A 56,211-nucleotide genomic window follows, 5' to 3' on the forward strand; every position below is an offset into this window, starting at 1 on the left:
CCGCGCCCGAGCACAGCGCAGGCAGACGACGGCCGCGTCGAACGACGCCTCGTCGGCGGGCCCCCGCTCGGCCCGTCCCGCCACGACCGTGACCGGCACCGGGGCGGCGCGCGCCGTCTCCTCGGCGAGGGCGCGCAGGTCCGGCTCGGGCTCGACGGCCAGGACGCGGGTGACCTCGCGCGGGTAGTGGGCGAAGTTCAGCCCGTTGCCCGCGCCGATCTCGACGACCTCCCCGGACAGCCCGGCCAGCAGCCGCCTGCGGTGCTCCGTGATGCCGGCCTTCTCCAGCGCGGGGCCGATGACCCTCGACCAGAGCCTGGCGAAAACGGGATGACGGACAGCCTGTCGCTCAGCCATGGGCGGTCACCGGTCTCCTCGATCGCGTCTGCGGGGTGACGGCGACGATACGCCGTTGACCGTCCGTTCCGTCCGCTTCGTCCGCTCCGCCGCGCTCGTCTACTCCAGGCGGATCAGGCTGCCCTGGGGGTCGATCCGGTCCGCCGCCTCGTCGTCGAACCAGACGCCGCCCGTGGCGAGGTACCGGAAGCGGTGCTCGCCGGGCGGGAAGGAGATGCTCACCGTGCGGGTGCCGTCCCGGCGTTGGACCAGCTCGGCGGTGCCGGGCCGCCATCCGTTGAAGTCGCCGACCACGCTCACCGTCCCCACTGGCACCTGGGCCGGAAGCCGGAACGTCACCCGGGTCTTGCCGCCGAACAGTCGCGTCCGCGTGAGCATCGCGTCGCCTCCCCTACCGCTCCCACCGCACGGGTTTCCGTGCGCCGCGCACCAGCATGGCCGATGCCGCGCGCGGGTGAAAGGCGACCCTGGTCTCCCGCCGGAGCCCTCCGGATGGTTACCCTTCGGTAGTGACCGCTGAAGCCTTCTACCTCCCGCTCGGCGAGCAGCGCTTCGCCGCCACCGCCGCGACCCGTGGGCCCTGGTCGCCCGACTCGCAGCACGCCGGTCCGCCGGCCGCGCTGCTCGGCCGTGCGGTCGAGCAGCGGCCCGGGGCACGGGAGGGCTTCCGCGTCGTCCGGATGACCTTCGAGATCCTGCGGCCGGTGCCGCTGGGTGAGGTGCGCGTCGCCGTGCGGGAGGCCGAGACGGGCCGCAGCGTCGAGCGCGTGGACGCCGAACTGCGCACCGCCGAGGGCAAGGTGGCGGCGCGGGCGCACGCGCTGCGGATCCGTGTCGGGGAGCCTGCGGAGCTCGCCGACCTGCCGACGATCGAGTCGCCGCTCGCGGTTCCCGGCCCCGAGCAGTCGACCCCGCAGGCCTTCCCGCTGCCGTGGGACGAGGGCTACCACACCGCGATGGAACTGCGCTTCGCCCACGGCTCGGTCACCGAGCCGGGCCCCGCCACCGCCTGGTTCCGGATGCGGCTCCCGCTGGTCGCGGGCGAGGAGACCTCGGGCCTGTCCCGGGTGCTGATCGCCGCCGACTCCGGCAACGGCATCTCCGGCGCGCTGGACTTCCGGCGCCACACCTACGTCAACCCCGACCTCACGGTCCACCTGCGGCGGCCGCCGGTGGGCGAGTGGGTCGGCCTGGACGCGCGCACCAGCGTCGACCAGGCGGGCATCGGGCTCGCGGACGCGCAACTGCTGGACGAGAAGGGCGTCATCGGCCGCTCCGCGCAGAGCCTGTTCATCGCCGCGCGCTGACGCCGTGAAGCACGCCGGAAGGCACGGCCCTCAGCCGGGGCGCTTCGCGTGGCGGCGCGCGCTGATCTGCGCGCGCTCGGCCGCGGCCTGCTTCTCGTAGCCGGGAGGGGTGACGGTGTAGGTGCACTGCCCGCAGACGTATCCGCCGTCGGGACCGAGTTGGACCGCGGCCCCGCACCAGACGCAGTTCGTGCTGTCGTAGTCGTCGGAGCTCGAGGTCATGTCCGGAGCGTATCGGGTGGGGGCGGGTCCCGGCTGCGGCGCGTCGTAAGGTGGGACGGGCGCGTCGCCGGTGCGACCGCCTGGACCCGACTCGCGAGGAATGAGCTCCCAGGTGATCATCACCACCGTCAACGTCAACGGCCTGCGCGCCGCCTCGGGCAAGGGCTACGTCGAGTGGCTCGCGAACACCTCGGCGGACGTCGTCTGCCTCCAGGAGGTGCGCGCCGAGCCCGGCCAGCTCGCGGCCGAGGTCGCGGCGCCCGCCGGCTGGCACGTGCTGTGGGCGCCCTCGACGACGGCGAAGGGCCGGGCAGGCGTGGCGGTGCTGTCGCGGCGCGAGCCGGAGCGGATGAAGATCGGCTTCGGCTCGGACGAGTTCGACGGCTCCGGCCGCTACGCGGAGATCGACCTGCCGGGCGTCACCGTCGCCAGTCTCTACCTTCCCTCGGGCGAGGTCGGCACGCCGCGCCAGGACGAGAAGGAGCGCTTCATGGGCGAGTTCCTCGACCACCTGAAGCGCCTGCGCGAGCGCGCCGCCGAGCAGGGCCGCGAGGTCGTGGTCTGCGGCGACTGGAACATCGCGCACCGTGAGGCGGACCTGAAGAACTGGAAGGCCAACCAGAAGAACGCCGGCTTCCTCCCCGAGGAGCGCGCCTGGCTCACCCGCGTCTTCGACGAGCTCGGCTACGTCGACACCGTCCGCAGCCTCCACCCGGACGTCACCGGCCCGTACTCCTGGTGGTCCTACCGCGGCCGCGCCTTCGACCAGGACAGCGGCTGGCGCATCGACTACGTCGTCACCACCCCCGGCCTCGCCGCCCGCGCCGTCTCCGGCGTCGTCGAGCGCGCCGAGTCCCACCCGGAGCGCTGGAGCGACCACGCGCCGGTCACGGTCGCCTTCGACTGGAACCCGCCGGTCTCCTGACGCCGGACCCCGGCGCTCACCGCGGTCACCGGAACTCGTGCACCACCTGGATCTCGCCGACGATATGGGCGTTGAACTCGTCCAGCTCCTCGGCGGGCACCCACAGCTCCAGGATCGTCTCCCCGCCCACCTGCTGGACCGGGTAGCGGTCCAGGAACGCCGACTCGACCTCGAAGCGCGTCACGAAGCCGCCACCGTCGAACCTGACGTTCCAGTCCCTGGCGATCCGGATCGCGTAGTCCTCGTTGAGGACCGGATAGAAGATCGGCTGCTCGGGCAGGCGCGGCGGCCACGCACGCCAGTTGAGCTCCCGCACCAGGTCCAGCTCCCTGGGTCCGGTGGGTCGCCACAGAGTCGTCGTCGAGGGCCTGCTGGTCATGGGCACCGGACCATACCCACGACGCCGCGCACCTGCCAGGGAGTTTCCCCAGCACGGCTGCGGATGCGGGGCCTTCGACCGGGACGCCTCAGGCGCCTGGGTCCCGTTCAGCTTCTGCTCGTGCGGGTGGCCGTGACCGCCACGGCCGTGTAGTGCAGGGTGAACGCTCCGCCCATCGCGTCCACGGCGTCGGCCACGGCTGACAGCACCTGCTCCAACTGCGCGGCGGGGAGCCGGGTGTGGCCGCCCGTGGTGGGCAGCTGGTCGAGCCACTGATCGCGGGTGTAGTCGCGGTCCCAGGCGAAGTGCCACTCCTCGGGCTCGCTGAAGGAGCCGCTGGCGCGGATCCCGTCCGTCGCACGCGCGGTGAGCGCGGCGTAGCGGACCCCGCCCGAGGCCGACCACTGGGCGGCGGCGAGCGAGTCGGGCAGCAGGCGGCGGTAGACGGCGCCGAAGGCCGCGGCGACTTCGGGCGAGGGCTGGTCGACGTTCCAGAACGCGGCGAGGCGGCCGCCGGGCCGCAGGGCGTGGGCGGCTTTCGCCGCGCCCGCGAGAGGGTCGACCCAGTGCCAGGTCTGACCGGAGACGACGGCGTCGAAGAGGCGCCCGGCCGGGTCCCAGCTCTCGAAGCGGGCGATCTCGACCTCGCACCCGCGCCGGTCTCGCGCCCAGGAGGCCATCCGCGGGTCGGCGTCGACGCCGAGCACGGTGCAGCCTGCGGCCTCGAACTGCCGGGCCGCGATGCCGGTGCCGACGCCGACGTCCAGGACCGAGCGCCCGGGGCTCGCCGCGAGCACGGCCTCGACCAGGGCGTCGGGATAACGCGGGCGGGCCCGGTCGTAGCGCTCGGGATCGGTGCCGAACGATTCGGCGAGCTCACGGACCTGATGCGGCGAGACGGGAGAGGGGAGAGCCCCCTCGGGCGGTAGAGTGGGCATGTGCCCACTATGAGTGGGCGGTCGCCCACTCGTCAAGGACATCCAGGAGAGGGGTTCCCCGATGCCGACCGGCGTGGCCATCCGCGACCCGCGCCAGCAGCTGTTCGAGGCCGCCGAGCGCGTGCTGCTGCGCGAGGGCCCGAGCGCACTGTCCAGCCGGGCCGTCACGACCGAGGCGGACTGCGCCAAGGGCGTGCTGCACCGGCACTTCCCGGACTTCGACGCGTTCCTCGCCGAGCTCGTCCTCGACCGCATCGCCCGCATCGACGCGCGGGCGGCGACCCTCCAGGCCGCCGCCGGCCGGGGGGCCGTGGTCGACAACCTCGCGGACGCGCTCACGGACATGCTCGGCCCGGTGGCCGTCGCCGTCGTCGGGCTGGTCATCTCCCGCGACGCCCTCCGCGCGCGCCTGCGCGAGGCACGCCCGAGGGGTGTCCCGCTGCTCGGCGACGCTGCGGCCGTCCTCGCCGCCTACCTCGCGACCGAACGCGACCTCGACCGCCTCTCCCCCGACACCGACGTGGACGCCCTCGCGCCCACCCTCATCGGCGCCGCCCACCTCCTCCTCGCCGACCGCACCGGCGCCCCGCCGGACCCGGGGGCGCTCCGACGCGTCATCACCGGCGTGACGGGAGCGTGGCTGCGCTGACCCCGCCGACTGCGCTTGGGCGCAAAGGGTGAAACGGCAAGAGCATGGTACGTACTCGAACTATATGCGGGTACGTGAGGTGTACATGCACCGACGAGCCCTGTGGAGCCCAATGACTCCCCTCGCGGTGAGAAACAAGGAGACCCCAGTGGTCAAGCGCGCGATGAAGTACGGTCTGGCCGCAGCGGCGACGGCGGCCATGCTGGTCGGCTCGGGCGGCTTTGCGGCCGCCGCCGGCACGGGAACGATGCACATCGTCGAGGGCCCGAAGGTGCCGCTTCCCAAGGCGCCCGGCAACGGCTACGCCGGGGACGCGGCGGCCTCGGCCAAGTGTCCGGCCGGGGAGGTCCTCACGGGCGGCGGAGCCGAGGTGAAGGCTGGGAACTCCTACGTCGCGCGCTACAACCTCTCGGCGAGCAGGCCGATCGGCAACGAGACGTGGTGGGCCTACGGCACGAACACCGACCCCACCGACGCGGGCACGATCCAGGCCTTCGCGGTCTGCGCGAAGGTCACCAACCTGGACGTGGTCCACACTCCCTGACGCGGCCACGAGGTACGAAGCTGACGAAGGTAGGGGCGGCGCACCTTCCCAGGCGACGCCTCTGCCGTCAACGCCAGGCCGCGGCCATCGCGGGGCGTCCGGTCGCCCGCGCCAAGTCCGCGATGGCGTCGCTCTTGACGAACCACGCCGCGCCGAAGGCGAAGACCGAGACCGACTCCCCCGCGAAGACGGGCGTCAGCCCGCCCGCGCCGGTGAAGTGGAGCAGGTCGGCGAAGAGTATGCCCGCGATGCAGAGGCCGATGACGACGCCGCAGACCAGGTAGATCCGCCGCCGCAGCGGGCCGTCCGGCTCGGAGGCGTCGCGGAAGAGGCGGACGCAGAAGACGGCGAGGGCGGTGAAGACGATCGCGGCGGAGACGACGTGGATCTCGCCGAGCAACTTCTGCGTGGTCGACGGGTGGGCGACGATCGAGGCCGGCGGTTCCATCGGGCACATCGCGACCACGACCGCGAACAAGCCCGCCACCGAACTCCACACGTCCTCACGGCGGTTGTGGCGGTAGCAGAGCAGGATCACCCCGATGGCCCACAGGCCGCCGACGAAGACGTTGCGCATGTGGGTGTAGTACGAACCGCTCAGCGAGGCCAGCAGGCCGAGATGCGCGGAGATGATGCTGTTGCCCAGCGGCAGCACGATCGGCAGGGCGATGCCCACGATTCCGACGCCCAGCCGCAGGCGCTTGACGGTAGTGGTGTCCTGGTCGGTTCGAGCGACCGCCTCGACAGTCGTCATGCGCCACACCCCCTGGACCGGTGACGGCGGACGCCATTCCGCTTTCGTGACGCCCTGCAATGGTCATACGCGCAGGGTGACGGCATGTCAATCGAACGAACAGGTTTCCACAACCGCTGTAAGAGTCCGAGGCCGACGCCCTCTCCCCTGGTGTGACCGCTGCGGCGGCGGTCGCGACGGCAGAGGAAGGACGGATGACGATGCGCATCGCGCACGACCTGATCGCGCACCAGCAGGTGGCGGACCGGTGCGGCCGCGCGCTGGCAGCGCGGCTGGAGTACCGCGCCGAGGAGCCCTACGAGGTCCGGCTGCTCTTCCACACCGACCGGCCCGATCCGGTCGTCTGGGTCTTCGGGCGCGACCTGCTGCTCGAGGGGCTCCGCCGCCCGTGCGGATCGGGCGACGTGCGCATCCGACCGGCCTTCGACGGGGGCCGTCACCTGCTCTCCGTGGTGCTGGCCGGGGACACCGGGACGGCTGTCGTCGAGATCCCGGCAGCCGAGGCCGGGGCCTTCGCTCTGCGGACGCTTCGTCTCGTCCCCGAGGGCGAGGAGGTGCAGCGCCTGGACGTCGACTCCCTCACCGCGAGCCCCCTGCTCACCGCGGGTCGCCTCGGCTGAGACCGTCCGGAAAGCCGGAGGCCGCCCCGAAAGCCGGAGCGCCCGGCCACCGCAGGGTGGCCGGGCGCTCGTGAGGGGTCGGCGTCAGCCGGTGAAGGCGGTCAGGCCGTTCGGGGTGCCGAGGCCGGTCGGGCCGTCGTAGCCGGTCTCCGCGGTGCAGAGGTAGGCCGGGGAGCAGCTGGCGGTCTTGCCCGTGGTCACGTCGTTGAGCGACGTGGTGTTGGCGTACAGGTTCTTGGCCGGGACCGAGGCGCTGTGCGTGCCCGCGTCGGCGTAGACGCCGGCGATGAGCGGGGCCGCGACGGAGGTGCCGCCGTAGACGCTCCAGCCGGACGCGCCGTAGGTCTGGTAGACGGCCACGCCGGTCGCCGGGTCGGCGACCGCGGAGACGTCGGCGACGGTCCGCTTCGAGCAGCCGGTGTCCTTCTGCCAGGACGGCTTGGGCTCATAGGCGGAGCAGCCGGAGCCGGCGCCCTCGGTGCTGGAGGTGGACCAGACGCTCTCGCTCCAACCACGGGTGTTGGACGCCTTGCTGAGCGAGGTGCCGCCGACCGCGGTGACGTTCGGGGACGCCGCCGGGTACTCCACTCCGTAGCCGCCGTCACCGGAGGAGGCGGTGATCACGATGCCGGGGTGGTTGAAGTAGGTGCTGTCGTAGCTGGTGTCGGCGGAGGACTCCGAGCCGCCGTAGCTGTTGGAGATCTCGGTGGCGCCGAGCTTGGCGGCCTCGTTGACCGCGGTGCCCAGGTTGGTCATGCTCGCCGTCTTGGCCTCGACCAGGATGATGTGCGCGTTGGGGGCGATCGCGGAGACCATGTCCAGGTCGAGCGAGATCTCGCCGGCCCAGCCGGAGTTGCTGCTCGGCAGGGTGCTGCTGCCGGTCTGGCTGACGATCTTCAGGCAGCCGCTGGCAGTGGTGCAGGCCGGCAGGCCGTACTGCGAGCGGTAGACCGCGAGGTCGGAGGCCGCGTTCGGGTCGTTGTAGGCGTCGACGATCGCGACGGTCTGGCCCGCGCCGCCGTTGGCGGCGATGTTGTACGCGGAGCGCAGGTCCGAGGGTCCGTAGCCGGACGGCGTGGCATTGGGGGTGACGCCGGTGGCGCGGACGTGCTCGGCGGTGCTGGTGACGTGCAGCGCGTTACAGAAGACGTGACCGGGAGTCAGGTCGACGGCGCACGAGCGGGTCCAGGAAGCGCCGTGGGTGGACGCGGCCTGGGCGGGCGCGGCGGCCATGAGGGCCGAGACGCCGAGGGCGACGGCGGTGGCCGCGGCGGATATCGACGAGGTGCGCAACGTACAGCCTCCAGTGGGGAGTTCGGGCCCGTTCGCGCAGGCGGACACGACACCGTGCCACCTGCGCGAACGATATGACGTAGCGAGGAACCTCTGAACACCCTCTTAAGTGGTGTCAGCTGGCGAGAACCGTACCCACGGTGTCTGCGGACTGACAAGAGATGGTCGGCCGATGAAACTCACGTTTACCCGCCCGCAACAATGCTCCGCGCGTAGCCCCATGTGTCGAACCGTCAGAAACCCTTACCTAAGCGCGAAAACCAGCGGCCCGACGTCCAGGAGATTCACAGCGGACGGCCGGACCGGCTCCTCGACGGAGCCGGCCCGGCCGTTGACGGCGCCGCCCCTGAAGGAGGCGGTGCCGGTCAGTGGGAGGCGTCCGGGGCGAGCCAGGGGCTCGGCGCGGCCGGCGGGACGACGGCGGGGCGGTCGTCACAGGTGATCGTGTTCGGCAGCTCCCACGGCGCCAGCCAGGCGCCGGTCGTGCCGCCGCCGGTGTTGCCGCCCAGGTCGGTGAGGGAGAACTCCGAGCCCGCCGAGGTGAAGTGGAACGAGCCGCAGTTGTTCACCCCGACCGCGCCCACGTTCCGTGCCTCCACGTCCTGGAACGTCGCGTTCCCGGCCGCGCGGGCGCTGACCACGTCGGTGCCCGTGCCGTCCACCCGGATGTGGCTGAAGTGCACGTTGCTGATGGAGTACTGGTCCTTCACGCTGTAGTCCGAGACCAGCATGACGGCGTCGTAGGTGTTGTCCAGGAAGTCGTCGCCGGTGACCTGGACGTCCGCGTCGATGCTGTGCTCCAGCGCGTAGATCCAGATCGCGCCCAGCCCGATCTTCCAGTTCAACTCGAAGGTCCCGGCCCGGACGGTGGTGTTGTCCGCGACCGAGATCCGGCCCGCGAACGGCACCGCGCCGAAGCGGGTGCCCAGTTGGATCGCGCTGCCCTCCCGGATCGGGTCGGCGACGAGGTTGCCGGAGACGGTGAGGTCCGAACCGCCGTAGAGCGCGATGCCGTTGGCCAGCACGGGCGTCTGCACGGTGTTGTGCGCGACGACGTCGTGCGCGTCGGCGGCCGGTGCGGACCAGAGCGCGATCCCGTCGTCCCCGGTGTTGCGGACGAAGTTGCCCGCGATGAGCGAGTTCGTCACCCCGCCGTGGAAGTTGATGCCGTCGGCGATCTGGTCGGCGATCTGGTTGCCGGTGATCCGCAGGTCGTTCATCGGGCCGTCCAGCCAGATGCCCACCTTGGTGTGCTGGATGTACAGCCCCTCGATCGAGGAGTCACTGAGCGCGCCGCCGACACCGTTGACCTGGTCGGTGTCGATCCGCTCGCGCACGTCGCCCTCGATGGCGAAGTCCCGCAGGTGCACGTCGTGGCTGCCGCCGGCGGAGGCGTCCTTGCCGTAGAAACCGACCCCGGTGTGGACCGAGCCGTCGGGCATGGGCGAGGAGAGCGTCACCTGGTGGCCCTTGATGACGGTGTACCAGTTGCCCGCGCCCTGGATGGTCACGTGGTCGACGATGATGTGCCGGTTCACCTGGTACGTCCCCGGCGGCACCCACACCGTCCGTCCGCTGCGCTGTGCGGCGGCGACCGCCGCGTCGAAGGCGTCGGCGGAGTCCTTGACCCCGGTCGGGTCGGCGCCGAAGTCCCGGACGTCGAGGGCGTGCTCGGGCGCGCGCAGCGGCGGCGCGACGCGCTGCGTGTCGAGCACGTCGATCGTCGTGGTCGCGGCCGGGCTTCCGGCCAGGACGGCCAGCCGGATCACCTGCCCCGCGTGGTAGGTGTGGTCGAGCAGCAGGCGCTGCTCGTCGTAGAAGTGGCTGGGCCGGAACGGCGTCGGGAAGACGGGCGCGGGCGTCGTCTGGTCCGGCACGCAGCTGCACTCGGTGGTCCACCAGTCCGGGTCCAGCGGACCGGCGCCCGGGTCGTTGGTGAACGGGTACTCGTTGTAGAGCCAGGCGTACTGCGAGGTCAGCGTCATCGTCCGGCGGTGCTTCCCGTCGACGCTGACGTCGAGCGGCGCGGTGATGCCGCCGCCGTCCGGGGCGTCCGGGATGCTGTAGCGGACGGTGATCGCGTTGGTGTCGGCGGGCAGGGTGAAGTCCACGTACTGACCCGGCGTCAGCGAGACGGCCTTACGGCCGGTGGCCTCGGACGCGAGGGTGTACGGCGTCGTGTCGGGCCCGATCACCGTCCCGTCGGTCCGGGCGTTGAAGGCGTTCTGCTCGGCGAAGCCGGGGTTCGCACCCCGGCCCCGCAGCAGCGACGGGTCGATCCCGGCCTGCGTCACCACGGGCTCCGGTCCGTGGGCAGTGGCATGCGCCGCGCCGGTCCCTCCGACGGCGGCGAGCAGACCTACGGCGATGGCGAGGGAGAGTTGTCTCTTTCTGTGCGACATCGAGCGGCTCCTTTTTGGCAGACGGGAAGGACCTTCAGGGGCGCGAGGCTCCACCGATGTGCGGCTCCGCCGCGTGGGGGCGAGAAACCACTGATGAGCGGACGGCCCCGCACATTCGGGGCTCTACCTGGGCGGGTGGCTTGTCGCGGCAGTTCCTCGCGCCCCTGGATGGTGCGACTTGCTCGGATCTCAGACCCTGAGCCAGACGGCCGTGTCGGACGGGAGGGCCGACTGACCGTGCAGCTCGTCGCTGGCCAGCAGCACGGTGCCGGTGAAGGGGAGGGCGACGGCCTCAGCCGAGAGGTTCACCACGCAGGCGAAGCCCTCTCCCCTCCGGAAGGCCAGCACCCCCTGCGGTGTCCCTTCCAGCCACTCGAAGCCGCCGTCGCCCAGCTCGCGGCGGAGCCGCAGCGCCTCCCGGTAGAGGGAGAGCATCGACCCCGCGTCGGCGGCCTGCGCCTCGACCGTGTACTCCTTCCACGCCTCCGGCTGCGGCAGCCACGGCACACCGCCGGCGTCGGCGGGCGAGAAGCCGAACGGCGGCTCGCCGCCCGACCAGGGCAGCGGGACGCGGCAGCCGTCCCGCCCGGGGTCCGCCGGGTTGCGGCCCTTCCGTTCCCACATCGGGTCCTGCCGCAGGTCGTCGGGGATGTCCTCGACCTCCCACAGGCCGAGCTCCTCGCCCTGGTAGACGTAGACCGCGCCGGGCAGCGCCTGTGTCAGCAGGGCCGCGGCCCGCGCGCGGCGCGTCCCGCGGGCGAGGTCCACGGGGCGGCCGTGCTGCCGGGCGTAGATCGCGAAGGAGGTGTCCTCACGGCCGTAGCGGCTGACCACCCGGTCGACGTCGTGGTTGGACAGCACCCAGGTGGCCGGCGCGCCGGCCTCGTGGTGGAAGCGCAGGGTGTCGTCGATGACGCCGCGCAGCCGCTCCGCCTCCCACGCGCACTCCAGATAAGGGAAGTTGAAGACGGTGTGCATCTCGTCGGGACGCAGGTAGCGCGCCATCCGGGCGGCGTCCGGCAGCCAGACCTCGCCGATGAGGACGAGCCCGCCCCCGTAGGACTCGGCGACGCGCCGCCACGCGCGGTAGACCTCGTGGACCTCCTCGCGGTCGGTGAAGGCGCGCTCCTCGGGGTCGCTCACGGGCAGGTCCGCGTCCTTGACCAGCAGCGCGGCCGAGTCGATGCGGAAGCCGTCCGCACCGCGGTCGAACCAGAAGCGCAGCACGCTCTCGAACTCGGCGCGGACGTCGTCGTGCTCCCAGTTGAAGTCGGGCTGCTCGGGGGCGAACAGGTGCAGGTACCACTCCCCCGGCCGGCCGTCGGGCTCGGTGACGCGGGTCCAGGTCGGACCGCCGAAGAAGCCCTGCCACTCGGTCGGCGGCAGCTCCCCGTCCGCGCCGCGTCCGGGCCGGAACCAGAACCGCGCCCGCTCGGGCGAGCCCGGTCCCGCCGCCAACGCGGCCTGGAACCAGGGGTTCTGGTCGCTGGTGTGGTTCGGCACGATGTCGATGACGACGCGGATGCCGAGCTCGTGCGCCTGGCGGATCAACCCCTCCGCGTCGGCCAGCGTGCCGAACAGCGGGTCGATGGCGCGGTAGTCGGCGACGTCGTAGCCGGCGTCGGCCTGGGGCGAGGCGTACCAGGGGTTGATCCAGATCGCGTCGACGCCGAGCTCGGCGAGGTAGGGCAGGCGCGCGCGCAGCCCGGCCAGGTCGCCCACCCCGTCGCCGTCGCCGTCGGCGAAGCTGCGGGGGTAGATCTGGTAGATCGCGGCGTTCCGCCACCACGGGAGCTCGCGCTCTCCGGTTCCGGGCACGACGAACCTGCTTTCTGGAAGTCATCGAGATGACGTCATCGGGTTGGGGAGCCGCCGTCCCGGCCGGCCCCCGGTCAGGGGCGGGCGGCGGGCCGGGACGACGGGGTTCGCGTCGGGCGACGCGCCCGGCGGGGGCGGACGACGGCCCTGGCCGGCCCGGCTAGCCCTTGAGGCCGCCCGCGGTGAGTCCCGCCATGATGTTGCGCTGGAAGACCAGGAACAGCGCGATGGTCGGGATCGAGGCCAGGAACAGCCCGGCGATCAGGGAGTTCTCCGGCATGGAGGTCGCCGCGGTGTTGACGCCGACGTTGAGCGTCTCGTGCGAGGGCACGGTGATCAGCGGCCAGAGGAAGTCCTTCCAGACCGCGACCACGCCGAAGATGGAGACGACGCCGAGGATCGGCCGCGACAGCGGGAGCACCACCGACCAGAGCACGCGCAGCGGGCCTGCGCCATCGATGGCCGCCGCGTCGAGGAGCTCGTTCGGGATGGAGTCGAAGAACCGCTTCAGCAGGAAGATGTTGAAGGCGTTGGCCACGGTGGGCAGCCAGATGACCCACGGGGTGTCCTGGAGGTTCCAGTGGACCAGCGGCAGATCGAGCACGGTCAGGTACTGCGGGATGACCAGCGCCGCAGCGGGGATCATCATCGAGGCCAGCATCATGCCGAGGATCACGTTGCCGAGCACCGGGCGCAGCTTGGACAGCGCGTAGGCGGCGGCGACGTCGAACAGCAGTTGGAAGAGGAGCGCTCCGCCGGCGTAGACGACGGTGTTGAGCAGCAGTCCGCCCATGCCGAGCCTGGACCAGGCCTCGGTGAAGGCGTGTGTGGCGGGGTGGGTCGGGAAGAGCGTGGGCGGGGTGCGCACCAGCTCCTGGGAGGACTTGAAGCCGCCGGTGGCCATCCAGTACAGCGGGCCGACGAAGGCGATCGTGGTGACCAGCAGCACCAGCGTCAGCACGAGCCGGTAGAGCAGGCGTCCGCGCGGCTGGGCGAGCCGGACCGGGGAGACGAGCGTGCGGGTGGCGCCGGAGTGGGCGGCGGTCGTCATGTCACTCCTCCCGTCCGCGGCGCTCCAGCCACAGGTAGAGCGCCGAGAAGCAGCCGAGCACCAGCAGCATGATCACGCCCAGGGCAGCCGCGGTGTTGAACTTGTCATAGTTGAACGCGTAGTTGTAGAGCAGGTAGACCACGGTCGTGGTCGACCCTTCGGGCCCGCCGCCGGTGAGGACGAACGACTCGGTGAACATCTGCATGGTGGCCACCACCTGCAGCATCAGCATCAGCGACAGGATCAGCCGGGTCTGCGGCACGGTGACGTGCCAGATCCGCTGGAGCAGGTTGGCCCCGTCCAGTTCGGCGGCCTCGTAGAGCTCGCCGGGGATGCCCTGGAGGGCGGCGAGGTAGACCAGGGTGGCGCTGCCCATGTTGCCCCAGGTCGAGACGAGCACCAGCGAGGGCATCGCGGTGCTCTTCGACGCCAGCCACGAGGAGGTGGGCAGGTGCAGCGCGTGCAGGATCTGGTTGAACAGACCGTAGCCGGGGTCCATGAAGTACTTGAAGAGCAGGATGCCGGCCACCGGGGGCAGCATCACCGGCAGGTAGACCAGGACCCGCAGGTAACCCTGGGCGTGGCGGCACTCGTTGATGACGATCGCGGCCACGAAGGGCGCCGCGAAGCCGAAGAACAGGGCGATGCCGGTGAACTCCAGCGTACTGCGCCAGGCCGCCCAGAACTCCGGGTCGGCGGTGATCTGCCGGTAGTTGGCGAGGCCGACCCACTGGGCCTCGCCGTAGTGGACCCGCTGGAACGACATCACGATCTCGCGGATCATCGGGTACCAGGTGAACAGCACGAAGCAGAGCAGCGCGCCGATCAGGAAGGCGTGGGCGCGCAGGTTCCGCGCCAGCGAGCGGCGCAGGGCCGCGAACCGGTCGTGCGGTCCGGCGCCCGCCGCGTCGACGCGGGCGCCGCCGCGTGTCAGCGTGACAGCCATGGGTGACTCCTCGTCAAGGTGTCGGCCGTCCGGCCGGACCGCGGCGGGGTTGGAGCGGTCCGGTCGGACGACACGTCACTGGTTGGCCAGACGTCACTGATTCGCGAGAATCTGGTTGGCCTGGGTCTCGGCGGTGGACAGCACCTGGTCCAGGTTGGCGTTGGGGTCGGTCATCGCCGCCGACATCGCCGTGTCGAGGACCTTGTAGAGCTGCTGCGCCGCCGGGGGCTCGTTGACGCTGCTGGTCGGGTTGTTGACGTAGGGGTCGTAGTTGGACAGCGGCAGGTTGCCGTTGGTCTTGAGCGAGCTCGTGATCTGGTTGATCTGCGGGGAGTTCGAAGCCCAGAAGTACGGCTCGGGGATGGAGATCGCCACCGGGTCCTTGCTGGAGCCGGCGAGCGTCGCGGCCCGGGAGAAGTTGAACTGGCCGGCGTCGGGGGTCAGGTACTCGAAGTCGATCCAGGCGATCTCGGCCTTGATCTGGTTCGGGGTCTGGCCCTTCTTGAAGTAGTAGAGGTCGCCGCCGCCGAGGCTGTTGCCGGGGCCGGAGGCGCCCGGCATCGGGCCGAGGCCGAAGGCGTTCTTGTCCGCGCCGAGCACCTCGATCAGGTGCTTGACCACGTCCGGCGCGCCGATGAACATGCCGACCTTGCCGGTGGCCAGCGGCGGGAAGGCGTCGGCCCACTGGGTGACGGGGGTCGCGCCGATGCTGTGGTCGACGAAGCGCATGTCGTGCAGGCGCTGGAGGACCTGCTTGCCCTGCGGGGAGTTGAACGCGGCCTTGGTGCCGCCTGCGTTCACCATCTGGCCGCCGAGGCTGTAGAGCTCGGAGGTGAAGTGCCAGCCGCCGGTGTTGCCGCCGCTGTAGTCCTCGTAGCCGGTGATGCCGTTGCCGAGCGCGGCGATCTTCTTGGCGTCGGCCTGGAGTTGGTCCCAGGTGGTGGGCGGCTGGTCGGGGTTGAGACCGGCCTTCTTGAACAGGTCGCGGTTGTAGACGAGCCCGGTGGAGTAGTAGTTGATCGGCAGGGCGTAGGTCTTGCCGCCCGTGCCGAGGTTCTGCTTGACGCTCGGCAGCATGGTCGAGTAGCCGGGCACCGTCTGGTCGTTGACGTAGGCGCTGATGTCGGCGGCGTCACCGGAGTTGAGCGTCTGCTCCTGGTCGGTGAAGTAGGCGTGGTACGCGCCGGTCTCGTCGTGGGCCTTGTACTCGGCGGTCTGCTGCGCCGGCACCTCGCACTGGCCCACGTAGGGCTTCGCGTCGACGGTGACGTTGGGGTACTTGACCTTGAACAGCGCCAGGTCGTCGGCGTAGTTGGCCTTGCCCGCGGCCTGGTCGGCGCCCGGCGCGCAGTCGATCGAGATGGTGACGGTGGCGTTCGGGTCGAGCGGCTTGCCGTCGGCCACACCGCCGGCGGCGTTGCCGCCGCCCCCGGACGAGCCGCTGCTGCCGCAGGCGGCGGTACCGAGACACAACCCTGCCGCGATGGCGATGGCGGCGAACGTGCGCGATCTGTTCAGCATCATGCGTGCCCCATGGTCGAAGTGACGTGGTGGGTGGGGGAAAGCCGGCGTGTGAGGAACGTAGGACGCCACGCTGGCTTACGCAAGAGCTCGACGCAAAATTGAAAAGTCACGACTGTGCGTCGCCTGACATGACCGCCGCCAAGGGCTTCGGGCGGGTCAAACCGCCTTCTCCCCGTCCTGACCTGGCCGTTTGCGGGCTGCAAACCGCTTCTTGCAATCGCTTGCCGAATCCTGCTCTACTCTTGCGCCATGAAGAGCAGACTCGCCGAGGTGGCACAGAAGGTCGGAGTCAGCGAGGCCACGGTCAGCCGCGTGCTCAACGGCCGGCCCGGCGTCTCCGAGGGCACCCGGAACGCGGTCCTGGCGGCGCTCGACGTGCTCGGCTACGAGCGCCCCAGCCAGCTGCGCGGAGAGCGCGCCCGGCTGATCGGCCTGGTCCTGCCGGAGCTGCAGAACCCGATCTTCCCGGCGGTCGCCGAGGTCGTCGGCGGCGCCCTGGCCCAGCGGGGCTTCACCCCCGTGCTGTGCACCCGCACCGCGGGCGGCCTCTCCGAGGCCGACTACGTCAACATGCTGCTGGACCAGCAGGTTTCCGGCGTGGTCTTCGCCGGCGGCCACTTCGCGGAGGCCGACGCCCCGCACGAGCATTACGCGCGGCTGCGCGACCGCGGCATCCCCGTCGTGCTGTTCAACGCGGCGGTCGAACACCTCGGCTTCCCCCAGGTCTCCACGGACGACACCGTCGCCGTCGAGCAGGCCTTCGCCCACCTCGCCGCGCTCGGCCACGAGCGCATCGGCATGATCGTCGGCCCCGAGGACCACATCCCCTCCCAGCGCAAGCTCGCCTCCTTCGCCGAGCAGTGCGCGCGCTCCGGCCGAGAGGTCCTGCCGGACCAGGTCGCCCACGCCCTCTTCGCCCTCGAAGGCGGCCACGCGGCGGCCAGCCGCATGCTGCGCGCCGGCGTCACCGGCATCATCTGCGGCAGCGATCCGCTCGCGCTGGGCGCGATCCGCGCGGCACGGCGCGCGGGACTGTCCGTCCCGGGCGACGTCTCGGTGGTGGGCTTCGACGACTCGGCCTTCATGAACTGCACGGAACCGCCGCTGACGACGGTCCGTCAGCCGATCGAAGCGCTCGGCCGCGCGGCCGTCGCGCTGCTGGTCAACCAGATCGAGGGCGCGACGGTGGCGGCGGAGGAGCTCCTGTTCGAACCCGAGCTCGTCGTCCGCGGCTCGACCGGCCCGGCCCGCTAGGGGCGCGAGGAACTGCGCGACAAGCCACCCACTGCGGATGGCCCTTCATCCAACAGGGCCATCCGCGGTGGGTGGCTTGCTTGCGCCCACGCGGCGGAGCCGCAGATCGGTACAGCCTCGCGCCCCTGACACTTGCCACGTCCATTGACTGCATGCGCTCACGTCTGTAACTTCCTGGCGAAGCTTTGGAAATCTGCGACAGTATCGCGGAAGACCACAGCCACCAGCGAGGGGGCCCGGGTCAGGGGCGCGGCTCGCCTCGGCGTCCGTTCACAGGAACCGAGGGACGATGAACCACGCACGAACACGCGCGCCGGCGCTTCTCGCCGTGCTCGCCACGCTCTTCGCACTGCTGCTGGGTACCGCCGTCGCTCCCGCCCACGCCGCGGGCAGCAACCTCGCGGCGGGCAAGAGCGCCAGTGCCTCCAGCGCCAACGGCCAGTACGTCGCCGGCAACCTCAACGACGGCGACCAGTCCAGCTACTGGGAGAGCACCAACGGCGCCTTCCCGCAGTGGGCCCAGATCGACCTCGGCTCGGCGACGAGCGTCAGCCAGGTCGTGCTGAAGCTCCCGAGCGGTTGGGGCTCCCGGACCCAGACGCTCAGCATCCAGGGCAGTACCGACGGGAACACCTTCGCCACCGTCGTGGCCTCCGCCACCTACACCTTCGACCCCGGCTCCGGGAACACGGTCACCGTCAACTTCGGGGCGACGAGCACCCGCTACGTGCGCGTGAACATCACCGCGAACAGCGGCTGGAACGCCGCCCAACTGTCCGAGTTCGAGATCTACGGCAGCTCCAACGCGCCCACGAACCTCGCGCTCGGCAAGACCATGAGCGACTCCGGGCACACCCAGAATTACGTCGCGTCCAACGCGAACGACGGCGACGCGAACACCTACTGGGAGTCCACCGACAACGCGCTCCCGCAGTGGCTCCAGGTCGACCTCGGCGCTTCCGTCACCGTCGACCAGGTCGTGCTGAAGCTGCCGCCGTCCACCTCCTGGGCCGCTCGGACCGAGACACTCGCCGTCCAGGGCAGCACGGACGGCAGCAGCTTCAACGACCTCGCCGCCTCCGCCGGCTACGGCTTCGACCCGGCCACCGGCAACACGGTGACCATCAACTTCAGCCAGGCGACCACCCGTTACGTGCGACTGGACATCACCGCCAACACCGGCTGGCCCGCCGGGCAGATCTCCGAGTTCGAGGTCTACGGCCCGACCGGGGCCGCACAGCCGCCCGCCGCGCCCACCAACCTGACCTACACCCAGAACGCCGCCGGGGCGGTGGCGCTCACCTGGACGCCGTCCAGCAGCAGCGGCGTGACGGCGTACGACGTCTACGCGAACAACGCGCTGCTGACCTCCGTCCCGTCCACGGCGACGAGCTACACCGACAACCCGCCGACCACCTCGACGATCACCTACTTCGTGCGCGCCCGCGACGCCGCCGGCGACCAGTCGGCCAACAGCAACAGCGTGACCCGCGCCGGGGCTTCGGCCACGCCGCCCACCGCGCCGAGCAACCTCGCCTACACCCAACCGGCCTCCGGGCAGGTCAAGTTGACCTGGTCCGCAGCCTCCGACCAGGTCGGGGTGACCGGATACAACGTGTACCGCAACGGCAGCAAGCTCGCCTCCGTGGGCGGTTCGACGCTGACGTACACCGACTCCGTCGCCGACTCGCTGACCGTCTCGTACGACGTGACGGCCACCGACGCCGCGGGCCTCGAATCCGCCGCGTCCAACACCGTGACCCGCACCGGGTCCGGCGGCACCTCCACCGACCTCGCCCTGCACAAGCCGATCGACGGCACCGCGTACACCTACACCTACGCGCCCGCCAACGCGAACGACGGCGACGTCACCACCTACTTCGAAGGGTCCTCCTACCCCTCGCAGCTGACGGTGCATCTGGGTGCCAACGCCGACCTGTCCTCCGTCGTGGTCAAGCTCAACCCGGCCTCGGCCTGGTCGGCGCGCACGCAGACGATCGCCGTGCTCGGACGCGAGCAGAGCTCCTCGACGTTCACCACGCTGGCGGCCGCGCAGTCGTACTCCTTCGACCCGAGCAGCAACCAGAACACCGTCACCATCCCGGTCTCCGGCCGGGTCGCGGACGTCGAGCTCTCCATCACCTCCAACAGCGGCGCGCCGGGCGGGCAGGTCGCCGAGCTCGAGGTCTACGGCACTCCGGCGCCGAACCCGGACCTGACGGTGACCTCCAGCTCCTGGTCGCCGTCCGCGCCGGTGGAGACGGACTCCGTCACCGCCTCCGCCGTGGTGAAGAACGGCGGCACCGCGGCCTCGGTCGCGACCGACGTCAACTTCTACCTCGGCACCACCAAGGTCGGCTCGACCACCGTCGGCGCGCTCGCGCCCGGCGCGACCCAGACCGTCTCGGCGAACATCGGCACCCAGAGCGCCGGGACGTACCAACTGACCACCAAGGTCGACGAGTCGAGGAAGAACTTCAACCTGACCGCCGACCAGAGCTACACCAACCCGACCAACCTGGTCGTCACGCCGGTCCAGTCCGCCGACCTGGTCGGCACGCTCTCCTGGACGCCGAGCAACCCGGCCGCGGGCAACACGGTCAACTTCTCCGCCACGGTGAAGAACCAGGGCACCATCGCCACCACCAGCGGCAGCCACGGCCTCACGCTCACGCTGCTGGACGCGACGGGCAACACCGTCACCACCCTGACCGGCTCGGTCAGCGGCACGATCGCGCCCGGCGCGACGACCTCCCCGATCAGCCTCGGCTCGTGGACGGCGGTCAACGGCAAGTACACCGCGCACCTGGTGCTCGCGGCCGACGCGAACGAGCTGCCGATCAAGCAGCCGCATCTGACCAGCGACACCCCGCTCTTCGTCGGCCAGGGCGCCAACATGCCCTACGACTCCTACAAGTCCACCGACGGCGTCCTCGGCGGCTCCGGCGCGATCGTCGGCCCGAACCGCACCATCGGCGACATCGCCGGTGAGGCCACCGGGCGCGAGGCGGTGACGCTGGACAACACCGGCGACTCCGTCAGCTGGACCTCGCGCGAGGCCACCAACACCTTCGTGCTGCGCTACTCCATCCCCGACGCACCGGGCGGCGGCGGCATCAACGCCACCCTCGACCTCTACGCCAACGGGCAGTTGGTGCAGCCGCTGAACCTCAGCTCGCACTACGCCTGGCTCTACGGCTCGGAGACCAGCCCCGGCGACAGCCCGAGCGCCGGCTCGCCACGGCACATCTACGACGAGTCCAGCTTCCTGCTCGCGCAGTCGTATCCGCAGGGCACGTTGTTCACGCTGAAGAAGGACGCGTCCAACTCGTCGCAGTACGCGATCGACTTCATGAACCTGGAGCAGGCCGCCCAGACGGCGAACCCCGACCCGGCCCACCTGGTCGTCCCCGGCGGCTTCACCCAGACGGACGTCCAGAACGCGCTCGACAAGGTGCGGATGGACACCACCGGCACCTGGACCGGCGTCTACCTGCCCGCCGGCCAGTACGCGATCACCGGTCGCCTCCAGGTGTACGGCAAGCCGGTCAAGGTGGTCGGCGCGGGCGTCTGGTACAGCCAGTTCGTCGCCCCGCAGAACCAGACCGACACGGACACCGGCTGGGACCTCCAGTCCGGCGCCAGCGGGTCGACCTTCACCGGCTTCGCCTGGTTCGGCAACTACACCACCCGCCAGGACGGCCCCGGCCACACCTGGGACCTGCGGAACATGTCGAACATCACGATCGACAACGTCTGGATCGAGCACAACGTGGTCGGCGTCTGGGGCGCCTCCAACGTGCAGAACTCCACCTTCACCAACATGCGCATCCGCGACACCATGGCGGACGGCATCAACCTCACCAACGGCAGCCAGGGCAACCTGATCTCCAACGACGAGGCGCGCAGCACCGGTGACGACAGCTTCGCGCTCTTCGCGGCCCAGGACCAGAACCCGGGCAGCAAGCTGGAGAACAACACCATCCAGAACGTCACGGCGATGACCCCGTGGCGCGCGGCGGGCGTCGCGGTCTACGGCGGTGGCGGCAACACCATCCAGAACTTCGTCGTCTCCGACACCCTGTGCTACTCGGGTCTGACCATCTCCTCGCTCAACTTCGGCTACGCCTTCGAGGGTTTCGAGTCGTCACCGCAGACGACCATCTCGAACTTCTCGCTCACGCGGGACGGCGGGCACTTCTGGGGCGCGCAGGTCTTCCCGGCCATCTGGGCCTTCTCGGCGACCCAGCCCTTCCAGGGCATCCGCGTCAACGACGCGACCATCACCGATCCCACCTACAGCGGCATCATGTTCCAGAGCGACTACTCGGGAGGCAGCGCCCTCAACCCGGTGACCGACACCGTCTTCACCAACACCACCATCACCGGCGCCCACGCGTACAACGACGCCTACGGCACCGGTAGGTCCGGCTACGGCATCTGGGCCAACCCGCTCCCGGAGTCCGGCCAGGGCCCGGCGGTCGGGTCGGTGACCTTCAACCACCTCGTGGAGAACAACAACGACGTGAACATCCAGAACACGACGTCGACGTTCACCATCACCGTCAATCCGTAGCACCTCGCTCTGGTGACCACGCGCGCGGGCCCCGACCCCTCCGGTCGGGGCCCGCGTCGTCAGCCGCCGTTCCCCCTCAGGAACGGTGCGCCGACGTTCCGTCATGGTCGACGTCGATCTCGTTGTTGATGTTGCCGACATTGAAATTGATCAAGCCGCTGCAGGCGAGCAGGCACAGCCCGTTCGAGGGCGTCGGTGCCGCCGACACCACGACCGTCGTCACCGCGTTCGAAGCAGTGCAGTTGTCGTTGCCGTTGTAGGCGGCCGTGATCGTGTGCGAGCCGGCGGTGGACAGGGAGGTCGTGTAGGACGCCGCCCCGGCCGCGCTCACCGGCACGGTGTCCAGGAGCGTGCTGCCGTCGAAGAACGTCATGCCGAGCCCACCGCTGGGGTCTCCGGCGCAGGACACCGTCGCGCTGAGGCTCACCGACTGCCCGACGGTCACAGCCGAGGGTGAGGCTTGGACCGCCGTCGTCGAAGGCCCTGCCGCCGCAGCCGGCGAGGCAAGGGCCACAACTGCCGTCATGGCGGCGGCAGCGACCGAATTCCAGGCCAGCCTGTTCTTCCAACGCGTCACCGGGTCGCCTCCTCGAGAAAGCATGTAGGGGAACAGATCAAGACCGTAAGGCGGGAACATCCCTGTTTCGGGGCATGACGGCGCGCGTCGGCCTGTTTGGCCGACGGGGTTCCTTCGGACGGCCGCCCTTTCCGCGGAGCAGTGCGGCCATGGCGTAGTCGACTTGCTCGTCCTGGTCGAGGGGTGACCGCTCCGCGTACCGCGTCGTGCGTCGCCGGGAGCTACGGCGTCCGGTCCGCGCCGTGCAGGGCGTGCAGGATGTGCGGCCAGGCGTCCGCGCCCAGCGCGGCGTCCTCGGCGTCGCTCCCTCCGGAGGCGAGATGCGTCGCGGGCCCGGCCGGGCCCTCTCCGGGCAGCCGGGGCCGGTGCCCGGCCGCGGGACGCTCGACCCGCACCGTTGCTGTCGGGCGCAGGGCCTCACCCCGCGCTGGTCGCGTGGCGTTCGAAGACCGCCGCCTGGGCCTCGCGGAGGGCGGAGGCGATGGCGCCGAGGAGGACGGCGTCGTCGCCGAGGGTGCTGGGGGCGACCTCCGGGCGGAGGGGGGTCATCCGGCCGAGGGCGTCGCGGACGGGGTCGAGGAGGAGGTCCGCGCTGTGGCCGACGCCGCCGCCGAGGACGACGAGGTCCGGGTCGAGGACGGCGGTGACGGCGGCGACGACGAGGGCGAGTCGTTCGCCCTCGCGGGCGACGGCCTCCTGCGCGCGGGGGTCGCCCGCGCGGGCCGCGTCGAAGACGTCCTTGGCCGTCGGGGCGTCGCGCAGGCCGAGTTCGCGGGCGGTGCGGACGATGGCGTCGGCCGCCACCGCGTCCTCCAGCGTGCCGCGGCGGCCCGTGGCGGTCGGGGCCGGGTCGGTGGCGGCGCTGAGGGACAGCGGGAGGAAGCCGATCTCGCCGGCCGCGCCGTGCGCGCCGGTGAAGAGGCGGCCCTCGGCGACGACGCCCATGCCGAGGCCGGTGCCGACGAGGACGTAGACGAAGAGGCGGCTGCCCCGGCCCGCGCCGAAGGCGTACTCGCCGAGCGCGGCGAGGTTGGCGTCGTTGTGGATGGACAGGTCCGGGCCGCCGAGCTGCGTGCGCAACTGCTGGACCAGCCCCGCCCGGCCCCAGCCGGGCAGGTTGACGGCGTACCGGACGCGCCCCGACTCGGCGTCGAAGACGCCGGGGGTGCCGACGGCGGCGTGCACGACCTGGTCGGCGTGGACGCCGGCCTCCGCGAGGGCGCGCTTCGTCGCCGCGGCGACCGCGTCGGCGACGGCGTCGGCCGTGCTCCCCTCGTTGGGGACGTCGACGCGGGCCTGGATGCGGCCCGCGAGATCGGCGACGGCGATCCGCAGCCGGGCGCGGCCGATGTCGACGCCGAGGACGTAGCCGGCGGTCGGGTCCGGCTCGTAGAGCACCGCGCTGCGTCCGCGTTCGGGGACGATCGTGCCGACCTCGCGCACCAGCCCGCCCTGCTCCAGCGCGGCCAGGGCGCTGGACACCGTCGGCTTGGACAGGCCGGTGTCGCGGGCGAGTTGGGCGCGGCTCGCGGCGCCGACGCTGCGCAGGTGTTCGAGCAGCAGCAGCTCGTTGTTGCTGCGCAGTCTCGTGCGGCTCCAGGGTTGCTCGTCCACGGGCTCCAGCTTCTCGGGTGGTCCGGCCTCGGTCGTCGTCGGCCCTCAACTCTAGACAACTGTGATCGCCCGGAGCCTTGACGGCACTAGTAAAGGAATTTAACTTTACAACCCCCACCCCACACCACAGCTCCCCAACGGAGGCCCTTGATGTCCGACCCGGCCGGATCGTCCGGACTGTCCAGAAAGGTCGGCCCGTTCCAGGCGACCGCCATCAACATGAGTCAGATGTGCGGAATCGGACCGTTCGTCACGATCCCGCTCATGGTCGCCGCCTTCGGCGGACCGCAGGCCGTCATCGGCTGGATCGCCGGCGCGATCCTCGCTCTGGCCGACGGTCTGATCTGGGCGGAGCTCGGCGCCTCGCTGCCGGGCTCCGGAGGCACCTACGTCTACCTGCGCGAGGCGTTCCAGTACCGCAGCGGCAAGCTCATGCCGTTCCTGTTCGTCTGGACCGCCATGCTCTTCATCCCGCTCATCATGTCGACCGGCGTCCAGGGCCTGGTGCAGTACCTCGGCTACCTGTTCCCGAAGCTCACCACCGGTCAGGGCGACATCGTGGGCGTCGGCGTCGTCGCGCTGGTCATCCTGCTGCTCTGGCGCAAGATCGAGAACATCGGCAAGGTCACCGTCGTGATGTGGGCGGTGATGATCGTCTCCGTCGCCGCGGTGATCCTGGCCTCGTTCACGCACTTCCACCCGTCGCTGGCCTTCACCTGGCCCGCGCACGCGATCCAGCTGACCCACGGCGCGTTCTGGATCGGCTTCGCCTCGGGCCTGACCATCGGCATCTACGACTACCTCGGCTACAACACCACCGCCTACATGGGCGCCGAGGTCAAGAACCCGGGCCGGGTGCTGCCGCGCTCCATCATCTGGTCCATCGTCGCCATCATGGGGATCTACCTGCTGCTGCAGATCGGCGTCCTCGGCGTCATCCGCTGGCAGGACATGCTCGACCCGAACAACGTCGCCTCCCAGTCCGTCGCCTCGGCGGTGCTGGAGAAGACCTTCGGCAAGACCACCGCGGACGTGGTCACCTGGCTGATCCTCATCACCGCCTTCGCCTCCGTCTTCACCGGCCTGCTCGGCGGCTCCCGGGTGCCCTTCGACGCCGCGCGCGACCAGGTCTTCTTCAAGTCCTTCGCCAAGCTGCACCCCAAGCACAACTTCCCGGTGCTGGGCCTGCTCAGCATGGGCGTCATCACCGCGGCCGGCTTCCTCTTCGCCCGCCACGTCGGCAACACCGCCACGCACCCGCCGCTGGGCATCCTGATCACCCTGCTCACCACCGTGATGGTGATCATCCAGGCGCTCGCCCAGATCGCCGCCGTCACCGTGCTGCGCAGGCGGCAGCCGAACCTGGCCCGGCCGTACAAGATGTTCCTCTACCCGCTGCCGAGCGTCGTCGCGGGCATCGGCTGGCTGGTCATCTACGGCTACGCGGACAAGGCCAACCCGGGCGTGCACCCCATCGAGTGGTCCCTCGGCTGGGTCGCCCTCGGCGTGGTGGCCTACCTGATCTGGTCCCGGGTGGAGAAGGTCTGGCCCTTCGGCGAGAAGCAGATCCGCGAGCAGTTCCTCGCCGAGCAGCAGGCCACCGAACTCGCCGGCTCCGCCACCTGATCGATCCGTCGATCCGTCGACCCGGGAGCCACCGATCCAGCGGGCCCGGCCGGGACCTCCCCGCCCCGGCCGGGCCCGCACCCTGAGGAAACGCACTGATGCCCGTGACACCGCAGGACCCCACCCCGCTGCCCCACCCTTACCGACCCCAGGACGACCAACCCCAGGACCACCACGCCCAGGACCACCAGGCCCAGGACGAGGCGCCGGGCACGGTCATCGGCGTCGACTTCGGCGGCACCAAGACCGAGGTCGCCCTCGCCGACTCCCGCGGGCGCCTGCTCGCCCGCGAACGGCTCGACACCCTCGCCGAGCGCGGCCCCGACCAGACCCTCGCGCGCGCCGCCGACGCCGCCCGACGGCTGGCCCGCGAGTCGCGCGAGCGCCACGGCGTCGCCGTCGCCGCCTACGCCGCCGTCGCGCCGGGCATCGTCCAGGCCGACCGGATCCTGCTCACCCCCAACCTGCCCGGCTGGGAGCGGCTCGCCCTGTCGACGCGCCTGGCCGAGGAGTTGGACACCCCATCGGTCGCCGTCGCCAACGACGTCCGGGCGGGCGCGCTCGCCGAGCTGCGCTTCGGGGCGCTGCGCGACGCCGACCCGGGTCTGTACGTGAGCCTCGGCACCGGCATCGCGGCCGCGCTGACCGTGGGCGGGCAGGTCCTCGCCGGCGCGCACCAGGCGGCCGGGGAGATCGGCTACGTCAACCCCGGCGGCGCACCCGTGGACGCCGTCGCGGCCGGGCACGCGCCGCTGGAGGAGATCGTCGGCGGCAAGGGCCTCGGCGAACGGGCCGCCGAACTGCTGGGCCGCAGCGTCAGCGCCGCCGAACTGTTCCGCAGCACCGACCCCGACGCCCGCGACCTGGCCGAGCACGCGCTCACCGTGCTGGCCGTCACCCTCGCCAACCTCTGTGCCTTCGCCGACCCGGCCCGGATCGTGCTGGGCGGCGGCATGATGGCCGCCGCCGAGGTGATCCTGCCCACCCTGGAGCGGCTGATCGCCGACGCCACCCCCTTCCCGCCCGAACTGCGGGCCGCCCGCTTCCGTCGCGACGCCTCGCTGCACGGCGCGGTCACGCTCGCGATCGACAGCCTCCACACGCACCGCCGCGAACGCGGCGGCGACCGACCGCGTCCCACCGCACCCCTGGGAGCCCTTCGATGACGACCACGACGACCACCCGGCCCGCCGCCGTCCCCGGCGCCCGGATGGAGGCGGAGATGCGCCAGCAACCGGAGGTGCTGGCCGCCCTGGTCGACCGCTGGCCGGCCCTGACCGCGCAGGTCGCCGCCCTGACGGACGGTGCTCCGCCGCTCGGCGTCGCCTTCCTCGCCCGCGGCTCCTCCGACCACGCGGCCCTGCTCGGCCGCTACGCCGTCGAACTGCGGACGGGCCTGCCCACGTGCCTGGTGGCGCCGAGCGTGGCGACCGCGTACGGCAGGGCGCCGGAGGGCTTCCAGGGCTGGCTGCTGGTCGCGCTCTCCCAGTCCGGCCGCACACCGGAGATCGTCGACCTGGCGCGCCGCTACGCCGACGCGGGCGCGCGGGTGGTCGCCGTGACCAACGACGGCGGATCCGCGCTGGCGGGCGCGGCTCATCTGTCGATCGCCCTGGAGGCGGGGCCCGAGGTCGCGGTCCCGGCGACGAAGACCGTCACGGGGCAGTTGCTCGCCCTGCTGGCCCTCGCCGCCGGGCTCGCGCCCGGCGGGTTCGGATCGGCCGGGCTCACGCAGGCTCAGGCCGCCGCCCTCCCGGACGCGGTGGCGCGCGTCCTCGCGGACGCGGAGAGCGCCGAGCGCGCCGCGGCGCTGCTCGCCGACCACGACCGCCTGGCCGTCGTCGGGCGCGGCGCCTGCTACCCGGCGGCCCTGGAGAGCGCGCTGAAACTCCAGGAGACCACCGGCCTGATGGCGCACGGCTTCTCGACAGCGGACTTCCGCCACGGGCCGATCGCGGTCTGCGGTCCTGAGGCCCCGGCCCTCCTGCTCGCCGGCTCGGGCCCGGCGGACGCGGACACCCTCGACCTCCGCGACGCCCTGGCCGCCCGTCGTGCCCCGATCCTGCTGGCCGGCGCCGCGCCCGAGGCCGACCTGCCCTGGCCCGCGCTCGGGCACCTCGGCGACTGCGTCACGGCGACCGTGCGGGGCCAGCAGCTCGCCTTGGCGACCGCCCGCCGTCTCGGCATCGACCCGGACCGGCCGGCGGGGCTCAACAAGGTCACCATGACCAGCTGACCCCCACCAGCCGACGCCCACCAGCTGCTCCCCGCGGCACGGTTCCGGAGCCGTCACGTCCATGACGCGGCGTCATTTCGATTGCGGCACACGCGTCATGGCCGTGCGGAGCGACGGGGAGGGGGCGCTCATGAGAGCTCCCGACAGCGTCGACCGCCGCTCCGCGCGGAGGGTCCTGCGGATCGCCGCGGCCGTGCTCGTGTGCGCGCTCGTGGGCTGGGCCGCCTACGGGTGGGCGCGGCGCTTCGCCGGAAGGGACTGGTACGAGGACCCGCACGGGCCGGTCTTCGTCTCCGCGGACGGCCGCACGCTGCTCTTCGCCTACGGTCCCGCCGAGATGAGCGGCGAGATGGCCTCCTGCTTCTCCCCGATCAGCTTCGACCTGTCGGTCCAGCCGCACGCGGCCTCCGTCGCCGTCCGCTTCCACGTCCACCAGGCTCCCGGCCAGACGCACGCCGACGGCTCCTGCTCCCAACCGGTCGGGTTCCCGCTGGCGCTCGGGCGGCCGCTCGGAGCCAGGACGCTGACCGACAGCCACGGACGCCCGCTGCCCGTCCTGGACGGGCAGCGGGTGCCGCAACTGAAGGACCCGCGGCTGACCGAGCCCTTCGGCCCCATTCCCTGCGTCGTGCAGCAACGGGGGCAGGCGCCCGGATACTGCACGGGCCCGCTGGCGTTGTGGCACGGCTACACGGACAGCGCGCAGCGCGTCACGTGGGACTTCTACCAGCGCCCCGCGACGGGACCCGGCACCGCTCCCCCGAGGGCGTCCAACCCGCCGTCCCGCTGGCGCGCGGCGACGAACGGCGCGCCCGCCGACTGCTACACCCTGGGCGCGGACCTGTGGAGCCTGTGGTGGCGGCAGGGCGGCTACGAACTGACCCTTGTCCTCGCGTCGTCGGGCAGGCCGACGCCGGTCCCTTCGGACACGGCCGCCTGCGCGTCGCTCGCGAAGGAGACGGGCTTCGTCCGATGAGGCGCCACGCCGCCGCCCTCGCCACCCTCCTCGCCGTCGCGCTCAGCGCGCTGGGAGGCGTACTCGCCGCCCGCGCCACGCCGTCCGACGGCCTGGTCGCCACCCCCGTCGGCCCCGCGCTGGTCTCCGCGGACGGCCGCAGGGTGAGCGTCACCGAGACCGGGCAGTGCCTCGGCTCCGGCCTGTTGCGCGCCCGCGGGCGCGGTCCGACGGTGGTGCTCGACCTCCGAACCGTGCCGCACACCGGGCCCTGCGTCGGCGGCGCCCGACTGCTCGTCCGGCAGGTCGACCTCGCCGCGCCGCTCGGCGCCCGCACGCTCGTCGACGCGCACGAGGGCACACCGGTGACGGTCTTCCAGGGCGCGGACCTGCTGCGTCCCTGCACGCTCCCGGCCGGCTACCGGCTCGCGTACGTCGCGCCCGGATACGCCCCGGGATACGCGCCCGGCGGTTCCGACGCGCAGTGGTCCCCGGCGGCGTCCACCCTCTTCACCGACGACGAGCGGGGCTCGCTGTGGCTTGTCGAGGAGTACGGGCGGCACTGGCCCGACGGCTGGCCGACCGACCTTCCGCTGGTCGCGGCGGACGGCCGGCTCGCCCGGGTGGGCCCGAACGGCATCGCCTGGCAGCGGCGGGCACCTGACGGTGGGGCGCTCAGCCTCGCCCTTCTGTCCGACGCGGGGCTGCCCACCGCCTCCCTCGTCGCCGTGGCCGACAGCCTCCCGGTCGTCCCGCTCCCGACACCGGCTGGAAACCGGGCGCTCACAAGTCCTCCATGTGCGCGCCGTGTGCAGTAGGCTCAAGCCAACACTGCTCACGGCGGGCGCAAGGATGTTCATATGTCGGCTGCGGAACGCGCCAGGGAACAACTCGTCGGCTGGCCCGATCTGACGCTCGGTCAATCCTCTTGCGGGGTAGGCACCTCGCTCTCCTCGGGCGGGCGGGAGATCGTGCACTTCCACACCGGCCCGCAGACCGATGTGCAGTTGACCCCGGCCGCCATCGCACGGCTGGACGAACGCCTGCGCGAGTCCACGGCGGTCCGGCTCCACGCCGACTCCGGCTGGGTGACGGTGCTGGTGGAGTGCGACACCGACATCGACCTGCTCTCGACGCTGGTCAGCGTCGCCCTCCAGGCCAACGCGGCGCAGCACCCCACTCTGGTGCCGACGCCGTGCAACTTCCAGCGCACGACGATCCTCCGCCCCGAGGGGCAGCAGCGGGCGTCCGAGCCCCGGCGCCTTCTCGACGGCCTCCGCCGCCGCGGCCTCATCCGCCCCCACCACGCGGCGTAGCCCGCGTCATCGCGACGACCCCTCCCCCTCGGGCGGAGAGGGCGACAGCCCTGACGGCGCACGCGCATGTCCGGGACCCTGACGAGCCGGGCCCCGAAGTCGCCCCGCCGGCATCACTGATCCCGTCGGCATCCCTGATCGCGTCGGCATCCTCGATCCCACCATCGTCCGACCCGCCACCGTCCGACCCGTCGGCGTCTGACCGTCGGCGGGCAGCCGCCGTCCGGGCGCGCGCGACCCCGAGGGCAACAGTTCACCGACGTGACGCGAACTCGTCAGCCCTATGGCATCTGGCATGGAAAGCATGCACGCTGACAGGTAATCCGAGCATGCACAATCACCTCGCCCCGGGAGTGAAACCCATGCGTCCGAAGTCCCGCCTCGCCCTCGCCGCCGCCGTCACCGCGGCGACCGCCGGGATCGCCGCTCTCTCGCTCGCCCCGCAGGCCGGCGCGCAGGCCGCCGCGCCGAAGGCCCATGTGCACGCCCAGCTCGCCGCCTCCGCCCTGCCGACCTACTCGCACGTCGTGGTCGTGATGGAGGAGAACCACGCGTACAACGAGATCATCGGCAGCAGCTCCGCGCCCTACATCAACTCCCTTGCCAACGGCGGCGCGCTGATGACGCAGTCGTTCGCCGTCACGCACCCGAGCGAGCCCAACTACATGGCGCTCTTCGCGGGCAGCACCTTCGGGCTCAGCTCCGACAAGTGTCCCGTCAACGAGGGCACCACCGCCAACCTCGGCTCCGAACTGCTGGGCGCGGGCGACACGTTCAAGGGCTACTCCGAGGGCCTGCCGAGCACCGGCTCGACGACCTGCACCTCCGGCGCCTACGCGCGCAAGCACTCGCCGTGGATCAACTTCAGCAACGTCCCGAGCTCGGACTCGGTGGCGTTCAGCGCCTTCCCGTCCAGCTCCAACTACGCAAGCCTGCCGACGCTCTCGTTCGTCATCCCGAACCTGAACGACGACATGCACGACGGCACCGTCGCGCAGGGCGACACCTGGCTGAAGAACAACATGTCCGCCTACGCCACCTGGGCCAAGGCCAACAACAGCCTCCTGGTCGTCACCTGGGACGAGGACGACTCCACCGAGAGCAACCAGATCGCCACGATCTTCTCCGGCGCGAACGTCGTGACCGGCAAGTACAGCGAGAAGATCAACCACTACAACGTCCTCTCCACGCTGGAGCAGATGTACGGCCTGGCCAAGACCGGCAGCGCCGCGAGCGCCACGCCCATCACCGACATCTGGGGCTGAGCGTTGACCGCTCGTGCCCGGTTCCGCCGTCCGCTGCTCGCCGGGGCTCTGGCCCTGGCGGTGGCGGGCGGCGCCGTCGGTCTCACGCTCGCGCTCGACGGCTCCGCCGCGGCCGGGCCGGCGCCGCTCGCCGTGACCGTCGACAAGCACGCCTGCGGCGCGCCGCCGGCGCGGCTCCCGGCCGGTCCGGTCGACTTCGAGGTGCGCGACGCCGCGACGACCTTCGTCAGCGTCTACGTCACCGACCCGACCGGGGCCCGCGCGTACGCGGAGATCCGCTGGCTCGGCCCGAACCACTCGCTGCCCCTGTCCGCCTCGCTGGCCGCGGGGCGCTACGCGCTGCGTTGCGTCTTCTCCGACGGCCCCGTGCTGACCTCGTCCACCGTCGCCGTGAGCGGCTCGGCGACGGACACCGAGACCGGCTACCGGCCGATGAACAGCACCGAGTTGGAGCAGCCGGTCACCGCCTACCGCGCCTACGTCGCGGCCGCGCTGCCGCACCTGCTGGACGCGGCGCGCACTCTCGACGCCGACGTCGCCCGCGGCGACCTCGCCGCCGCGCGGACGGACTGGCTGCCGGCGCACCTCGCCTACGAGCGGCTCGGCGCCGCGTACAACTCCTTCGGCGACTTCGACGGCGACATCGACGGCCGCCCCGACGGACTTCCCGACGGCGTGGACGATCACGGCTGGACGGGTTTCCTCGCGATCGAGCACGCGCTGTGGCACGGCGCCCCCGCCGACAGGGTCCGGCCGCTGACGCAGAAGCTGGTCGCCGACGTCAACGGGCTGATCGCCGACTTCCCCAGCGAGGACATCGACTCCGAGGACCTGCCGCTGCGGGCGCACGAGATCCTGGAGAACGCCCTGCAGTTCCAGCTCACCGGCCAGGAGGACCAGGGTTCCGGCACGACGCTGGCCACGCTCGACGCCAACGCGCAGGGCACCCAGGAGGTGGTGTCGCTGCTCGCCCCGCTGGTGCGCGAGCGCGACCCCGGGCTCGTCGAGACCCTCGACCAGGGCCTCGCCACGCTGCGCGGCCAACTCGCCGCCGCCCACGGCAGCGCGGCCGACTGGCCTGCCGCAGCCTCGCTCGACCGGGCCACCCGCGAGCGTCTCGACGGCACGCTGGGCGCGCTGCTGGAGCAGCTCGCCGCCCTGCCCAACCTTCTCAGCCCGAGGAACGGAGCCTGACCATGAGCGAACCCCAGCTCTCCCTCGGGCGACGGGGCTTCCTGCAACGGGCGACGGCGGGCGTGGTCGGCGCGGCGGCCCTGGGCGCGACCGCCGCGGACACCGCGCGCGCGGCCACGGCGGCGACGTCGTCCGGGCCCGTGCCGACGACCACCGGCTCGGGCCGGGTCATCGCCTTCGAGGGCCCGCACCAGTCCGGCATCCTCACCCCGCCGCAGGCGGCCGCGACCTTCGTCTCCTTCGACGTGATCGCCCCCGACCGGGCGGCGCTGCGGGACCTCTTCGCCGTGCTGACCGACCGCGTCCGCCGCCTCACCGCGGGCGGCCCGGCCCCGGCCACCGACCTCGCCTCGGCGCCCTCCGACAGCGGCACGCTCGGTCCCGTGCTGCCCGCGGACGGACTGACCGTCACCGTCGGCGTGGGGGCCTCCCTCTTCGACGAGCAGCGCTACGGTCTCGGCGCGCGGCGGCCGGCCAAGCTGACGGCCATGCCGGTCTTCGCGGACGACGACATGGCCCACTCGACCGAACTGCACGGCGACCTCTCGCTCCAGCTGTGCGCGGACTCGCGCGACACCGTCGCCCACGCGCTGCGGGACATCGCCAAGCACACCCGCGGCGCGATCCAGGCCCGCTGGAAGATCGACGGCACCCACTCGGCCCCGCGCCCGAGCGGCGCGCCGCGCAACCACCTCGGCTTCAAGGACGGCATCGCCAACCCCGACACCACCAGCGGCGCCGTCACCGACGCGCTGGTGTGGACCCACGGCGGCCGCGACGGCGAGCCCGCGTGGACGGAGGGCGGCTCCTACCAGGTGATCCGCATCATCCGGATGCTCGTCGAGTTCTGGGACCGCGTCTCCCTGGACGAGCAGGAACGCATGATCGGCCGGCGCCGCGACTCCGGCGCTCCCCTGGACGGCTCCGCCGAGACCGACATCCCCGGCTACCAGGCGGACCCCGCAGGCCTGTTCATCCCCATGGACGCGCACATCCGGCTGGCCAACCCCCGCACCAAGGCGACCGCCTCGCAGCAGATCCTGCGTCGCGGCTACAACTACGAACGCGGCCTGGACACCGACGGCAACCTCGACCTCGGCCTCGTCTTCTGCTGCTACCAGCAGGACGTCTCCCGCCAGTTCGCCGCCGTCCAGGCCCGCCTCGCGGGCGAACCCCTCGTCGACTACATCTCCCCCACCGGCGGCGGTTACTTCTTCGCCCTCCCCGGCGTCCGCGGCCCCCACGACTCCTTCGCCTCGGGGCTGTTGGCCGAGTAGCCCTGCCGGGCGGATCGTTCGGTCCGGCCCTGCCGCCCGGCACGTGGGCCCGCCGCGAGTGACGTCTGTCATGCCTGATCCGTTATCAGCAGCGCTGGCACGGCGTCGCATCGGAACGAGATCATGGTCCCTCACGCACTGAGTCAACGGGGGAACGACGATGTCGCCGCACGAGATCGAGCTGTACGCCTGCGCCGCCGCGGTGGTCACGGCGGGGCTGCGGACGCTGGTACTGGTGGGGCCGGCGGACGGTGCCCGAGCCGGGCGGACCGCGCGGGGCGGTGTGCAGCCGGGCGAGGTGGTCGCCGTCCTGCGGGCCGCACTCGCGCGACGACCGTGGGTCTCGCTCGGGCTGTTCGCGGTCATGGCCGTGATGGCGGTGGTCCAGTACGCCGCGCCCGCCGTGGTCGGCGACCTGATGCGGCAGCCGGGCGCGCTGTCCGACGGGCAGTGGTGGCGGGCCGGAACGGCGCTGCTGGTGCAGTCCTCGGGCCTGGCCCAGATCGCGTGCAACCTGCCCGCGCTGCTCGTGGTCGGCGTCGTCGCCGAGGCGGTCCTCGGCGGCTGGCGGACGGCGGGGGTCTTCCTCGTCTCGGGCGTCGCCGCGCAGACGGCCAGCCTGGCCGGTTGGGCGCCCCGCGGCGGCGGGGACTCCGTGGCGGTCTGCGGTCTGGTAGGCGCCCTGGCGGTCGTCTGCCTGCTGCGGGGCGCCGACTTCGGACGGACCTTCCAGGACAGCCCGCTGGTCCTGCTCGTCCCCGCCGCGGGCCTGGTCCTCTGCGCCCTCCGCAACAACCACGGCGTCGGCCTCGTCGCAGGCTGCCTTCTGGGCCTGCTGCTGAGCGTCCGCGGCCCCGTCGGCCTGCCCCGGCCCGCGGCGGCCTGAGCGGGCGCCAGGTCAGAGCGGTCAGGCTCGCAAGTCCAGGCCGGGGCCGGTTCAGGCCCCTCCGGGGCCCAAGCCGTGGGCGCAGAGGTCGAGCAGGAGGGCGATCTCCGCGCCGTGGTGGGCACACTCGTCGATGGCGTGGGTGGTGAGGGCGAGGTAGCTGTCCTCCGCGTACGGGCCGGCCACGGGGCCCATCGGCGCGACGAGACGGACATCGCCGAGCGAGACGACGTGGGCGCGGAAGCGGGCGAAGTCCTCGGCCAGGGCAGCGATGGATTCCTTGGCCGTGGCGGGCCAGAGCTGCCGCTCCGCGCCGGTCCCCGGCTCCTCACCGAAGAAACGACCGTAGCCGCGCAGGCAGTCGGATCCGATGTGCCAGGCCCGCCAGGCGATCGTGGCGAAGGGCGCCCGGCCCGTCGACCCCTCCGGCCGGTCGTCGGCACGGGAGAGGCCGTCCGCGCCCACGCTCACGCTGAGGCAGTCCGGGACCGGCTCCCACAGGTACGCGGCGTCCGTCATGCCCTCGAGTCGCGCCAGGAAGCGGTCCCGGACCTCATCGAAGGTCATCAGGACACCGTCGGTCACCGGGTTCGGGCGCTCGCTCATCGAGACCGCTCCTCAGTCGCGTTGGAAGGAGTACCCGCGCTCGACGCGGGCGACCTCGACCGCGTAGCTGTCGTGTCAGCCCTCCCGGCCGGGGCGTTGGGCCTCCAAGTGTTCCGGATGCGCCTCCCATGCCGCCACCGACTCGGTGTCGGAGAAGTGGAGGAAAACGATTCCGGGCGGGGCGACACCGGGGGCCGCCATGGCAGGCGTGCTCCCTTCCGTCGGGCACGGGACGAGCCCGTGGTGGTGACGAGTTGCTCGGGCCGCCTCACTCGGCCGGGCCGGCCAGGTCGGCGAGGGTGTTCCAGAACATCAGCTCGTAGCTCTGCAGCATCCGCCCGTATTCGAGGGGGTCGCCACCGTCGGTGCGGTCGGCCGACGAGGACGCCTGCAACGCCTGCCAGTGCTCCACGAGGGCGAGCGCGGGGGCGTCCGCCTCCGGGTCGGGCGCGGCGTCCGGGACGGCGAAGAAGTCGAAGAACGCGCAGGCTTCGTCCGCGAAGCCGTAGTGGTCGCGCAGCGCGCGGACGGCGGTGGCGCAGTAGCCGCCCCAGGCGGCGAAGTTGGCGGTGAGGGCGAGGACGACGCCGACCGGGTCGCCGTTCAGGGCGAGCCAGGCGAGGTAGGCCGGGTACGCCTGGCAGCCCGCGAGCGGGGGCCGGGCGCGCAGCGCCGCGTCGTCGAGACCGCAGGCGGCGGCGAACGGCGGCAGCAGGCCGAGCGCCCGGCTCTCCCCGGCGGCCAGGTCCGCGAAGTACGCGCCTCCGGGCGCGTCCGCGCAGCGCGCCGCCAAGGTGAGGAAGCTGCGCCGGTCGCTCGCGATGATGCGCCGCTGCTGCGCCGCGAGCTCGCCGAGCACGCGCAGCGGAGCGCTGCCGTCGGCGATCCGCCCGATCAGCCGGTTCTCCCCGGCGCCCGGCGCCAGTTCCTCCCGCACCCGGGCCAGCAGACCCGCCGCGTCCTGCGCCATGGAGTAAGCCCCCTCCGCCTCGCCTCGGTGACGCGCGTCCGCCCGGCCTTCGTGCGTCCACGTACCGCCTACGTAAGCACAGGCGGGTCCGGTCCGACGAGAGGCTGGCCGTGGGCGGATCGGACCTCTGTGGACCGGGCCTCTGTGGAGCAGGCCTTCTCCGACCAGACGCCCGTCGGCCAGACCGTGCCGACCGGCTCTTCGCCACACCGCACGTTCGCGGAGGACGACCTCAGCCGCGCGTCGCGGCAACGACGTGAACCGTCACCGACGCGAGGAACGGGCCCCCGGCCAGCGCGTCCAGCCACCCCTGCGCCGCCTCGGCAGTCAAGTAGCCTGCCGCTACCGCCCGTTCGGCGTTGCGCTGGAAGCCGAGGATGCGGTCCGCCTCCCCCGCGTCGCGCAACACGGCGGCGACCGGCACGACGGCGTCCACCGCGAGCCCCGCCTCGGCCGCGCGCCGGGCGAGTTGGCGGCCGACGACGCCGTTGCGGATGACCCGGTCCACGACGTGCCGGGTGTAGGCGCGCGAGGCCTCCAGGTCCGGGTGGTCGAACACGAGCGTCTCCCAGTCGGGTTCGGCCAGCACGACGCGGCCGCCGGGACGCACCACACGGGCCGCCTCGGCCAGCACGAGCGCCGGATCGGCGGCGTGCTGGAGGACCCGGTGCATCCAGACGCGGTCGACGCACGCCGACGCCAGCGGGAGCGCGTGCGCGTCCCCGCGCAGGAAGGCGACGCCGGGCACCCGCCCGCCGTGGCGGGCCCGTGCCTCGGCCGGCATCCGCGGGTCCCGGTCGACCCCGATGACCCGCCCCGATCCGGCCACGGCCGCGGCGAGCAGCGGCACGTCGCCACCGGGCCCGCAGCCGACGTCGAGGACGGTCCCGCCCGGCTCGGGGTGAAGTTGGCGCGCCATGACGTCGCGGTAGGCGTGGAGCGCGCCGACACCGGAGAGCCGCTGCTGGTAGGCCACCCGGTCCGGCACCGCCGCCTCGAACATCCGCTGGGTGACCCGCGCGGTCGCGTGCAGCTCCCGCTCCAGCGCGGCGCGGCCGGCGTCGGTGAGCCGCAGCGGGCGCTGGCGTCCCTGCCTCTCCAACGGCTCGATCAGGCCCTTGGCCTCCAACCGCGCCAGGGCGCTGGAGAGGCTGCCCCGCCCGAGGCGCTCCCCCGTCACCTCCCCGACCGCGGTGTTGACGGCGTATCCGTGCAGGGGCCCGCGCGCCAGCGCGCACAGGACCAGCAGTTGGGCGTCGGCCGTCTGCATCGGTCGCACTCCTCCGCTTCCACTTCCCGGTGACATCGTCCCGATAGCACGCGATGCGTGCTATCCGCGTCGTAGTATGCCGCCATGGCCGGACTCCCGTGAACCGGTCCTCCCGTGAAGGGACGTCAGGAAGGGGACGCCGACCGTCATGAAGATCTCCGCTCCGCTGTACGCCCTGTACGCCCGACGCCTGCGCCGGCAGGTGGGTGCCGGGCCGCTGCCCCGGCACATCGGCCTGGTGATGGACGGCAACCGGCGGTGGGCCCGCCGGGTCGGCCTCGGCAACCCCAGCCTCGGCCACCGCTACGGGGCCGCCCACCTGGAGGAGGTGCTCACGTGGTGCGAGCCGCTCGGCATCCGGCACGTCACGGTGTTCGTCTGCTCCACCGAGAACCTCAGCCGCCGGGGCGACGAGGAGGTCGCCTACCTCATGGACGTCATCGAGGAGCTGGCCCTCGACCACCTGGGACGCCCGGAGGCACGGTGGCGGCTGCACATCGCCGGCTCGCTCGACCTCCTGCCGGACTCGACGGCGCACGCCCTCAAGCGTGCCGTCGAGGCGACGCGCGGCTGCGCCACCGGCGCGCACCTGACCCTCGCCATCGGCTACGGCGGCCGGCAGGAGGTCATCGACGCGATGCGGGACCTGCTCCACGAGCGCGCGGCGCAGGGCCGCACCCTGAGCGAGGTGGCCGACGACCTCACCCCCGAGGACCTCACCCGCCACCTCTACACCGCCGGCCAGCCCGATCCCGACCTGGTCATCCGCACCAGCGGCGAGCAGCGGCTCTCCAACTTCCTGCTGTGGCAGAGCGCCTACTCGGAGCTCTACTTCTGCGACGCCTACTGGCCCGCCTTCCGACAGGTCGACTTCCTGCGCGCCCTGCGCAGCTTCAGCGCCCGCGAACGCCGCTACGGCGGCTGACCACCGCCCGGCGCGCCACCACTGCACCAACTGCACCCTGCAAGGAGTCCTGACGGTGTCCCAACCCGCCTCCGCCGATGTCCCGGCCTACCTGCCCGGCATCGCCCGCGCCTTCCCTGCGGTCTCCGCCGTGGTCACCGACCCTGAGGGGCGAATCCTGCTGGTGCGCAGCCGCAACCGTGAGCCGTGGGGCTGCCCCGGCGGCGTCATCGATCCGGGCGAGACCCCGGAGCAGGCCGCCGAGCGCGAGCTCGCGGAGGAGACGGGCCTTCGACTGCGGGCCGGGCGGCTGCTGCACGTCGCCTGGGCGACGGGCGACGGGAGCGATCTGCTGAACATGCCCGGCGTGCAGTTCTACTTCGATATGGGCACCCACCCGCTCCCGCACCCGCCGCTGCGCCTCCAGCCGGACGAGATCCGCGACGCCGCATGGGTCGCCCCCGACGACCTCCCCTCCTACACCGGCGCCCTGCGCATCTCCCGGATCCACGCCGCGCTCGCCGCCCGCACCGGCGGCGAGGTCCGCGTCCTCTCTGCCACCCGCACCGAACTCGACGCCGACGCCGCCGCCTTCACCGCGCGCCGGGACCGGCATTAGCGCCGCCCGCGCCCCCGCTGCTTTCCGCCCTTGGCGCTGTCCCCACACGCCAGAACCGATCGGCCGGGAGCAAGCTGCTGAAGTCTCTCGACCAGGTCAGGGTGGGTATGCGACTCCCATCCCTCGTCGGCATAGGCACCGCGCTCCTCCAGAACGGCCTGCGCTCGCAGCAGGTCGAGCAGCGCGGTGTTCTGAGGGAGGTTCGACACGCGGATCGTCCGATCAGCACGAACTGCTCGTGTCGGCGGAGGAGTCGGCCGGACGGTCATTCGTCATCGAGTCGCTGGAGAACCTGTGTGAAGTCGCCGTCGTCGAGGAGACCGGCCAGCACCTGCGTCATGTTGTCGACGCCGGGGTCCCGGACGATGAGGCCGTCGGAGCACCGGAAGTAGCGGCCGCCCTGTGCCTCGCCCGTGCGAGCCCAGCTCTCCATGATGCGTTCGACCTCGGCAAAGGTGAGCACGGTCGCGCTCCAGCGTGAGCCGTCCTCTGTCAGCCGGACCTCGACGTCGACGTTGCAGACGGTGTCCAGAGGCTCACCCGCATTGGGCAGGAACGACGCCTCGAACCGATCTGTTCGGACGCGGTACCAAGGCTCGTCCCACCCCTGCTGAACGGCTTCGGTCCCGGTGTTGGTCATACAAGGAGTGTGTCGACGCAGTCCGGACTGCTCAACTGGGTTCCTCGGCCGACTTCCGGGCTTCGAGCTGTCGCAGCAGCAGTTACGTCGGGGGTCTCGGGGGCCGCTGTCCTAGGGGGTGTGTCAGAGTCTGCGCATGCTCGAGATCGTGGTGAAGACGGAGAACTGGGAGCGGCACGTCCACGTGTCAGCCGAGGAACTAGCTGGGCTGGTCCGACGAATCGGTGGCGACGGTGACCGGTTCCTTTCAGTGCACGGACTCCGCTGCAGCCGGCCACGGACTGATGCTCCTCTACGGCGGCTTCGACAGCTCGTCCGAGACCACGGCGGCGATCGGCCACGAGGCCGTGGCTGCCCTTGAAGCAGTCGGCCTGCACGTCGAGTGGGATCGTGACCCCGGCCGGGCCATCACCGTCACCCCGTTGGACTGGCGTCGTCGCCTGGTCGGTTAGGGATCGGCGTCAAAGAGATCACACCCACATGAGGAGTGAGCCGAGGGTGACGGCTGCCTGATAGCACTCGGCCCTCTTGTCGTACCGCGTTGCGATGCCGGGCCACTGCTTCAGCCTGTTGAAGCATCGTTCGACGACGTTGCGCCCCTTGTAGAGCTGCTTGTCGAAGGCAGGTGGGCGGCTCCGGAACGGCCGCGCCGACTACGTGACGGCCCCAACCGACCGCGCCTGGCCTGGCCTGGCTTCCAGCGCCACCTGATCGTCGACCGCAACGGTACCCGGCACCGCTGCCTGTCACGATCACCGGCCGCGACGTCACCCGACCGTCACCGCCGCGGGGCGTGGTCCCGCGGATCCGGGGCCTGTGGAGCGGCCCCGGCCGCGGACCGCGGCGTGTGTACTCCGGGCGGAGACAGCAGCGGTGACAAGGGAACCGGGCCGGTGGTCCGGGCGCGGCAGCGTCCGGGGGTCGGTCAGTCGGCGATGGCGGCCAACTCGCGTTCCACCGCGGCCGCGTGTGCCTCCGCGTCCTCGCGGGCGCGGCGGGGGCTCCAGCGGCCCGTCATGGTGAAGACGAAGGGGAGGAAGACGGCCTGGCCGGCGAAGCAGATCCACCACCAGGTCTGCCACTGGCCCGGGCCGTCCTTGGCGGCCTGCTGCACCTGGGTGCCGTAGGTCTGAAGGACCGTCAACTGCGGCTGGGCCTTCGCGACCGTCTGCAGGTCGGCCGGGCTGACCTGCTGGGTGGCCTGGGCCAGCAGGGTGGGCGGGATCGCGTTCGGCGGGTACTTGGCGAGTTCGGCGAAGAGCTGCGGATGGGCCTGGACGATGGCGAGCGCCGGGCCGGCCTCCGCCTGGGCCGTGGCGACCTGCGTGCCGTGCTCCACCAGCGGGGTGACCGCGGTGACGACGACCGGCACGAACGCCGCCGAGACCGCCACGACGATGCGGATGATCCACCCCCACACCGCCAGACCCGTCGCCGTCGCGGCCGGGTTGTGCTTCTCGACCGTCTCGGTGAAGCTCGCCATCCACGGCGCGTAGGCGACACCGCTCAGCACGCCGACGGCCGCGCACAGCGCGGCGAACGTGTAGTAGCCGGTGGTGGGTTGGGTCGCCCTGGTCGCGAAGAAGGCCGTCGCGGCCATACAGCCGAGCGCGCCCACGATCATGAACGGTTTGCGGACCCGCAGCCGGTCCGAGAGCAGGCCGACCACCACGAGGGCGACGGCGTTCGGCGCCCAGTACCAGTTGGCCAGCGCGTTGGCGCGCTGCTCGGTGTAGCCGAAGGTGGTGGCGAAGAAGACGACGAAGTTGCCGACGGCGGCGAAGTAGAAGAGCAGGAAGACGCTGATCGCGAAGGCCGAGCCGACCACGTCGAGCCGCATCATCTGCCGCCAGTGCCCCGATCGTTGCTGCTCGGGGTCGATCCCGGCCGCGCGCGCCTCGACCAGCGCGCGGTCCCGCAGGGTGACCATGATCTGGTCGCGCAGCCGCGGTGACAGCTCGCGCAGGCCGAACAGCGCGAGCACGAAGACCAGCAGCCCCGCATAGCCGGAGTAGCGCAGCTCGTCCTGCCAGGTCGCCGAGTCGAGCGTCGCGCTGGTGACACTGGTGACCACCAGGCTGCCGATGACGGGGCCCATGGTCCAGTAGCCCATGGCCGTGGCGCGGCCCAACTGCGGGGAGAAGTCGCGGATCAGCGCCGGGGTGGCCACCAGCACGATGCCCTCGACGAAGCTGACCGCCGCGAAGAGGACCAGGTAGGCGGTCTGGTTCGGCGCGGCGGGCAGGCCGACCACCAGCAGCAACGACGCCACCAGCAGCCCGTAGACCACGAGGTTGGCCCGTCCCCACCGGTCCGCCAGCCCGGCGACCAGGGAGGCGAAGGCGCCGACGGCGTTGCCGATGACGCTGATCCAGACGAAGTCGCGGAAGGTCATCCCGTAGTGCTGGATGATCGAGGTCGCCACCGCGTACTGCACGTAGAGCTCGTAGTAGAGCACCACCGTGGTGACGACCACGATCGCGAGGTACAGATAGCGGCGCGCCGTGTCGGGGTAGTGCGGGAGTTCTCTTCGCCAGAGCCTGGCGAGCGGATTCGGGACGGTCTCGGGGACGGACACGGTCGCGGTCATGCAGGGCCCTCCTCGTCGCTGACGCGCACGCCGCGCATGCGGGCGCGCGGCCAGGTGAATTTCGAGTCGCCGTGAATGGGAATTCAGCACACCTACCGGTCGGTATGGAGGAATGTAGGAGTCCACCCCCGGTCGGTCAATGCCCCGCGCAACACCCGCGGAGATTCGGCCCGCAGCCCGCAGCCCGTCCGCGGCGGCCCGTCCGTGGTGGCCCGCCGTCGGCGCCGCGTCGGCCCTCGGCGCCCCCGTGGCGCCCCCGCGGCTCGCCGCCTCCGGCCCGCCGTCGACACGCGCGGCCCGGCTGGCTAGGCTCATCGCGACTATTCAACTTGTTGTCCAGGAGGTCGATCGTGCAGACCGTGCACCCGTTCCGCGCAGCCGTGGAGTCCCGCGACGTCGCCGCGCTCGAGGCCCTGCTGGCCGAGGACGTCGTCTTCACCAGCCCCGTCGCGTTCAAGCCCTACCCGGGCAAGGCCATCACGGCTGCGATCCTGCGCGGCGTCATGCGGGTCTTCGAGGACTTCCACTACGTCCGCGAGATCGGCGCGCCGGACGCGCGCGACCACGCGTTCGTCTTCAAGGCCACGGTGGACGGCCGCGAGGTGCACGGCTGCGACTTCCTGCACTTCGACGACGACGGCCTGATCGACGAGTTCACGGTCATGGTCCGCCCGCTCTCGGGCGCGCAGGCGCTGGCGGCCGCGATGGGCGCGCAGTTCGCCCGGATCGAGGCGGAGGCCCTCGGCGCGCTCGGGTGACGGAACGGCCTCAGCGCCGCGCGAGCACCGAGAGGACCTGCTCGCACCAGCGGACGTTCTCACGCTCGAAGGAGAGCCCCCGCATCAGCGTCAGGTACGGGCCGACCCGTTCGACGGAGGCCAGGTACTCCTCCTCGAACCGCCCGTCCAGCAGGCGGGCGCGCAGCCGCTCGTAGCGGGCCACCTTCTCCTCCGCGTGCGCCCTGCGCGCCTCCAGCGCCACCCGCACCTCCGCCGCGTCGCCCGCGTCCACCGCCTGGACCTGGACCAGGAGTTCGTCGCGGACGGCGCCGGGGCGCGGCGGCCGCGCGGTGAACGCGCGCAGTTCGGCGCGGCCGGCCTCGGTCAGCGAGAAGAGCCGCTTGTTGGGACGGCGCTCCTGTTCCACCACGCGCGCCCGGACCAGACCGTCCGCCGCCATGCGGTCGAGCTCCCGGTAGAGCTGCTGGGGCGTCGCCGCCCAGAAGTTCGCGACCGACGCGTCGAATCCCTTGGCGAGGTCGTACCCGGACGCCTCGCCTTCGAGGAGGGTCGCCATGATCGCGTTGCGCAGTGCCATGAGGCGAGGATAGTCAACTTCGCGGCCATATGAGCCGCCCGTCCAGCACGCTAGGGCAGACTCACCCCGTGACGATCACCGTGCCCTACGTCTCCCAGTTCGCCTCCCCCGACCTCGTCCCCGACCTGATCGCCCGGACGGTCCCGGCCGAGGACGATCCGCGCTGGGCCGAGTCGGGCGCGCAGTCGCCGCAGGAGTACGCGTGGTGGTGTCGGCGCGTCTGCGGGATGGCGTGCCTGCGCATGGCCCTGGTGCACTGGCGCGGCGACGCGCCCGGGACGGTCGGGCTCGCGCACGAGTGCGTCGCGGCCGGCGCGTACGTGGTGGACGGGGAGAGGGTCCAGGGCCTCATCTACGCCCCGTTCGCCGACTACGTACGCGAACGCTGGGACCTGGCGGCGACGGTCGAGACCGCTCTCGAGCCGGCGCAGGTGCGCGAGCACCTCGACGCGGGCCGCCTGCCGATGCTCTCCGTGCACCCCTCGATCCGCACCCTCGACCCCGAGCCGCCCGCCCGGGGAGGGCATCTGGTCCTGGCCGTCGGCCACGACGACGAGGCCCTGTACGTCAACAACCCCTCCGGCTTCCCCGGCAGCCAGCACTACGCACGCGTGCCCTGGCCCGACCTGGACCGCTTCTTCGCCCGCCGGGGCGTCGTGCTGGCCGATCCCCTGACCACGCGCGCGGCGGCCCGACCCGCCGGGCAGGCGGGTCGGGCGGCCGGGTAAGCGGGCAACCGGGCAACCGGGCAACCGGGCAACCGGGCAGAGCCGACCAGGCAGGGCCGCTCAGGCGGCGGTCGGTGCGCCGGCCACGTGGCGGTCGCCGCCGTTGTGCTGCTGCCACAGGCGGTAGACCGCCACCGCTTCCTCGCGCGGCTCGTGACGCATCGGCAGTCGGCGTTCCTCCCAGCTCTTGGCGAACTCCTCGTAGAAGTTGCCCAGTTCGAAGTACTTCCGGTCGTCCACGTAGTGCGGCTCGTAGGCGTCGCGGGTGGTGAGGAAGACGACCTCGTCCGGCGAGCAGTAGTACAGCGAGCCCAGGCACATCGGGCAGGGGTGGGCCAGGACGTAGATGGTGGCGCCGGTGAGGTGCTCGGTGCCCAGCTTGGTGCAGGCCTCGCGGATGGCGAGGATCTCCGCGTGGGCGGTGGGGTCGCCGCTCTGGGCGACCCGGTTCGGGCTCTCGGCCAGGACCCGGCCGTCCTTGACGATCACGGTGGCGAAGGGGCGGCCACCCTCGGCGACGTTGCGGCGCGCGAGGTCGACGGTGCGCTGTGCGAAGTCCACGGTGGCTCCTCTCAGAAGGGCTTGGTCGGCAGGTACTTGCCGTCCAGGGTGATGACGGCGCGCTCGCCGCCCTCGGGGTCGGCGACCTTCTTCACGTCCAGCCTGAAGTTGATCGCGGAGATGATGCCGTCGCCGAACTGCTCGTGGACCAGCGCCTTGAGGGTCGTGCCGTAGACCTGGAGCATCTCGTAGAAGCGGTAGATCGTCGGGTCGGTGGGGACGCCGCCGGGGATCGAGCCGCGCGTGGGGACGGTCTGGAGCAGCAGCGCCGCGTCCTCGTCGAGGCCGAGCAGTTCGGCCACCGCCTCCGCGGAGTGCTGCGGCAGGGCGTGCTGGCCGAGGACGGCCGCCGTCGTGAACGCGGGCGAGAGGCCGGCGGCGTCGGCGACCTGGTGCCAGGAGAGGTCCTTGCGGGTCTTCGCCTCGACGGCGGTGGCAGCGAGCAACTGACGGGCGGTGGGGTCGAACTGGGCGTGCAGCATGGAAGGGATTCCTTTCGAGGGGGTGGGGATTCGGGTCGGGGATTCAGGTGGGGAAGTCAGGTTGGGACTCGGGTCGGAGCCAGGTCGGCCCCGGGGCCCGGCACATGGCCGAGACCGAGGCCGGAGCGGGGGTCGACGCCGGGGCAAGAGCCGAGTCCGTGACCGGGATCGGAGTCGAGCGGGGGCAGGGTCGAGGCCGGAGCCGGGTCGCCGTCTCGGCGCGGGCGCGGCGTCGTCGCGGCGCGGGCGCGGCGTCGTCGCGGCGCGGGTGACGAGCCTCAGGCGGCCAGGCGCGCGGTGGAGGCGGTCGCGTCGCGGACCTCGTCGACGCGGCCGGTCGCGATGTCGAAAACCCAGCCGCGCAGCGTGATCCGCCGCTCCGCCACCGCGCGGGCGACGGAGGGGTGCGTACGGAGGGTCGCCAGCTGCGCCAGCACGTTCTGCCGGACGAGGGCCGGGACGTCCCCGGTGGCCGCCGTCCGGGCGACCGAGGTGGCCGCGAGCCGGAGCCAGTCGGCGACCGCCGGGAGGCCGCTCAGGTCGTGGCCGTGGGCGAGCGCGGTCATCGCCCCGCACGCGGAGTGCCCGCAGACGACGACGTCCCGCACGCCCAACGCGGCGACGGCGTACTCGATGCTCGCCGTGACCCCGTCGGCGCCCGGCGCGTAGGCGGGGACCAGGTTCCCGGCGGTGCGGACGACGAACAGCTCGCCGGGCTCGCACCCGGTGATCAGCTCGGGGACCACACGGGCGTCGGAGCACCCGATGAACAGGGTGTGCGGGGTGTGGTTCGCGGCCAGGTGGGCGAAGAGCTCCTCTCTGGCCGGGAAGACGTCCCGCTGGAATCGCGCGACGCCGTCGGCGAGGTCATGCATGGAATTCACTCCCTTGGATGGCGGCCTGCCCCGTGGGGCCCGACGAGATCCACCCTGCATGACCTGTATCTATAGTGTCCAAGACGCAGTAAACATGCTTGGCATAGCTGACATCTATACTTCTGTCCATGGCCCTCGAACTACGCCACCTGCGCTATCTGCTCGCTGTCGCCGAGCATGGCAACTTCACCCGCGCGGCCGAGGAGCTGCACATCTCCCAGCCGACGCTCTCGCAGCAGATCAGGCAGCTCGAACGGACGCTCGGCACGCAGCTGCTGGACCGCACCGGCCGCACCGTCCGTCTCACCGACGCCGGAGACGCGTTCGCCCGCCACGCGCGCGGCGCGCTGCGGGACCTGGCCGCCGCCGAACGCGCCGTCCACGACGTGCAGGACCTCTCACGCGGACATCTGCGCCTCGCGGTCACCCCCACGTTCTCCGCCTACCTCGTCGGCCCGCTCACCGCCGAACTTCACGCACGCCACCCCGGCCTGACCCTGACCGTGCGGGAGACGACCCAGGAACGCATCGAATCCGGGCTGCTGGCCGATGAGTTCGACCTCGGGATCGCCTTCCGGGGGCCCCATCTGCCCGGCGTCACGGCCGAGCCCCTGTTCACCGAGACGCTGACCCTGGTCACCGGCGCCGGCCACCGCGCAGGCAGCCCCGCCGCCGACCTCGGCGCCCCGCTGCCCGTCAGCGAACTGGCGGAGCACCGGCTGGCGCTGCTCAGCGGCGACTTCGCCACCCGCGGCCACATCGACGGCTACTTCACACGACACGGCGTCAGCCCGAACGTCACCGTCGAGGCCAACTCCATCCTGGCGCTCACGGAGGTCGTCCGGCGCGCTCCGCTGGCCACCGTCCTGCCCGCCGCCGTCACCCACGACCACCCCCACCTCACGCCGGTCCCCCTCGATCCGCCCCTGCCCACCCGGGCCGTCGCCCTCCTCGAACGCACCGACGCCTACCGCAGCGCCGCCAGCCGCGCCTTCACCCGGCTCACCCGCGAACTCGTCCACGCCCGCGGCTATCCGCCCGCCGCTGCTGCGGTCCCGGTCCCGTCCTGAGGCGCACGTCCGGGTCGTCGTGCTCCCAACGCGACGTTCGGCGCCGGGAGATCGGTGGCCCCCGGGGTGCCACCCGGGTGATCGGAGCGAACGCCTCACCGGTCGCCCGGTCCGTGAACGGCTCACCCAGGCGGGAACCGGCAAGCGGTTCCATCCACCGGCGTGCGAGCGGTTCCACCCACCACGGCGCGTCGCCGGCGCGAGCTCGCCGCGGACCGACGCCGGACACCGAGGCTCGGGCCGGACCCGGGGCCCCGGACGGCGACCCCAGGCGGCCGGACGCGGGCCGAACCGGGCAGGGCGGCCCCCGCGGGAGACGCTAGCCGACCGTCGTCGCCGTGCTGTCGCGCAGCACCAGCTCCGCCGCCAGGGCGACGCGACGGGGCTCGTCCCCCGAGGGTTCCAGCAGCAGGCGGACCGCCGCCTCGCCCGCCGCCTCCAGCGGCAGGCGTACGGTGCTGAGCGCCGGGCGCAGGTCCGCCGCGAAGGGGACGTCGTCGAAGCCGACGACGGAGACACGGTCCGGAACGGCGAGGCCGAGGTCGTCACGCAACCCCGCCAGTGCGCCGGCCGCCATCACGTCGTTGAGGACCAGCACCGCCGTCAGGTCCGGCCTGGCGCGCAGCAGGCGGACGGCGGCCACCCGGCCGCCCTCGCGGGTGAAATCGCCGACCGTCACGGCGTCGGGCGCCAGCGGCGCGCCGAGGCTGCGCAGCGCGCGGCGCGCACCGTCGAGGCGGTGGCGGACGGTCAGCAGCTCGGCCGGGCCGGAGACGACGCCGATCCGGCGGTGGCCGAGATCCCACAGCCCGCGCGCGGCCAGCCCGCCGCCGCCGCGGTTGGCCATGACGACGGTGTCCAGGTCCGGCCCGCGCTCGCCGACGCAGACGACGCGGCCGCCGTCCGCCTCGAAGCCCGCGATCTCCTCGGCCAGTCGCGCGGTCGCGTCGGCGTCAGCCGTGCCGCTGCCGGCCAGGATGACGGCGCGGGCACGCTGCGCGCGCAGGCTGCGCAGGTACTCCAGCTCCAGGCCCGGCTCGCGGAAGGTCGCCGCGATCATCACCATCAGCCGCTGCTCACGCGCGGCGCGCATCGCGCCCGCGGCGATCGCGCCGAAGTACGGGTCGGCGACGTCGTGGACGATCAGGCCGACGACATCGCTGGTGGCACGCGCCAGGGCCTGCGCCGGCGCATTGGAGACGTAGCGCAGCTCCTGCGCCGCCGCCTCCACCCTGCGGCGCAGCTCCTCGCCGACCGTGCGCGAGCCGCTGCCGTGCAGCACGCGCGAGGCCGTGGCCAGGGAGACGCCCGCCTGCTGGGCCACCTGCTGGAGGGTCACCCCGGCGGTGTGCACGGGACGGGTCCTTGACCGTGGATTCGCCATGACCGTACGGTACCGGGAAAGCGAGGGAAAGCGCTTTCCACTCACCGCCCCGGAACGGACTGAACGCCGTGTTCCTCACCACCACCGACGACGGCTTCCTGCGCGACGGCCGTCCGCACCGGGTCGTCTCGGCCGCGGTCCACTACTTCCGCATCCGCCCCGAGCTCTGGCGCGACCGGCTGGAGCGGCTTCGCGCCATGGGCGTCAACACGGTGGAGACGTACGTCGCGTGGAACGTCCACGAGCGTGAGCGCGGCCGGTTCGACTTCGCCGGCGCGCAGGACGTGGCCGGGTTCGTCCGGCTCGCGGGCGGGCTCGGCCTCGACGTGATCGTGCGGCCCGGTCCCTACATCTGCGCCGAGTGGGAGGCGGGCGGCCTGCCCGCCTGGCTGCTCGCCGATCCGGCCGTCCGCCTGCGCCGCACCGACGCGACGTACCTCGCCGCCGTCGACGCCTGGTTCGACGCACTGCTGCCGCAGCTGACGCCGCTTCAGGCCGAGGCGGGCGGGCCGGTCGTGGCGATGGCCGTGGAGAACGAGTACGGCAGTTTCGGCAACGACACCGCGTATCTGGAGCACCTGCGCGACGGACTGCTCCGGCGCGGCGCCACCTGCCTGCTCTTCACCGCCGACGGCGCCGAGGACTGGTTCCAACTCGGCGGCAGACTACCGGGCGTGCTGACCACCGGCACCTTCGGCTCGCGCCCGCAGGAGGCGCTGGACTGCCTGCGCCGGCACCAGCCGGACGGGCCGCTGGTCTGCATGGAGTACTGGCACGCCTGGTTCGACAGCTGGGGTGAGCCGCACCGGGTGCGCGAGGCGGCCGAGGCCGCGCAGGTCCTGGACACCCTGCTGGCGGCCGGTGCCTCGGTCAACCTCTACATGGGCCACGGCGGCACCAACTTCGGCTGGTGGAACGGCGCCAACTGCTACGACGGCCGCTACCTCCCGATCACCACCAGCTACGACTACGACGCGCCCGTCGGCGAGGGCGGCGAGCTCAGCCCCAAGTTCCACGCCTTCCGGGAGGTGATCGCACGTCACACCGGCCCGGTCGCCAACCCGTTGCCGCCGACGCCCGCACGGCTCGCGCCCCGCCGGATCGAGGGGCCGGCGGGCCGCGTCGCCCTCTTCGACTGCCTCGACCTGCTCGGCGACGCGGCCCGGCGGCTGGAGCCCGAACCGATGGAGGCGCTGGGCCAGTCGACCGGGCTCATCCTCTACCGCACCAGGCTGCGCGGCCCGTTGGCCACCGCGGACCTGCGGATCGACGGGCTGGCCGACCGCGCCCAGGTGTTCCTCGACGGCCGCGAGCTCGGCACGCTGCACCGCAACGAGCCGCTCGGCGCGGTGCCGCTGACCGTTCCGGCCGACGGCGCCCGCCTGGACGTGCTCGTGGAGAACCAGGGGCGGGTCGACTACGGCCCGCAGCTGGCCGACCGCAAGGGCATCACGGGCGGGGTCCGGCTGGAGCGGCAGTACCAGTTCGGTTGGGAGATCCGCCCGCTCCCGCTCGACCCGCTGCCCGAGCTGCCGTACTCCCAGGAGAATCCGACGGATCCGCCGGCGCAGTCGGATCCAGCGGATCCGGCGGGCCAGGCCGCCTCCGGCCCCGCCTTCCACCGTTTCGAGCTGGACCTGGGCGAGGAGCGGCCCGCCGACGGCTTCCTGGCCCTGCCGGGCTGGACCAAGGGCATGGTCTGGCTCAACGGCTTCGCTCTCGGCCGATACTGGGAGATCGGCCCGCAGCGCACCCTCTACGCCCCCGCGCCGCTCTGGCGGCCGGGACTCAACGAGGTCACCGTCCTGGAACTGCACAGCCCCGGCCGGGGCCTGGAGCTGCGGGACGCTCCGGACCTCGGCCCGACCGATCCCGCGCCGGAGGGCTTCTGAGCGCGCCCGCCACCGGGCTCGCCCTGCTCGACGCGTCGCGCGGGATCGGTCGCCTCCTGCCTCGGGGTCCGACTGCTACCAGCTGTCGTTCCGGCTCCCGTTGCCGGACCCGCCGGTGGTGAAGGAGTGGTTGCTGCCGGGCTCCCAGGTGATCGAGCCGTCGGAGTTCTTGATGAGGTACTTGTACTCGACGTAGGTGTTCGCCGGCAGGCTGACCGTGCCGCTCCACACCGGGTAGCCGGAGGAGGAGAGCGGGATGGCCTGGCTGGTGTTCCAGCTGCCGAGCGCCGGGATCGAGCCGACCAGGTAGACGTTCTGGCCCCAGCTGGTCGTCTCGTTGACGGCGAAGGACTCACCCACCGTGCCGGAGGCGGCCGTCGGCAGGTAGAGCGCCACCGCGTCCATCGCCGGGACGGTGACGGTCGCGGTCCCGTTCGTCGTGACCGAGACGGTCGAGCCGGAGCACGCGCCGGTCGACGGGGTCAGGTCGCCGTGGATGACGTCGCAGTAGTTCCCGGCCGGCAGGCCCGTCTCGAGGGTGACGGTCTTGGCGCTGCTCTCGTTGTTGATCGCGATCCAGCCGCGGTCGCCGCGGCTGAACGCGATGAAGTTGCCGCCGTCGTCGTACCAGTTGGCCACCGTCTGGCCGGCGACGGCGTTGTGCCAGCCGACCATGTTGGCGACGCCCTGGTTGCGGTCGGTGCAGAACCAGCCGTTGGAGCAGTCCGTGTTGGTGACGAAGCCGTTGGCGTCGGCCGGCGGGGAGTCGTCGCTGTTGGTCCAGTCGAAGCTCGCGTAGACCTGCGGGACGTCGTAGCCCCAGGCCAGCTCGTAGAGGTTGGCCAGGATGTAGCTCGCGCCGGACTTGTAGTTCAGGGTGCTGCCGTCGCGCTCGGTGTCGTGGTTGGTCACCATCGACGTCGAGGCGGACGGCGGCTCCAGGCCCCAGCTCTGGCCGAAGGTCTTGAGGTTGGCGATGTTCCCGGTGAACTGCGCCTTGAGGTCCTGGGCGTAGGTGAACTCGATGACGCTGCCGTTGGACTCGAAGGCGGCGGGCTGCAGCGCGCTGTTCGTGCTGCCGGGGATGACCTCCTGGTAGACGTAGGGGCGCGTGTTCGTCCAGGTGGTGTTGTGCACCTGGGCGAGGATCGCCGTCATGTCCGCCTGGTTGATGTGCTTGGCGGCGTCCATCCGGAAGCCGTCCACGCCGTCGGCGACGAGGCTGTTGAGGTAGCCGGCCTCCTGGGTGCGCACGTGGGAGGTCTCGGTGGCGAGGTCCTCCAGGTTGGACAGGTCGCAGTCCTGCACCTGGGTCTGGTTGTTCCAGTCCTGGATGGAGAGGTCCGAGTCGGGGCAGTTGCCCGGGTACTGGTGGAAGTCGGAGCTGCTGTAGCCGGGCTGGGAGTAGCTCTCGGTCGACGAGTTGAAGGTGTCGCCGCCGTAGGAGTCGGTGCTGGTGTTGTTGTTGCCCGCCATGTGGTTGAGCACGGCGTCGGCGTAGACCTTGACGCCGGCGTTGTGGCAGGTCGTGACCATGGAGGCGAACTGCGCGGCGTTGCCCATCCGACTGTTGAGGTCGTAGCCGATCGGCTGGTAGACGTCCCACCACGCGTGGGTCGATCCGGCGAGCCGGATGGAGTCCTCCGGCGGGGCCACCTCGACCGCGCCGTAGCCCTTCGGGCCGAGCACGTTGGTGCACTCGCTCGCGACGGAGGTCCAGTTCCACTCGAAGAGGTTGGCGATCACGTCGCCGCCGTCGGGCGCGGCGGCGGCGTGCGCGGGCACCGCCTGGACGGTCAGCGGCAGCACGGCGCCGGCGAGCAGCGCGCCGACGCCGGCCCAGCGGGCCTGACGGCGGCCTGCCGCACGGCGCGGTACGGGCTGCGCCGAGGTGTCCTGTCCCGGCTGCGGTCTCGACGGGACGCGCTTCTGGATGCGCTTCATGGGGCTCTCTCCTGTGCGCACGGCCCGGCCGCGGACGACCGGGAGCCGGGCAGCACGACGTGAGCGCGTCGTCGCGCCGGAGGAACCGGTGGCCGTGGGGAGCCAGGGGGTGGGTGCGCGACGGTCGGCCACGACCTGTCCCCGGCTGTGACCGCCCGCCGCGTACGCGACCTTCTCGCGGTGTTGATGACGGCGTCAATAACCGCGTGGAAATTCTTACCGCAACTTTCGGCAACACCTTTCGAAGCCCGTTCGTCGCGCCCTGCGCCCATCCGGGTGTTCCCCGCGGTGTTGCGCTGCCGGAGGCGGGCGGCAGGCGGATCAGCGGAGATCATGGGCGCCGGACCACGAGACGAGGAGCGCCATGGCCACCGCAAGCTCCCCCCGGCCGCCCACGCGCGGGGCCCGCGCGATGACGCTCGTGCGCAACGGCCGGCTGTGGCTGGTCCCCACCATCCTCTGCGCCCTGGTCACGCTCTTCCTCTCGCTGCTCTACATGGGCGGCATCATCGACCCCAACGGCCACCTGCACCGGCTGCCCATCGGCCTGGTGAACGAGGACCAGGGCGCGCCGCCGCCCGGCCAGACACAGAACGTCGGCACCCAGATCACCGCCGCCATCCCGGCGCAGACGCCCGGCCGGACCGTCCAGTGGCGGCCGCTGACGGCCGCCCAGGCCCAGGACCAGCTCTCCTCCGGCAAGATCTACGGGGCGCTGGTCGTCCCCCAGGACTTCACCGCCTCCATCGAGGCACTCGGCACCATGAAGGCGACGGCGCTGCCCACCCTCACCGTGCTCACCAACCCGGGCCTGGGCAGCCTCGGCTCCTCGCTCGCCGCGCAGATCTCGCAGAGCGCCGCCCACCAGGCCTCCCTCAGCATCGGCCAGCAGCTGTCCCGGTCCGCCGCCGCCCAGGGCGCGAACGCGACCACGCAGACGCTGCTCAGCGACCCCGTCTCGGTCACCACCCAGCAGGGCCATCCGATCCCCTCCCACAGCGGGCTGGGTCTCAGCGCCTTCTACTACACGCTGCTGCTGGTGCTGACCGGCTTCCTGGGAGCCAACATCGTCCACAACGGCGTCGACTCCGGCCTCGGCTACGCCGACACCGAGCTCGGCCCCTGGCACAGCCGGCGTCCCACCGTCCCGATCAGCCGGACGCAGACCCTGCTGCTGAAGATGACCATGACCTCGTTCATCGTCATCCTCACCACCACGCTGGTCATGATCGCCACCATCGCGATCCTCGGCATGAGCGCCACACACCTGCCACTGCTGTGGATCTTCTCCTACTGCGCGAGCCTGGCGGTGGGCCTGGGCGTGCAGGCGATCAACGCGGCCTTCGGCGGGATCGGCCAGCTGGTGGCGATGTTCGTCTTCATCGCCCTGGCCCTGCCGTCCTCCGGGGCCACGATCCCGCTGCAGGCCGTCCCGGGCTTCTACCGCTTCCTCGCCGTCTTCGAGCCCATGCGGCAGCTCAGTGACGGCATCCGGGCGATCCTCTACTTCGACGCCCGCGCCGACGCCGGACTCACCCGCGCCTGGATCATGATCGCGATCGGCTGGACGGCCGCGCTCCTCTTCGGCTTCGGCATGACGCTGTACTACGACCGCAGGGGCCTGCACCGCCTCACCCCGCAGCCGGAGCGCACGCCGACCTAGGTCGGGCGGACGGCAGGGCCCCCGCGGCGGGGCTCGTGCCGAAAGGCCCGCGCCGGAAGGCCCGCGCGGGAAGGCTCGGGGGCCCGGTCCGGTTGCTCCTTGTGTGAACGCACCGTTGAGGCTCTCGCTGCTGGACCGGTCCGTGCTGCGCGAGGGGCAGACCGCCGCGCAGGCGCTGCGCGACACCGTCGCACTGGCGCGGTACGCGGAGGAGCTCGGCTACCACCGCTTCTGGGTCTCGGAGCACCACGGGGTGCCGGGGATCGCCGGTTCCGCGCCCACCGTGCTGGCCGCGGCCGTCGCGGGGGCGACGTCGCGGATCCGGGTCGGGACGGGCGGGGTGATGCTGCCCAACCACCGGCCGTTCGTGGTGGCCGAGCAGTTCGCCGTGCTCGGGTCGCTCTTTCCAGGGCGGATCGACCTGGGGCTCGGCCGTTCCGTCGGCTTCACCCGCGCCGTGCAGGAGGCGCTCGGTCACACCGTGCGGGACGCGGAGGACTTCCCCGAGCGGCTCGCCGAACTGCTCGACTTCCTGCGAGGCGACGACGCGCGCCGTCCCGGCCTGCGGGTGCAGCCGGCGGACGGGCTGCCGGTGCCGCCGTTCGTCCTCGCGCTCGGCGCGGGCGCGCGGATCGCCGCCGAGGCGGGCCTCCCCGTCGTGGTCGGCGGCGTGCACGACCGCGCGCGGCTGCTGGCGGCGGTCGCGGAGTACCGGGACGCGTTCAAGCCCTCGCCTTGGCGCGACGAGCCCTACGTCGTCATCGCGGCGCCGGTCGCCGTCGGCGGGACGGCCGAGGAGGCCCGGGAGATGCTGGCGGCCGAGTCCTGGTCGCTGGCCCAGGCCCGCACGCTCGGTGCCTTCCCGCCACTATCCCCGCCCGAGGCGGTGCGGTCGGCGCGGATGACAGCGCGGCAGCGCACCCTCTTCGAGCAGGCGCGGGCCGGGCACGTCGCGGGCACGGAGGACGAGGTGCGCGGGGCCCTGGACGAGCTGGTCACGGCCACGGGAGCGGACGAGATCCTGGTCACCGCCAGCGCCTACGACCCCGCCCGGTTGCGCGCGTCCCTCGCCGGGCTGGCCCGGGTGGCGCACCCCGACCGAAGAAGTTGACTTTCATCATTGTTGATGACCTCATGTATTCTGAAGGAGCACTGCCAGGAACGAAGGAGCAAGACCGTGCGCGTGGAGATCTGGGGCGACATCAACTGCCCGTGGTGCTACATCGGCAAGGCCCGCTTCGAGAAGGCGCTGGCCGCCTTCCCGCACCGGGACCAGGTCGAGGTCGTCCACCGCTCCTTCGAGCTGGACCCGCAGGCCCCGCAGGAGCCGCGCCCGGTCCTGCCCGCGATCGCCGCGAAGTACGGCATCAGCGTCGACCAGGCCCGCGAGGCCGAGGAGCGGATCGCCTCGCACGCCCACGGCGAGGGCCTGCCCTACCGGGGCGCCGAGCGCGACGTCGCAAACAGTTTCGACATGCACCGCCTGCTGCACTTCGCCGAGGAGCGGGGCCGCCAGGAGCAGCTGCTCGACCTGCTCTACCGCGAGAACTTCGACGGCGACACCTCCCCCTTCGCCCCCGGCCGACTGCTCGCGCTCGCCGTCGAGGCGGGCCTCGACGAGCGCCAGGCAGCCGACGTCCTGGCCGACCCGGCCGCCCATGCCGACGCCGTCCGCGAGGACGAGGCCACCGCCGCGGCCCTGGGCGCCACCGGTGTCCCGTTCTACGTCTTCGACCGCCGCCTCGGCGTCTCGGGCGCCCAGCCCCCGGCCGCGTTCACCTCCGCGCTGGAGCAGGCCTGGAGCACCCGGACGGTCCCGCAGACCTGAGCGGTGTCACCCGGGCGGCCTCACCTCGGTTGTGGCGACCCGTCGCCTGGCCAAGGCTGGGACGAAGGCGCGTACGTCCGGATGAGGTGAGGATGTGCTGACGGCGAAGAGCGTGTTCCGGGAGATCCTGGACGACGACGAGGCGTTCCGACTCTTCTGCTCGATCGCGGCGAGCGGTGAGGCGCAGGGCGGCTGGGAGAACGGTCGCATCGCGGCGCTCCTGCCGGAAAGCCTCGGCTACCTCGCCCCGCGCGTCGCGCGGCACGGAGCCGACGAGGACAAGCACGGCCGGATCTTCAACGCGCTGCTGCACAAGCGCGGCCTCGCGCCCGTCCCGGTGCCGCCGGAGGCCGACTACACGAT

General features: G+C 72.1%; 53 protein-coding genes and 2 pseudogenes (1 of these 55 running past the window's edge). 28 read left to right on the top strand and 27 right to left on the bottom strand.

The window, feature by feature from the left end:
* Both TR50_RS43610 and TR50_RS18760 read right to left on the bottom strand, forming a co-directional pair.
* Positions 1–357: class I SAM-dependent methyltransferase (locus TR50_RS43610; protein ID WP_152648482.1), on the bottom strand; the 357-nt coding region annotated here is incomplete at its 3' end.
* Positions 358–456: 99 nt separating this feature from the next.
* Positions 457–735, bottom strand: a complete 279-nt coding sequence (locus TR50_RS18760) for an isoamylase early set domain-containing protein (RefSeq protein ID WP_042422417.1) — start codon at positions 733–735, stop codon at positions 457–459.
* A 131-nt stretch (positions 736–866) separates the two neighbouring features.
* Between TR50_RS18760 and TR50_RS18765 the strand changes: the two genes are divergently transcribed.
* Positions 867–1,664, top strand: a complete 798-nt coding sequence (locus TR50_RS18765; protein WP_042422419.1) for a thioesterase family protein — start codon at positions 867–869, stop codon at positions 1,662–1,664.
* Between the two features lie 30 nt (positions 1,665–1,694).
* Here TR50_RS18765 and TR50_RS18770 read toward each other — a convergent pair whose 3' ends face one another.
* Positions 1,695–1,886 carry a hypothetical protein gene (locus tag TR50_RS18770; RefSeq protein WP_042422420.1) on the bottom strand — a complete coding sequence of 64 codons (192 nt, stop codon included), beginning with the start codon at positions 1,884–1,886 and terminating at the stop codon, positions 1,695–1,697.
* A 112-nt stretch (positions 1,887–1,998) separates the two neighbouring features.
* Between TR50_RS18770 and TR50_RS18775 the strand changes: the two genes are divergently transcribed.
* Positions 1,999–2,811 (top strand): exodeoxyribonuclease III, encoded by an 813-nt coding sequence (locus TR50_RS18775; RefSeq protein WP_439654230.1) that lies wholly within the window; start codon positions 1,999–2,001, stop codon positions 2,809–2,811.
* A 25-nt stretch (positions 2,812–2,836) separates the two neighbouring features.
* Here TR50_RS18775 and TR50_RS18780 read toward each other — a convergent pair whose 3' ends face one another.
* Positions 2,837–3,190 carry a hypothetical protein gene (locus TR50_RS18780; protein ID WP_042422422.1) on the bottom strand — a complete coding sequence of 118 codons (354 nt, stop codon included), beginning with the start codon at positions 3,188–3,190 and terminating at the stop codon, positions 2,837–2,839.
* Between the two features lie 107 nt (positions 3,191–3,297).
* Positions 3,298–4,128, bottom strand: a complete 831-nt coding sequence (locus tag TR50_RS18785; protein ID WP_042422424.1) for a class I SAM-dependent methyltransferase — start codon at positions 4,126–4,128, stop codon at positions 3,298–3,300.
* A 61-nt stretch (positions 4,129–4,189) separates the two neighbouring features.
* On the opposite strand from TR50_RS18785, the gene TR50_RS18790 reads away from it, so the two are divergent.
* Together TR50_RS18790 and TR50_RS18795 are read left to right on the top strand one after the other, a co-directional pair.
* Positions 4,190–4,777, top strand: a complete 588-nt coding sequence (locus TR50_RS18790; RefSeq protein ID WP_042422425.1) for a TetR/AcrR family transcriptional regulator — start codon at positions 4,190–4,192, stop codon at positions 4,775–4,777.
* A gap of 148 nt (positions 4,778–4,925) precedes the next feature.
* Positions 4,926–5,321, top strand: a complete 396-nt coding sequence (locus TR50_RS18795; protein WP_042422427.1) for a hypothetical protein — start codon at positions 4,926–4,928, stop codon at positions 5,319–5,321.
* A gap of 67 nt (positions 5,322–5,388) precedes the next feature.
* Here TR50_RS18795 and TR50_RS18800 read toward each other — a convergent pair whose 3' ends face one another.
* Positions 5,389–6,075 carry a hypothetical protein gene (locus tag TR50_RS18800; RefSeq protein WP_042422566.1) on the bottom strand — a complete coding sequence of 229 codons (687 nt, stop codon included), beginning with the start codon at positions 6,073–6,075 and terminating at the stop codon, positions 5,389–5,391.
* Positions 6,076–6,269: 194 nt separating this feature from the next.
* On the opposite strand from TR50_RS18800, the gene TR50_RS18805 reads away from it, so the two are divergent.
* Positions 6,270–6,695: an SsgA family sporulation/cell division regulator gene (locus tag TR50_RS18805; RefSeq protein ID WP_052441091.1), complete on the top strand. Its 426-nt coding sequence runs from the start codon at positions 6,270–6,272 to the stop codon at positions 6,693–6,695.
* Positions 6,696–6,779: 84 nt separating this feature from the next.
* On the opposite strand, the gene TR50_RS18810 is transcribed toward TR50_RS18805, so the two are convergent.
* From TR50_RS18810 to TR50_RS18835, 6 genes are all read right to left on the bottom strand, one after another.
* Positions 6,780–7,928, bottom strand: a complete 1,149-nt coding sequence (locus TR50_RS18810; protein WP_236654480.1) for a S53 family peptidase — start codon at positions 7,926–7,928, stop codon at positions 6,780–6,782.
* 425 nt (positions 7,929–8,353) lie between these two features.
* Entirely contained in the window at positions 8,354–10,390 is a 2,037-nt protein-coding gene (locus TR50_RS18815; protein ID WP_042422430.1) for a glycosyl hydrolase family 28-related protein, read from the bottom strand.
* Between the two features lie 189 nt (positions 10,391–10,579).
* A complete protein-coding gene (locus TR50_RS18820; protein ID WP_042422432.1) occupies positions 10,580–12,208 on the bottom strand; it encodes a glycoside hydrolase family 13 protein in 1,629 nt (542 codons plus the stop codon).
* A 160-nt stretch (positions 12,209–12,368) separates the two neighbouring features.
* Positions 12,369–13,259, bottom strand: coding sequence for a carbohydrate ABC transporter permease (locus tag TR50_RS18825; protein WP_042422434.1), 891 nt, complete (start codon positions 13,257–13,259; stop codon positions 12,369–12,371).
* A 1-nt stretch (position 13,260) separates the two neighbouring features.
* A complete protein-coding gene (locus TR50_RS18830; RefSeq protein ID WP_042422436.1) occupies positions 13,261–14,205 on the bottom strand; it encodes a carbohydrate ABC transporter permease in 945 nt (314 codons plus the stop codon).
* A 93-nt stretch (positions 14,206–14,298) separates the two neighbouring features.
* On the bottom strand, positions 14,299–15,729 hold the full coding sequence (locus TR50_RS18835) for an extracellular solute-binding protein (RefSeq protein WP_042422438.1): 1,431 nt from the start codon (positions 15,727–15,729) through the stop codon (positions 14,299–14,301).
* Positions 15,730–15,978: 249 nt separating this feature from the next.
* On the opposite strand from TR50_RS18835, the gene TR50_RS18840 reads away from it, so the two are divergent.
* Positions 15,979–16,983: a LacI family DNA-binding transcriptional regulator gene (locus TR50_RS18840; protein ID WP_042422439.1), complete on the top strand. Its 1,005-nt coding sequence runs from the start codon at positions 15,979–15,981 to the stop codon at positions 16,981–16,983.
* Between the two features lie 289 nt (positions 16,984–17,272).
* Positions 17,273–21,559 carry a discoidin domain-containing protein gene (locus TR50_RS18845; RefSeq protein WP_042422442.1) on the top strand — a complete coding sequence of 1,429 codons (4,287 nt, stop codon included), beginning with the start codon at positions 17,273–17,275 and terminating at the stop codon, positions 21,557–21,559.
* Between the two features lie 76 nt (positions 21,560–21,635).
* On the opposite strand, the gene TR50_RS18850 is transcribed toward TR50_RS18845, so the two are convergent.
* The 3 genes from TR50_RS18850 to TR50_RS18860 form a co-directional block, all read right to left on the bottom strand.
* Entirely contained in the window at positions 21,636–22,196 is a 561-nt protein-coding gene (locus tag TR50_RS18850) for an Ig-like domain-containing protein (protein WP_236654475.1), read from the bottom strand.
* Positions 22,197–22,357: 161 nt separating this feature from the next.
* Positions 22,358–22,531, bottom strand: a complete 174-nt coding sequence (locus TR50_RS44275) for a hypothetical protein (RefSeq protein WP_236654476.1) — start codon at positions 22,529–22,531, stop codon at positions 22,358–22,360.
* A 22-nt stretch (positions 22,532–22,553) separates the two neighbouring features.
* Positions 22,554–23,750, bottom strand: a complete 1,197-nt coding sequence (locus tag TR50_RS18860; RefSeq protein ID WP_236654477.1) for an ROK family transcriptional regulator — start codon at positions 23,748–23,750, stop codon at positions 22,554–22,556.
* 150 nt (positions 23,751–23,900) lie between these two features.
* Between TR50_RS18860 and TR50_RS18865 the strand changes: the two genes are divergently transcribed.
* From TR50_RS18865 to TR50_RS42655, 10 genes are all read left to right on the top strand, one after another.
* Positions 23,901–25,376, top strand: coding sequence for an APC family permease (locus TR50_RS18865; protein WP_042422450.1), 1,476 nt, complete (start codon positions 23,901–23,903; stop codon positions 25,374–25,376).
* Between the two features lie 98 nt (positions 25,377–25,474).
* On the top strand, positions 25,475–26,542 hold the full coding sequence (locus TR50_RS18870; protein ID WP_063775101.1) for an ROK family protein: 1,068 nt from the start codon (positions 25,475–25,477) through the stop codon (positions 26,540–26,542).
* Complete coding sequence (locus tag TR50_RS18875; protein WP_052441092.1) at positions 26,539–27,612, top strand: SIS domain-containing protein; 1,074 nt, start codon at positions 26,539–26,541, stop codon at positions 27,610–27,612. The genes TR50_RS18870 and TR50_RS18875 overlap by 4 nt, the downstream gene beginning before the upstream one ends.
* Positions 27,613–27,742: 130 nt before the next feature.
* The gene (locus TR50_RS18880; RefSeq protein ID WP_152648479.1) at positions 27,743–28,588 is read left to right on the top strand and encodes a hypothetical protein; all 846 of its coding nucleotides are present in this window, start codon (positions 27,743–27,745) and stop codon (positions 28,586–28,588) included.
* A complete protein-coding gene (locus tag TR50_RS18885; RefSeq protein ID WP_042422459.1) occupies positions 28,585–29,385 on the top strand; it encodes a hypothetical protein in 801 nt (266 codons plus the stop codon). Before TR50_RS18880 ends, TR50_RS18885 begins: the two co-directional genes overlap by 4 nt.
* 42 nt (positions 29,386–29,427) lie before the next feature.
* Entirely contained in the window at positions 29,428–29,883 is a 456-nt protein-coding gene (locus tag TR50_RS18890) for a luciferase domain-containing protein (RefSeq protein WP_063775102.1), read from the top strand.
* Between the two features lie 362 nt (positions 29,884–30,245).
* Positions 30,246–31,148 (top strand): alkaline phosphatase family protein, encoded by a 903-nt coding sequence (locus tag TR50_RS18895; protein WP_084700538.1) that lies wholly within the window; start codon positions 30,246–30,248, stop codon positions 31,146–31,148.
* 3 nt (positions 31,149–31,151) lie between these two features.
* Positions 31,152–32,342 (top strand): EfeM/EfeO family lipoprotein, encoded by a 1,191-nt coding sequence (locus TR50_RS18900; protein WP_052441093.1) that lies wholly within the window; start codon positions 31,152–31,154, stop codon positions 32,340–32,342.
* 2 nt (positions 32,343–32,344) lie between these two features.
* The gene (locus TR50_RS18905; RefSeq protein WP_042422461.1) at positions 32,345–33,619 is read left to right on the top strand and encodes a Dyp-type peroxidase; all 1,275 of its coding nucleotides are present in this window, start codon (positions 32,345–32,347) and stop codon (positions 33,617–33,619) included.
* A 160-nt stretch (positions 33,620–33,779) separates the two neighbouring features.
* The gene (locus tag TR50_RS42655) at positions 33,780–34,505 is read left to right on the top strand and encodes a rhomboid family intramembrane serine protease (RefSeq protein ID WP_052441094.1); all 726 of its coding nucleotides are present in this window, start codon (positions 33,780–33,782) and stop codon (positions 34,503–34,505) included.
* A gap of 51 nt (positions 34,506–34,556) precedes the next feature.
* Here TR50_RS42655 and TR50_RS18915 read toward each other — a convergent pair whose 3' ends face one another.
* The 3 genes from TR50_RS18915 to TR50_RS18930 form a co-directional block, all read right to left on the bottom strand.
* Positions 34,557–35,111, bottom strand: a complete 555-nt coding sequence (locus TR50_RS18915; protein WP_042422463.1) for a DinB family protein — start codon at positions 35,109–35,111, stop codon at positions 34,557–34,559.
* Positions 35,112–35,379: 268 nt separating this feature from the next.
* A complete protein-coding gene (locus tag TR50_RS18925) occupies positions 35,380–36,081 on the bottom strand; it encodes a TenA family protein (protein WP_174514839.1) in 702 nt (233 codons plus the stop codon).
* A gap of 232 nt (positions 36,082–36,313) precedes the next feature.
* Complete coding sequence (locus TR50_RS18930) at positions 36,314–37,351, bottom strand: methyltransferase domain-containing protein (RefSeq protein ID WP_042422465.1); 1,038 nt, start codon at positions 37,349–37,351, stop codon at positions 36,314–36,316.
* A 148-nt stretch (positions 37,352–37,499) separates the two neighbouring features.
* On the opposite strand from TR50_RS18930, the gene uppS reads away from it, so the two are divergent.
* Positions 37,500–38,276: a polyprenyl diphosphate synthase gene (gene uppS, locus TR50_RS18935; protein ID WP_042422466.1), complete on the top strand. Its 777-nt coding sequence runs from the start codon at positions 37,500–37,502 to the stop codon at positions 38,274–38,276.
* A gap of 55 nt (positions 38,277–38,331) precedes the next feature.
* The gene (locus TR50_RS42660) at positions 38,332–38,874 is read left to right on the top strand and encodes an NUDIX domain-containing protein (RefSeq protein WP_052441095.1); all 543 of its coding nucleotides are present in this window, start codon (positions 38,332–38,334) and stop codon (positions 38,872–38,874) included.
* Positions 38,875–39,139: 265 nt separating this feature from the next.
* Here TR50_RS42660 and TR50_RS18945 read toward each other — a convergent pair whose 3' ends face one another.
* Positions 39,140–39,514 carry a hypothetical protein gene (locus TR50_RS18945; protein WP_042422468.1) on the bottom strand — a complete coding sequence of 125 codons (375 nt, stop codon included), beginning with the start codon at positions 39,512–39,514 and terminating at the stop codon, positions 39,140–39,142.
* Positions 39,515–39,762: 248 nt separating this feature from the next.
* Between TR50_RS18945 and TR50_RS18950 the strand changes: the two are divergent.
* Positions 39,763–39,966, top strand: a pseudogene (locus tag TR50_RS18950) (DUF6891 domain-containing protein); the annotation flags it as partial.
* 18 nt (positions 39,967–39,984) lie between these two features.
* Here TR50_RS18950 and TR50_RS44280 read toward each other — a convergent pair.
* A pseudogene (locus tag TR50_RS44280) lies at positions 39,985–40,146 on the bottom strand (IS5/IS1182 family transposase); the annotation flags it as partial.
* Between the two features lie 293 nt (positions 40,147–40,439).
* Entirely contained in the window at positions 40,440–42,104 is a 1,665-nt protein-coding gene (locus TR50_RS18955) for an MFS transporter (RefSeq protein ID WP_042422473.1), read from the bottom strand.
* Positions 42,105–42,463: 359 nt separating this feature from the next.
* Between TR50_RS18955 and TR50_RS18960 the strand changes: the two genes are divergently transcribed.
* The gene (locus tag TR50_RS18960; protein ID WP_042422587.1) at positions 42,464–42,862 is read left to right on the top strand and encodes a nuclear transport factor 2 family protein; all 399 of its coding nucleotides are present in this window, start codon (positions 42,464–42,466) and stop codon (positions 42,860–42,862) included.
* Positions 42,863–42,872: 10 nt separating this feature from the next.
* Here TR50_RS18960 and TR50_RS18965 read toward each other — a convergent pair whose 3' ends face one another.
* Positions 42,873–43,421, bottom strand: a complete 549-nt coding sequence (locus TR50_RS18965; protein WP_042422474.1) for a PadR family transcriptional regulator — start codon at positions 43,419–43,421, stop codon at positions 42,873–42,875.
* 68 nt (positions 43,422–43,489) lie between these two features.
* Between TR50_RS18965 and TR50_RS18970 the strand changes: the two genes are divergently transcribed.
* Entirely contained in the window at positions 43,490–44,149 is a 660-nt protein-coding gene (locus TR50_RS18970; RefSeq protein ID WP_369405754.1) for a C39 family peptidase, read from the top strand.
* 60 nt (positions 44,150–44,209) lie between these two features.
* Here TR50_RS18970 and TR50_RS18975 read toward each other — a convergent pair whose 3' ends face one another.
* From TR50_RS18975 to TR50_RS18985, 3 genes are all read right to left on the bottom strand, one after another.
* Complete coding sequence (locus TR50_RS18975) at positions 44,210–44,710, bottom strand: nucleoside deaminase (RefSeq protein WP_042422478.1); 501 nt, start codon at positions 44,708–44,710, stop codon at positions 44,210–44,212.
* Positions 44,711–44,721: 11 nt separating this feature from the next.
* Positions 44,722–45,192 (bottom strand): cyanase, encoded by a 471-nt coding sequence (cynS, locus tag TR50_RS18980; RefSeq protein WP_042422481.1) that lies wholly within the window; start codon positions 45,190–45,192, stop codon positions 44,722–44,724.
* A 278-nt stretch (positions 45,193–45,470) separates the two neighbouring features.
* Positions 45,471–46,067, bottom strand: coding sequence for a carbonic anhydrase (locus TR50_RS18985; protein WP_042422483.1), 597 nt, complete (start codon positions 46,065–46,067; stop codon positions 45,471–45,473).
* A 128-nt stretch (positions 46,068–46,195) separates the two neighbouring features.
* Between TR50_RS18985 and cynR the strand changes: the two genes are divergently transcribed.
* Entirely contained in the window at positions 46,196–47,137 is a 942-nt protein-coding gene (gene cynR, locus TR50_RS18990; RefSeq protein ID WP_042422488.1) for a transcriptional regulator CynR, read from the top strand.
* Positions 47,138–47,456: 319 nt separating this feature from the next.
* Here the strand turns inward: cynR and TR50_RS18995 are convergent, their stop codons facing one another.
* Complete coding sequence (locus TR50_RS18995; protein ID WP_042422490.1) at positions 47,457–48,491, bottom strand: LacI family DNA-binding transcriptional regulator; 1,035 nt, start codon at positions 48,489–48,491, stop codon at positions 47,457–47,459.
* Between the two features lie 98 nt (positions 48,492–48,589).
* Between TR50_RS18995 and TR50_RS19000 the strand changes: the two genes are divergently transcribed.
* Complete coding sequence (locus TR50_RS19000; RefSeq protein WP_042422492.1) at positions 48,590–50,413, top strand: glycoside hydrolase family 35 protein; 1,824 nt, start codon at positions 48,590–48,592, stop codon at positions 50,411–50,413.
* Between the two features lie 75 nt (positions 50,414–50,488).
* Here the strand turns inward: TR50_RS19000 and TR50_RS19005 are convergent, their stop codons facing one another.
* Complete coding sequence (locus tag TR50_RS19005) at positions 50,489–52,357, bottom strand: carbohydrate-binding module family 20 domain-containing protein (RefSeq protein ID WP_042422494.1); 1,869 nt, start codon at positions 52,355–52,357, stop codon at positions 50,489–50,491.
* A 364-nt stretch (positions 52,358–52,721) separates the two neighbouring features.
* Here TR50_RS19005 and TR50_RS19010 point away from each other — a divergent pair, with 364 nt between their 5' ends.
* The 4 genes from TR50_RS19010 to TR50_RS19025 form a co-directional block, all read left to right on the top strand.
* The gene (locus TR50_RS19010; protein ID WP_042422496.1) at positions 52,722–54,020 is read left to right on the top strand and encodes a YhgE/Pip domain-containing protein; all 1,299 of its coding nucleotides are present in this window, start codon (positions 52,722–52,724) and stop codon (positions 54,018–54,020) included.
* 103 nt (positions 54,021–54,123) lie between these two features.
* On the top strand, positions 54,124–55,131 hold the full coding sequence (locus TR50_RS19015; protein WP_042422499.1) for an LLM class flavin-dependent oxidoreductase: 1,008 nt from the start codon (positions 54,124–54,126) through the stop codon (positions 55,129–55,131).
* Between the two features lie 66 nt (positions 55,132–55,197).
* Complete coding sequence (locus TR50_RS19020; RefSeq protein ID WP_042422501.1) at positions 55,198–55,848, top strand: DsbA family oxidoreductase; 651 nt, start codon at positions 55,198–55,200, stop codon at positions 55,846–55,848.
* A 94-nt stretch (positions 55,849–55,942) separates the two neighbouring features.
* Positions 55,943–56,211: the beginning of a hypothetical protein gene (locus tag TR50_RS19025; RefSeq protein WP_042422503.1), read on the top strand. The gene runs 526 nt beyond the window's last position; 269 of the gene's 795 nt are visible here — the first part of the coding sequence; the start codon lies at positions 55,943–55,945; its stop codon lies off the right edge, out of view.

Source organism: Streptacidiphilus anmyonensis (assembly GCF_000787855.1).
GTDB lineage: Bacteria > Actinomycetota > Actinomycetes > Streptomycetales > Streptomycetaceae > Streptacidiphilus > Streptacidiphilus anmyonensis.

Excerpts from the sequence above, each read along its gene's own strand:
- TR50_RS18930 (WP_042422465.1), bottom strand. The coding sequence starts at position 37,351 with ATGCAGACGGCCGACGCCCAACTGCTGGTCCTGTGCGCGCTGGCGCGC.
- TR50_RS19010 (WP_042422496.1), top strand. The coding sequence starts at position 52,722 with ATGGCCACCGCAAGCTCCCCCCGGCCGCCCACGCGCGGGGCCCGCGCG.
- TR50_RS18830 (WP_042422436.1), bottom strand. The coding sequence starts at position 14,205 with ATGGCTGTCACGCTGACACGCGGCGGCGCCCGCGTCGACGCGGCGGGC.
- TR50_RS18925 (WP_174514839.1), bottom strand. The coding sequence starts at position 36,081 with ATGGCGCAGGACGCGGCGGGTCTGCTGGCCCGGGTGCGGGAGGAACTG.
- TR50_RS18760 (WP_042422417.1), bottom strand. The coding sequence starts at position 735 with ATGCTCACGCGGACGCGACTGTTCGGCGGCAAGACCCGGGTGACGTTC.
- TR50_RS18895 (WP_084700538.1), top strand. The coding sequence starts at position 30,246 with ATGCGTCCGAAGTCCCGCCTCGCCCTCGCCGCCGCCGTCACCGCGGCG.
- TR50_RS18780 (WP_042422422.1), bottom strand. The coding sequence starts at position 3,190 with ATGACCAGCAGGCCCTCGACGACGACTCTGTGGCGACCCACCGGACCC.
- TR50_RS18955 (WP_042422473.1), bottom strand. The coding sequence starts at position 42,104 with ATGACCGCGACCGTGTCCGTCCCCGAGACCGTCCCGAATCCGCTCGCC.
- TR50_RS19005 (WP_042422494.1), bottom strand. The coding sequence starts at position 52,357 with ATGAAGCGCATCCAGAAGCGCGTCCCGTCGAGACCGCAGCCGGGACAG.
- TR50_RS18965 (WP_042422474.1), bottom strand. The coding sequence starts at position 43,421 with ATGGCACTGCGCAACGCGATCATGGCGACCCTCCTCGAAGGCGAGGCG.
- cynR (WP_042422488.1), top strand. The coding sequence starts at position 46,196 with ATGGCCCTCGAACTACGCCACCTGCGCTATCTGCTCGCTGTCGCCGAG.
- TR50_RS18835 (WP_042422438.1), bottom strand. The coding sequence starts at position 15,729 with ATGATGCTGAACAGATCGCGCACGTTCGCCGCCATCGCCATCGCGGCA.
- TR50_RS18945 (WP_042422468.1), bottom strand. The coding sequence starts at position 39,514 with ATGACCAACACCGGGACCGAAGCCGTTCAGCAGGGGTGGGACGAGCCT.
- TR50_RS18905 (WP_042422461.1), top strand. The coding sequence starts at position 32,345 with ATGAGCGAACCCCAGCTCTCCCTCGGGCGACGGGGCTTCCTGCAACGG.
- TR50_RS18880 (WP_152648479.1), top strand. The coding sequence starts at position 27,743 with ATGAGAGCTCCCGACAGCGTCGACCGCCGCTCCGCGCGGAGGGTCCTG.
- TR50_RS18785 (WP_042422424.1), bottom strand. The coding sequence starts at position 4,128 with ATGCCCACTCTACCGCCCGAGGGGGCTCTCCCCTCTCCCGTCTCGCCG.
- TR50_RS18825 (WP_042422434.1), bottom strand. The coding sequence starts at position 13,259 with ATGACGACCGCCGCCCACTCCGGCGCCACCCGCACGCTCGTCTCCCCG.
- TR50_RS18815 (WP_042422430.1), bottom strand. The coding sequence starts at position 10,390 with ATGTCGCACAGAAAGAGACAACTCTCCCTCGCCATCGCCGTAGGTCTG.
- TR50_RS42655 (WP_052441094.1), top strand. The coding sequence starts at position 33,780 with ATGTCGCCGCACGAGATCGAGCTGTACGCCTGCGCCGCCGCGGTGGTC.
- uppS (WP_042422466.1), top strand. The coding sequence starts at position 37,500 with ATGAAGATCTCCGCTCCGCTGTACGCCCTGTACGCCCGACGCCTGCGC.
- TR50_RS18870 (WP_063775101.1), top strand. The coding sequence starts at position 25,475 with ATGCCCGTGACACCGCAGGACCCCACCCCGCTGCCCCACCCTTACCGA.
- TR50_RS18810 (WP_236654480.1), bottom strand. The coding sequence starts at position 7,928 with ATGGCCGCCGCGCCCGCCCAGGCCGCGTCCACCCACGGCGCTTCCTGG.
- TR50_RS18915 (WP_042422463.1), bottom strand. The coding sequence starts at position 35,111 with ATGAGCGAGCGCCCGAACCCGGTGACCGACGGTGTCCTGATGACCTTC.
- TR50_RS18890 (WP_063775102.1), top strand. The coding sequence starts at position 29,428 with ATGTCGGCTGCGGAACGCGCCAGGGAACAACTCGTCGGCTGGCCCGAT.
- TR50_RS18875 (WP_052441092.1), top strand. The coding sequence starts at position 26,539 with ATGACGACCACGACGACCACCCGGCCCGCCGCCGTCCCCGGCGCCCGG.
- TR50_RS18850 (WP_236654475.1), bottom strand. The coding sequence starts at position 22,196 with ATGTTCCCGCCTTACGGTCTTGATCTGTTCCCCTACATGCTTTCTCGA.
- TR50_RS18800 (WP_042422566.1), bottom strand. The coding sequence starts at position 6,075 with ATGACGACTGTCGAGGCGGTCGCTCGAACCGACCAGGACACCACTACC.
- TR50_RS18885 (WP_042422459.1), top strand. The coding sequence starts at position 28,585 with ATGAGGCGCCACGCCGCCGCCCTCGCCACCCTCCTCGCCGTCGCGCTC.
- TR50_RS18845 (WP_042422442.1), top strand. The coding sequence starts at position 17,273 with ATGAACCACGCACGAACACGCGCGCCGGCGCTTCTCGCCGTGCTCGCC.
- TR50_RS18805 (WP_052441091.1), top strand. The coding sequence starts at position 6,270 with ATGACGATGCGCATCGCGCACGACCTGATCGCGCACCAGCAGGTGGCG.
- TR50_RS18840 (WP_042422439.1), top strand. The coding sequence starts at position 15,979 with ATGAAGAGCAGACTCGCCGAGGTGGCACAGAAGGTCGGAGTCAGCGAG.
- TR50_RS18985 (WP_042422483.1), bottom strand. The coding sequence starts at position 46,067 with ATGCATGACCTCGCCGACGGCGTCGCGCGATTCCAGCGGGACGTCTTC.
- TR50_RS18770 (WP_042422420.1), bottom strand. The coding sequence starts at position 1,886 with ATGACCTCGAGCTCCGACGACTACGACAGCACGAACTGCGTCTGGTGC.
- TR50_RS18865 (WP_042422450.1), top strand. The coding sequence starts at position 23,901 with ATGTCCGACCCGGCCGGATCGTCCGGACTGTCCAGAAAGGTCGGCCCG.
- cynS (WP_042422481.1), bottom strand. The coding sequence starts at position 45,192 with ATGCTGCACGCCCAGTTCGACCCCACCGCCCGTCAGTTGCTCGCTGCC.
- TR50_RS18790 (WP_042422425.1), top strand. The coding sequence starts at position 4,190 with ATGCCGACCGGCGTGGCCATCCGCGACCCGCGCCAGCAGCTGTTCGAG.